Below are 55,803 nucleotides of genomic sequence, written 5' to 3'. Positions count from 1 at the left end.
CGCGCCAAGTAGGTGTCCTGTTGCTGACTTCGTCCCGCTGACAGCGACAGTCTTCTCGGAACCAAAGATACTTTTGATGGCCCTGATTTCGCCGAGGTCTCCGACCGGGGTCGAGGTGGCGTGGGCATTCAGATGACCTATTTCGCGGGCGGAAATGCCTGCCTGCGCAATGGCGATCTCCATGGCTCTTTTGGCACCGTTCCCGTCTTCTGGTCCTGACGTGATGTGATGAGCGTCGGCTGTCGTGCCGTAGCCGACGAGTTCGGCAATTGGTGTAGCGCCGCGAGCAAGCGCATGGCTCAGGGATTCAATGACAAGCATGCCCGCTCCTTCGCCCATGACAAAGCCATCGCGTGATGTGTCGAAGGGGCGCGATGCCTTGTCTGGTGTTTCGTTGAAAGCAGTCGACAGAGATCTGGCGGCTGCAAAACCTCCGAGGCTGACGATGTTCATGCAGGCTTCTGTTCCGCCGCATATCGCAATTTCGGCTTCATTTGACCGAATAAGCCTCGCAGCATCGCCAATTGCCTGAACGCCGGCGGCGCACGCGGTTACCGGTGCACCTAGAGGGCCTTTGAAGCCATGACGGATTGAGACATGCCCGGCTGCGAGATTGACCAGAAACGACGGTATGGTGAAGGGCGAAAGGCGACGGACACCGCGTTGATCGACGGTGCGGACCGCTTCGGTTATCGCAGGAAAGCCGCCGATACCGGACGCGATAATCGTCGCGGTCCTCAGCCGTTCCTCATTCGAGGTCGGCTTCCAGTTTGCTTGTGCAAGCGCTTCTTCCGCGGCTGCCAGTGCAAATATGATAAAACGGTCGACCTTGCGTTGGTCCTTCGGAGCCACAATGGTGTCGGGATCGAAGCCGCCCTCGGGATCTTCCATCAATGAGGGGACAACGCCCCCGATTTTCGATGGCAGGTCCGCCACCACGTCGTCACCCAGCCGTCGAATACCACTTCGACCCGCGAGCAGGCGCGACCAGGAGATACCGACATTCGCTCCAAGGGGACTGACAGCTCCCATTCCTGTGACAACGATACGACGCATGTTTTACACCTGTTCTTCGTTTAAATTGGCATGCCTTCGGCATCCCGACCGACGGTGCGGTCAGGGCCTGTTCTCCGGATATGCAGTTTCTTCAGTGCCTAAATCGCATCCGCCCGAACCCGACGCGGCGACTGCGTTTGGCTTTTGTTTTCCCTAGCTACCGAGCGCGATCCTCAGGCCGCATGATCAGCGCCTGCGATGCGCCTGATTTCCTCCGCCGCTGCGTCGAGGATTCCTTGAGACGTATTCTCGTCTTCCATGATCCGAGACAGGGTAACGGCGCCGACCATGAGAGACAGGATCGCCATCGCCTTGCCGCTGGGATTGGAGCTTCTGGTGTCATCAAGCAGTTCGTTGAGCACCTCGAAGTGAGCGCGTATCCCATCCTCGAATGGACGCCTGACTTCTTCACTCTGCCGAGTAGCGTCCGACCCCAGTGCCACCAGGGGGCAACCTTCTGCCTTTTCTCCACGGTGGTCCTTGGACAGATAGAACGCCATCACTGCTTCGAGAGGATCGGAACTGTCCGCAGCCGCTTCAGACCATCTGCGTGTAGCGCTTTCCATCGCGCGCCTCGAAGCCTGGGCTGCAAGATCGTCCTTCGATGCAAACTGCTTGTAGAACCCGCCTTGAGTGAGTCCTGCACCCTTCATCAAATCTTTCAGGCCAATGCCATCGAATCCGTGCTCGCGAAACAGACGGCTGGCAACGTTGATCACCGTCTCCCGATTTTCCTCGGCTTGTGCCCGGCTCACTCTCATATCGACCTCCGGTTAGATTTCGTTTGACATTTATAACGCATATAGATTTAGATCGCAATCTAAATCATTTGCACCGCTGGTCAAGAAGAGAACTTACAATGAAAAGCAAACATGTCCTGACTGTCGTGGGTCTTGTCGCAGCGGCTGGGGCCGCCGCCTTTTTCCTCGTTTCTGAAACCCCAAAACGGGAAGCCGAGGCCGCAGACCCAAGGACGGCTTCACCACTGGTAAGGATTGCGGAGGCGAAAAGGACCGGCAGGGCCGACCGGTCATTCACCGGGACGGTCGCATCGCGCGTTCAAAGCAATCTCGGATTTCGCGTTCCCGGTAAAATCGTGGAGCGGCTGGTCGATGTCGGTCAGCAGGTCAAACAGGGCCAACCGCTGATGCGCATTGATGAGACCGATCTTCAGCTTGCACTGACAGCAAAGCGGAATTCGGTCATATCAGCGCGTGCTATTCTGCTTCAGGCGCAAGCCGATGAGAAGCGCTATGCGGCACTGGTCAAGAATGGCCTGGCGGCCACGCCCCAGCGTTATGAACAGGCAAAGGCGGCTCTCGATACAGCGACAGCACAGCTCGCGGCGGCCGAGGCCGAAGCGGAGGTTGCCGAGAATGCGGCAACCTACACCACTCTTGTTGCTGACTCGGATGGAACGGTCGTCGAAACTCTCGGTGATCCGGGACAAGTGGTCGCCGCCGGCCAGACGGTTGTTCAACTCGCAAAGGCGGGCCCTCGCGAGGCGGTCGTCTGGCTGCCTGAGACACTGCGACCTAAGGTGGGATCGGAAGCACAGGCCAGTGTTTATGGAAGCGACGGGCTTAGTGGAAACGCCAGACTGCGACAAATCTCCGATTCGGCTGATCCTCAAACGAGAACCTATGAAGCGCGTTACATTCTTGAGGGTGATGCGGCCTCAGCACCGCTTGGCGCCACTGTAACAATCAGAACACCGGATGCCGAACGCCAGTCGGAAGTCACCGTGCCCGTCGGCGCCATTCTGGACGACGGTAATCGCACAGGTGTGTGGATCGTTGACGGCGCAACGTCAAAGGTGAAGTTCACCCCGATTAAAGTTCAGCAGATTGGCGAGGAGACGGCATTTGTCACGGGGATCGGCACCGGGGAGCAGGTCGTTGCCCTCGGCGCGCATCTTCTCGACGATGGCGCAACCGTCAGGATTGCCTCGAGCCAAGAGGTGAAAAACTAATGCGCTTCAACCTGTCAGCCATCGCGGTTCGCGAACGCGCCATCACCCTGTTCTTTATCGTGCTGCTGGCCGCAGCCGGCGTCTACGCTTTCGTCAAGCTGGGGCGCGCCGAGGATCCGTCCTTCACCATCAAGACATTGACGGTCACGTCAGTCTGGCCGGGTGCAACAGCGCGAGAAATGCAGGACCTCGTCGCCGAGCCGCTTGAGAAACGTATTCAGGAACTGACCTGGTACGACCGCGTCGAGACCACAACGAGGCCAGGTTACGCTTTCCTGACCGTCACCCTCAAGGATAACACGCCGGCAAGTGCGGTTGCAGAAGAGTTCTATCAGGCGCGCAAGAAGCTTGGCGACGAAGCCCGCAATCTCCCCCCGGGCGTCATGGGCCCATTCGTCAACGACGAATATTCTGACGTGAGTTTCGGCCTCTATGCCCTGAAGGCAAAGGGAATGCCGATGCGCGATCTCGTTCGGCAAGCGGAAGTCATCCGCCAGGACCTCCTGCACGTGCCTGGCGTCAAGAAAATCAATATCGTCGGCGAGCGCCCCGAGCAGATTTTCGTCGAGTTCTCCTATGCGAAGCTCGCGACACTCGGCATATCCGCGCAGGATATCGCTTCTGCGTTGCAGCGACAGAACACGGTCACGCCTGCGGGTTCAATCGACACACGAGGCCCACAGGTCTTTATCCGCTTCGACGGAGCTTACAACAGTGTGCAGGCGATTGCCGACACGCCGATCGTTGCTGCTGGACGAACCCTGAAGCTCTCCGATCTTGCAGAGGTGCGACGCGGTTATCAGGATCCCGCCACGTATATCATCCGCCACGAGGGTGAACCGACAATCATGCTGGGTGCGGTGATGCAGGCGGGATGGAACGGTCTTGATCTCGGCAAGGCGCTTGAGGCTCGCTCTGCCGCCATTGCGCAAACGTTGCCGCTGGGGATGACGCTTACCAAAGTCAGCGACCAGGCCGTCAACATCGATGAAGCCGTCGGCGAGTTCATGCTCAAGTTCGCGATGGCGCTTGGCGTGGTTCTGTTTGTCAGTCTGGTGGCACTTGGCTGGCGCGTTGGTATTGTTGTCGCTCTTGCTGTGCCACTCACCCTTGCGGTGGTCTTTCTCATCATGCTGGAGACCGGGCGCTTCTTCGACCGCATCACGCTTGGCGCTTTGATCCTCGCGCTTGGCCTTCTAGTTGACGATGCCATCATTGCCATCGAAGTGATGGTGGTGAAGATGGAGGAGGGCATGGACCGCATCAAGGCGGCCGCCTATGCCTGGAGCCATACGGCAGCGCCGATGCTGTCCGGCACGCTGGTCACGATCATCGGGCTGATGCCCGTGGGTTTTGCCAAGTCGACCGCAGGCGAATATGCCGGTAACATCTTCTGGGTCGTGGGCTTTGCGCTCATCGTATCCTGGATCGTCGCCGTCACCTTCACGCCCTATCTCGGTGTGAAGATGTTGCCCAACATCAAGCCGGTCGAGGGCGGTCATCACGCCATCTATGACACGCCGAATTATCGCCGTCTGCGCTCCGTCATCGAGTTCGCTGTCCGCCATAAGTTCATGGTCTGCGCCGTGGTCGGCATTTCCATGGCCGTTTCGGTCGTTGGAATGGGCGGCGTGAAACAACAGTTTTTCCCGACGTCGGATCGGCCTGAGGTGCTGGTCGAGGTGCGCATGCCCGAGGGCACGAGCATCGAGGCGACGACATCTGCGGTGAAGAAAGTCGAGGACTGGCTGCAAACTCAGCCTGAGACCAATATCGTCACGTCCTACGTAGGGCAGGGCGCACCCCGGTTCTTCTTTGCCATGGCACCGGAACTACCTGACCCTGCCTTCGCCAAGGTCGTCGTGCTCACACCCGATGCCCACGCACGTGAAGAACTGAAGCATCGCCTTCGTGCAGCTATTTCGGAGGGTCTTGTTCCTGAAGCGTCCGTCCGCGTCACCCAGCTTGTGTTTGGTCCTTACACGCCGTTCCCGGTCGAGTTCCGGATCATGGGTCCCGATCAGGATGAACTCTATAGGATTTCTGAGCAGGCTCTGGCGATCATGAATACTATACCCGATGTTCGCCAAGCCAACCGTGACTGGGGCAACCGAACACCCGTTCTGCGATTTGTGCCCGACCAGGAGCGGCTCAATCTGATTGGTCTTTCTCCATCGGAGGCAGCCCAGCAGTTGCAGATGCTGCTCTCCGGCATCCCCGTTACGCAGGTGCGCGACAATATCCGCAACGTGCCCGTCGTCGCTCGCAGTGCTGGCGAAAACCGCCTCGATCCGTCACGTCTTGCCGACTTCTCTCTAATGAGCAGGGATGGCCGTCAGGTTCCGCTGGATCAACTCGGGCACTCCGAAATCCGGTTTGAAGAACCTATCCTGAAGCGTCGTGACCGCACGCCTGTCATCACGATCAGGTCTGATATCAACGAGGCGACGCAGCCTCCGGAGGTTTCCCAGCAGGTTATGAAAGCTCTGCAGCCACTCATCGCGTCGCTTCCCGTTGGATATCGTATCGAGATGGGCGGCAACATCGAGGAGTCTCTCAAGGCGAATACGGCACTCGCTCAGGTTTTCCCGGTGATGATTGCTGCCATGCTGATCGTCATCATTCTGCAGGTTCGCAGTCTCTCGACAATGACAATGGTGATGCTGACAGCGCCGCTTGGTCTTGCCGGGGTGGTTCCGACCCTGCTCCTGTTCAATCAGCCTTTCGGCTTCAACGCCATTCTCGGCTTGATCGGACTGGCGGGTATCCTGATGCGCAACACGCTTATCCTGACAGAGCAAATCAAGGAGAACAAGGCGGCAGGGCTCGATGATTATCATGCCGTTATCGAAGCGACAGTGCAGCGGACACGACCCGTGATCCTGACGGCTCTCGCGGCTATCCTGGCGTTCATACCTCTGACCCACTCAGTATTCTGGGGGTCGATGGCCTATACCCTGATCGGTGGAACGGCAGCAGGCACGGTGATGATCCTGCTCTTCCTTCCGGCCCTCTATGCTGTCTGGTTCCGGATCAAGCCACCCAAGGCAGGTGCCGAAAAAGAGACGGTCGAGCACGTAGGGCAGCCACTGGCGCTCGCGGCAGAGTAGGGGCGTCCATGCGTGCCGGCTCAAGCCTGAAGCGTGATGTGACGGCGGCGTTCAAGGGCAGCAGGAGCCGCAACAATGCGGGGCCGCACACCATCTGGCCGAGCACCGTTGAAAGGCTGGGATTTTCCATCTCGTCCACATCCGGACCGATCTTCCGCCTGGACTAGTAACACGGAGACAAGATCCCGGCACCTATGCCGGGATCATCACTGCGCCCGGCTCCAATGCTGCGCGAGATCAAAGCTTTGCTTTGCTACCGATTGCCCACACCGCGCCAACTGGAATGTTGAAAAACGCAGAACCTCCAATCGCATTTGGATGAAGCTTCCGTGGGAGGTTATGCCGGTACGCGTCGTCGTTTTTTGCGGACTAACTGACGCTGTTGTCGATCCATGCGCGCGTCTGTTCCAGAATCTCGTCCGATAGTTCCGGATCGTCGATTGCCCGGGCGAGTATGACCGCCCCAACCATGGCCGCCCAGCTTCCTATCGCTGTGCGCCGGCGATCTGCCGGGTCCAGTTGCGGGAGTGCCTTTTCGATCCGGCTGATCTGCGCACGAAGGCCTTCTGTCATGGCGGAGCGCGCCGGCGGCGTCTGATGGCGAATTGCTGCAGCGAGACCGGCGGTTGGGCAGCCACCGGCAGCGTTGTCGCGATGGCGAGGCGCAAGATAGGATTTGACGAAATCGCTGAAGTTGCCTCCTCCGACGCTATCTGAAGCAAGGGCATGGGCAAGGGTCTCCGCGACCAGATCGTCTTTTGAACTGAAATGTCCATAAAAGCCGCCGTGAGTAAGACCGGCTGCCTTCATCACCTCCGCAACGCTGACGGCATCGAACCCCTTGTCGCGAAACAGCCGGCTGGCGACATCCAGAATCCGGCGACGGTTTTCCGCCATCTGTTCTCGGCTGACCTTCATTTTCACAATTCTCCCAACATGGTCGTTGACATTTACATGATGGCTATCATATTTAAATCCAATCATGACGATTGTCATGAATATAGGTTCCATCACAGAAAAGAGCAATCCTATGAGCACAAATCCTGCAGTCCTCATCACCGGCGCCTCCACCGGTATTGGTGCAACCTATGCCGATCGGTTTGCGCGGCGCGGCCACGATCTCGTGCTGGTCGCCCGTGACGTGGCGCGAATGGAGGCCGTTGCAAGCCGTCTGCGACAGGAAACCGGCGTGGCCATAGACATCGTCCAGGCGGATCTCACGCAACTCGCCGATCTTGCGAAAGTAGAGACGAGACTGCGCGACGATGACAGCATCGGCATCCTCGTCAATAATGCCGGAACGGCCATCGGTGGAACGTTCATCGAGCAGAGCACCGACGACATGGCCCGGCTTGTTGCACTCAACTCGACTGCACTCGTTCGCCTTGCCAGCGCAATTGCTCCTCGACTCGTCAAGAAAGGTGAGGGTGCAATCGTCAACATCGGCTCCGTGGTTGGTCTGGCGCCGGAGTTCGGCATGACGGTCTACGGCGCAACCAAGGCCTTTGTCCTCTTCCTGTCTCAGGGGCTTAGCCTCGAGCTTGGACCGAAGGGCGTCTACGTTCAGGCTGTTCTTCCCGCCACGACTCGAACCGAAATCTGGGACCATGTCGGCGCCGACGTCAATGCACTGAACAACGTCATGGAGGTGGGCGATCTTGTGGATGCGGCTCTGGTCGGCTTCGACCGTCGCGAGCCGGTGACCATCCCGCCGCTTCCCGATGCCGGTCAGTGGGAAGCCTTTGAAGCTGCGCGCAAGACCATGCTGGCCAACTTCGGCAATGCGCTGCCAGCCGAACGGTACCGCACCGTCGCTTGAGCAGACCGCGCAACCCATACCGCTGCGGCGGCAACACATAGGCAAATCATGACTAAAAAGACGCTTTTCGAACCCTATACGCTTGGCTCCTTGACCCTTTCCAACAGGATCGTCATGGCGCCCCTGACGCGCAATCGTGCCGGTTCGGGCTTTGTCGCAGGTGACCTGACGGCTGAATATTACGGCCAGCGTGCTTCGGCCGGGCTCATCATTTCCGAAGCCACGCAAATATCACAGCAGGGGCAGGGATACCAGGACACGCCCGGTATCTATACCCAGGCGCAGATCGAAGGCTGGCGCAAGGTCACCAGTGCGGTGCACGAGAAGGGTGGCCATATATTCCTCCAGCTCTGGCACGTCGGTCGCATCAGCCATGTTGATCTCCAGCCGAACGGCGCAGCGCCGGTTGCCCCTTCAGCCATCCGCGCCGAGACAAAGACGTTCGTCAACAACGCCTTCGTGGACGTTTCGCAACCCCGGGCCCTTGAACTGGAAGAGCTTCCTGGGATCGTCAACGATTTCCGTCAGGCAGCAGCCAACGCCATCGAGGCTGGTTTCGATGGTGTCGAGATCCACGGGGCCAACGGCTATCTGCTTGATCAGTTCGCCAAGGACGGTGCCAATGTTCGCACAGACGCCTATGGCGGCTCTGTCGAAAACCGTGCGCGCCTCATGCTGGAAGTCACGGCCGCGGTTGTCGAGGAAATCGGCGCTGCACGCACCGGCATCCGCATCTCGCCGGTCTCGCCCGCCAATGGCATTTCGAGTACTGATCCGCAGGAGCAGTTCGATTACATCGTCGATCAGCTCGAAGCCCTTGGCATCGTGTACATTCATGTCGTCGAGGGTGCCACAGGTGGACCGCGCGATGTCGCGCCATTCGACTTCGGATCATTGCGCCGTCGCTTCAGCAAGACCTATATCGCCAACAACGGCTATGACCTCGAACTGGCGACTTCGCATCTTACCGAGGGTCGGGCGGATCTGATCGCCTTCGGCCGGCCGTTCATTGCCAATCCCGATTTGGTTGAGCGATTGAAAAGCGATGCGCCGTTGGCAGAGATAAACCCGGCTACGCTCTACGGTGGCGGTGCCGCGGGTTATATCGATTACCCCTCTTTGGCGGCAGCTGCCGGGCGTTGACTACTTTTGGGGTCGCTCGCTGGTGCGGCCCCATCAAATCAGTGTGCTGTGCCTGATCCGTTGCGGATTGGTGCCGGGTCCCGACACTGAAGGGTTACCCTTTCCCTCACCAAATGAAAGTCACACTTGACTTTAATGATGATATATATCATTAAAAATCATCAATGATGATGATAATCATCATAAAATTAGTGTCGTAAAACCATATGCCTTGGCGGCAATCCATGGTGATACCGAAAAGAGAGAAAGACGCTATGGCGACGTTTGCTACCAAGAGACAGAAGACCGCCTTTGTGACCGGGGCTTCCAGTGGGATTGGCAAGGCGGCCGCCACGGCTCTGGCCCGGGCAGGCTACCGGGTGATTGGCACGAGTCGTAAGGCTGCACCTGACGAGACACGTGATGGCATTCGGATGATTGCTTGTGACGTGACTTCCGATTTGTCTGTCTCGGATGCCGTGGCGCTGGCGCATCAGGAACTTGGCCGTATCGACCTTCTGGTCAACAATGCCGGTTACGCCCTGTCCGGGGCGGCCGAAGAAAGCTCGGTGGATCAGGTTCGTTCGCTGTTCGAAACCAATTTTCTGGGTGTCGTTCGGGTGACCAATGCCGTGTTGCCGATGATGCGCCAACAGGGCTATGGCAGGATATTGAACATCGGCTCTGTCCTGGGCTTAATACCCGGTCCTTTTGGAGCCTATTACTCGGCCAGCAAGCACGCCATTGAGGGCTATTCGGAATCGCTGGACCATGAGGTTCGCCAGTTCGGCATCCGTGTCGCCGTGATCGAGCCTTGGGCAACGAAAACCTCGATCGAGGCCAATTCTCCGCAAGGCGACCGTCCGGTTGCAGCCTATGGCCAGACACTGGCCAGATACCGCACGGCGTTTGACTTGGCCATGGCGACCGGCGACACGGCGGATGATGTTGCGGCCACCATCCTGATGGCGGCGCAGGACAAGGCGCCGCGGTTGCGCTACCCCTCCGGCAAGGCGGCCCGGCAGACCTCGTTTGCCCGGCGTTTCCTGCCGCGCGCGCTGTTTGATCGAACCTTGCGCAAGCAATTCAACATCGCGTGAGCGAGAATGATGGCCACGGCAGGGCCTTCCAACAACATGCTCAGTTCGCGCTGAAAGCCTTGGCTTTTTTAGCCATCTGAGCCGATAATATTTTTACACTGGAGAACGTCCGTGAAAGCCTTCGTTGTCGACAAATACAAAAAGAAGGGCGCCTTGCGTCTGGCAGACATGCCCGAGCCCCGGATGGGCGCGAATGATGTTCTGGTTCGCATTCAGGCCACGGCGATCAACCTTCTGGATTCCAAGGTGAGGGACGGCGAGTTCAAGCTGTTCCTGCCCTATCGCCCGCCCTTTATTCTGGGTCACGATCTAGCCGGAACGGTTGTAAGCGTGGGCGCGAATGTGCGGCAATTCAAGGCTGGGGACGAGGTTTACGCCCGCCCGAGGGATCACCGGGCCGGTACCTTTGCAGAGTTCATCGCAATTGACGCCGCCGATGTAGCGCTGAAGCCCGCGAGCCTTTCGATGGAGCAGGCTGCATCCATACCGCTGGTTGGACTGACCGCCTGGCAGGCGCTGGTGGAGGTCGGCAAGGTCAAGCCCGGCCAGAAAGTGTTCATTCAGGCTGGTTCCGGTGGGGTTGGGACCTTTGCCATCCAGCTTGCCAAGCATCTCGGCGCCACGGTGGCCACCACGACCAGTGCCGCGAATATTGACCTGGTCAAAAGCCTCGGCGCCGATGTGGTGATCGACTACAGGACGCAGGATTTCGAACAGGTGCTATCCGGTTATGATCTGGTGCTGAACAGTCAGGATGCCAAGACGCTGGCCAAGTCGCTGAATGTTCTGAAACCGGGTGGTCGGTTGATATCGATCTCGGGGCCGCCGGATGTTCCCTTTGCCAGATCTCTGGGGCTGAACATGTTCCTGCGCTTGGTGGTACGGATGCTGAGCCGGGGCGTGCTGAAGAAGGCGAGAAGCCGGGGCGTCTTGTATTCCTTCCTGTTTATGCGCGCGGAAGGGCAACAACTTGCCCAGATCGCCAAGCTGATCGACGCCGGCGTGATCCGTCCGGTCGTGGACAAGGTATTTCCCTTTGCTCAGACGGCGGAGGCCTTGGCCCATGTCGAGACCGGGCGCGCCAGGGGCAAGGTCGTTGTGAAGGTCGCAGACTGAGTTCGTATTTTGCAGGAGATGGGGTCGCATGGCTGCGGCCCTATTGCTCCCGCCCGCCATTTTCGACAGAGGCCCGGCAATCGGCGCGGCAAATATCAAGAATTTCATCCGCCAGGGCCGATGCGTCCGGGCAGGCCCGCGATAGCACGATGGCCCCGACAGCTTGCGCCATAATACTGATGGCTTGCGTGCGGGCATTTGAGCCGGCGGGCTGGTTCGCCGCAAGATTGCTCTCCAGCGCGTCAACAAGGCGCTCGATGCCTTCGCCGAAAACAGCTCTGGTTTCGTTTGGCAGCCGCGCTGCTTCCCCGCTCAGTGCGGCGGCCGTGCAGCCTTGGCCACGCGCATCACGATGCGTGCGCGAGATGTAGGCGTCGATCATCTCGCCCAAATCATACCCGGCATAGCGTGCCAACGTTTCGGAAAACCCTTTGGCGGAGGCTGCTGCTATGAGCGCCTCCTTCGAGACGAAGTGGTTGTAAAATCCACCATGGGTCAGGCCCGCACCCTCCATCAGGTCAGCCACGCCAACGCCATCGAACCCTCGTTCGCGAAACATCCCGGATGCAATCGCAACAATCCGGTCATGATTTTCCTGCTTCTTTTCCTTGGTGATCCGCATGTCCGAACCCTTTCGACGGCGCCGTCTCCATGATGTTGGATATCATCATGGATTGAGAGTATTGCTGACGATTATCATTAATAATGCGCTCAACACAAGGAACACGTCGTATCGGCTACTAATTTTCCGTCCTTCGCCGCCGACATCTTGTCGCTGGCTGCAACGAAGCTTCTGTTTCTGGGAAGCTGGCCCGGATTGTTAGTAAAATCAAGCTCGGTTACGTGGATCGGCGTATCCTCACTGGAACGCCCTTATATGCTGGGGTCCCGGATTTCCTGTCGTAGTCTGCGAGCGCAATGACCTGGTTCATTTCGGGGTAATAACCTGCTACCGAGCCGGGCGGAATATTGTAGGCAACGGCGGTAAATCCGGTAGCGGTTTTGGCGCCACTCCCGCAAATTGCTTCGACATCGATGAGGTCTCCGTCTCTTAGTCCCCGCGTTTCAAGGTCCCGCTGGTTCATGAAGATGACGTCGCGGCGGCCGTAGACACCACGGTAGCGGTCGTCGAGGCTGTATATGGTGGTGTTGTACTGGTCATGACTGCGCAAGGTGGTCAGCACAAGGGCTTCGGGGTCGTGCAAGCGTGTGTCCTCATCAAGTCCCGGTGCGACGAGAAATTCGGCCTTACCGGACGGCGTATTCCACACACGATCAGAAGCCGCGACCGTGAGCCGGAAGCCTCCGGGCGTTTTCACGCGCGTATTGAAATCATGAAAATCGGGAAATACGATTTCGATCTTGTCGCGGATCTGCTCATAGTCGCCGGCCATCCCGTCCCAGTCGATGTCGTGCCGGTTACCTAGCGTCGCCTTGGCCATGCCGGCAATGATCCAGGGTTCCGAGCGCAACTCATCGCTTGGCGGTTTGAGGAAACCGCGCGACGCGTGCACCATCGACATGGAATCCTCTACCGTGACGGATTGGCGCCCTGTCGCCTGAATATCCAGATCCGTCCGGCCCAGAACCGGCAGGAGGATCGATGTCTTTGCCAGCAGCAGATGCGAGCGATTGAGCTTTGTCGCAAGATGAACGGCCAGATCGAGTTTCCGCATGCCCGCGAACGTCGCTTCAGGATCGGACATGGCGACAGCAAGATTGCCACCAAGGCACACCAACGCTTTCGACCTGCCCTCAATGATGGCCTCGATTGCCTCTACGGCGTTATGGCCCTTTTCACCAGACGGGCGGAAACCGAAGGCTTTTTCCATGCCAGCAAGAAGAGCCTCATTGGGAATTTCAGTGATGCCGACGGTCCGGTCGCCCTGAACGTTGGAATGGCCGCGCAGGGGACAGATACCGGCGCCTGGCCGGCCTATATTGCCGCGCAGCATCAGGAAATTGGCGAGTTGCTGCACATTGGCCGTGCCATGGGCATGCTGTGTGATGCCCATGCCATAACAGAGAATGACGTTTTTCGCCTTGAGGTAGACATCCACGGCGCTATCGAGCGCTTCCAGTGACAGGCCGGATTTCTCGATAATCTCCGGCCATTGCGTCTGGTCGATATCGGCTTGCAGGGCTTCAAGGCCAATCGTATGCGCCGCGATGAAATCGCGGTCGATGACGCCGGGTCCGCCAGCTTCGATATCGGCCGCGTCCCGCTCGAAGATGCGCTTCATCATACCCTTGAGTGCGGCAAGATCGCCGCCGGTACGAACCTGATGATAGGCAGACGCGATCGGCGTGGATGACATCGTCGCCATTTCGATCGGATCCTGCGGGGCTGCAAACCGCTCCAGCGCCCGCTCCTTTAGTGGATTGAAGACGACAATCGGCACACCCCTGCGGGAGGCCTCATGTAATGTCGTCATCATGCGCGGATGGTTGGTGCCGGGATTGTGCCCGAACGAAAAGATCGCGTCGGCATGATCGAAATCCTCCAGCGTTACAGTGCCCTTGCCGACACCGATCGACAGGGGCAGACCGACGCTGGTGGCTTCGTGGCACATGTTGGAACAGTCGGGGAAATTGTTGGTGCCATAGGCGCGAACGAAGAGCTGAAAGAGAAACGCTGCTTCGTTGGAGGCACGACCGGACGTGTAGAACTCGGCCATATGAGGGCTGGGAAGGGCGTTCAATTCCGAGGCAATACGCGCGAATGCGGCATCCCATTCGATCGGCACGTAGCGGTCACTGGCATGATCATAGATCAGCGGATGCGTCAGGCGCCCCTGATCTTCAAGCTTGTGGTCGGTCCATTGCCAGAGATCAGTCACCGAATGAGCGGCAAAGAAATCGGGGCCAACGCGCTTGGCCGTCGATTCCCAGGTGATCGCCTTTGCTCCGTTCTCGCAGAACTCAAACGAACTTGTGTGCTTCGGATCGGGCCAGGCGCAGCCGGGACAATCGAAGCCTTCGGGCTGGTTTGCCTTTAACAATGTCGCCGCGCCCTCGGCGATGATCTGCTGGTGAGCAAGGGTTTTGGCGACGGCTTTTAGTGCGCCCCAGCCACCTGCTGGCGCTTTGTAATGCTCTATCCCATCCGGCCGCTTCTCGCTCATCACAGTCTCCCTTCAGCGTGTTTGAATAAATCTAGCATCGAACGCATCAGTACGAACCTAGACCGATGTATAGGTCCAGGTAGACGTCTATCGAATGTGCGGCCAACGAGATTGAGCATATTTTGCCCAGATCAAGATTGGCGGTGGAACAGTATCATGGAAAAGACAGGACAGATGCAAGCCGGGGCGGCAAGCGCCACCCACAATGATGCGATCGGACAAGTTGCGCTTCTGGCCATGGCCGTCGCGGGCGGTATTGCCGTCGCAAACATCTACTACAATCAGCCGATGCTCGGCCTTATCGAGGCGGATTTCAGTCGGCAGCCAGTTACCGGCATGGTGCCCACCGCAACGCAACTCGGTTACGCACTGGGGTTGTTCCTTTTACTGCCGCTCGGCGACCTCGTTAATCGCCGCCGGATGATCATTGGGCAATTCGTGGTGCTTGCCGCCGCGCTCGCGCTGGCTGCACTGGCGCCGACGGCCTGGATGCTGGTTGCAGCATCGGTCATGGTTGGAGCATGCTCGACAGTCGCCCAGCAGATCGTGCCCTTTGCGGCATCGCTGGCCGCGCCCGAAAAGCGCGGCGCCACAATCGGCACCGTCATGGCAGGCGTATTGTCGGGCATATTGTTCAGCCGCACCCTGTCGGGCTTTGTGGGCGAACACGCCGGCTGGCGGGAAATGTTCTGGATCGGCGTACCGCTCGCCCTGCTCGCCGCGGGCCTCATGTTTGCGGTCCTGCCGCATCATCGGCCAACCTCGACTTTGCGATATCATCAGGCGCTCCGGTCGCTTGGCCAGCTATGGAAACGCCACCCGGCCTTGAGGGCAGCGACTATCATCCAGGCGTTTCTGTTCGCGTCGTTCACGGCCTTCTGGACCATCCTCGCTCTCTATCTGGCGGGGCCAGAATTTCAGCTCGGTGCCGATGTCGCGGGTCTGTTTGGGATCGTCGGTGCGGTCGGCATATTTGCAGCGCCTCTGGCAGGAGTTGTTGCCGACAGACGGGGACCGCATTTCGTGGTCTGGATGGGCGCCGGATTGACGATCGCCGCCTGGCTGATCTTCGGGGTCTGGGCATCGATCGTTTCCTTGGTTGTGGGCGTCATCGTGCTTGATTTCGGCATACAGAGCGCGCTGATTTCTAACCAGCACATCATCTATGCCCTGGATGCCGATGCGCGTAGCCGTCTCAACACGGTCTTCATGACTGGCATGTTTCTGGGGGGTGCCACAGGTTCGGCGATGGCGACACTGGCCTGGGGGCAGGGCGGCTGGCTCGTCGTCAGCCTTCTCGGCGCGGCGTTCGGCCTCGCAGCCTTCGCGGTGAAAATATTTCATCATCGCCGGCATTCGCTGACGGTTGTCGGAAACTGAGGGCGGAACGATGGAAAAGCTACGTATAGGAATCGTCGGCGGTTCGCTTGCCGGCCTCTTCGCTGGCATCATGTTACAACAGGCTGGCCACGATGTCCGCATCTACGAGCGATCGAAGAGCGGTCTTGCAGGTCGGGGAGCGGGCCTCGTCGGTCAGAGGGACCTGCTGCACATTCTCCGGCTGATTGGCTGCGAGCATGTCGCCCGTATCGGCGTGGTGGCTAAGGAACGCATCTATCTCGATCAGGACGGACGTATCGCCCAGACCGTTAAGGCGCCCCAGACCCAGATCTCCTGGGACTACCTGTTCGAAACTGTCGCTTCCCGCATCGCTTCAGGAAGCTATGTGTTGGGTCGGGATGTCGTCAAAGTGCTGGATGGCGAGAGTGGCGCGGAGCTGATTTTTGGTGACGGTACGCGGGTGAATGCCGATCTGGTTATCGGTGCCGATGGCCTTGGTTCGGTGGTGCGCGCAGCGGTCAATCCCGGAGACACTCAAAACCGCTATTCCGGCTATGTCGCATGGCGTGGATTGATCCCGGAAACGAGGCTTCCAACGGCAGCTAATCTGCTTCTCGACCGGTTTGCCTTTCATGTCAGGCCGGGCGTACATGCGCTCGGTTATCTTGTCCCGGGCTCGAAGGGCGAAATGGACATCGGCAATCGCCGATATAACTGGGTCTGGTATCGCAAAGTGCCAGCAAGCGAACTTGCCCACACGTTCACCGATCTGGATGGGCGAACGCATGCATTTTCGCTGCCGCGTGGTGGCTTGTCGAGCGACCGTCTGGAGGCGTTGCGCGTCGATGCGCTGCAGATGCTTCCGCCGCAATTCGCCCAGGCGGTCGAGGCGGAGCCAAGCCCCTCTATCCAGGGCATTTTCGACTACGAGTCGCCCCGCATGACGGGCCGTTCGGTCGTCCTCATCGGCGACGCCGCCTTTGTCGCGCGTCCGCACACCGCGATGGGCGTGTCGAAAGCAGCGGGCGATGTCATGGCGTTGAGCAACAGCCTGGAGTCCGAGGTTGACCTTCCCAGTGCCCTGCAGCGGTTCGAGGATGATCGCATCGCGGTTGGCCGGGAAATCGTTGCTTATGGCCGGCAACTCGGTGCGTCGGCTATCTGAGTATCGACCGGCTGCCTGTCACGGTACTCAAGAACGATATTTTTAACCCGCTGGCTTCTGCCAGCGGGTTTTTGATTTTGAGAAAGGTCGGATGCTTCAGTTGGGGGGCTTTATCAGGCTTAGTGCGGCGTGGATTTGCGAGACGACGGCGGCACCTTCCCCAACTGCTGCCGCGACCCGCTTGGTCGATCCGGCACGGACATCCCCGATGGCAAAGACATTCGGCAGGCTGGTTTCGAGAGGCAATGGCTTGCGGGAAAAACGACAATGCTCATCGAAGGATTGCCCAGTGACGATGAAGCCCTTGTCATCGGTTTGCACCCGGCTGCTGATCCAGCCAGCGTTCGGATCCGCGCCGATAAAAAGGAAGAGATGATGAAGCGGCAAGGTGTTCACGCTTCCATCCAGGCGGTTGCGCAGTCTTGCGGAGGAGATGCCAGTGGCGTTATCGCCATTGATCGCGTCCACTTCGCAATGCATGTGCAGTTGGACGTTCGGCAGGGCCTTGATACGGTCGATCAGATATTGCGACATCGTATCTTCGAGTGCGCGCCGCACGACCAGATGAAGTGTCTTGACCTGAGGCGCCAGAAAAACGATGGCCTGGCCTGCCGAATTGCCGCCGCCAACCAGGACGATCTCTTCGCCGGCGCAAAGTTTTGCCTCGATCGGCGAGGCCCAATAGGAAACGCCGTTGCCCTCGAAACCGTCAATGTTGGTGATATCCGGCCGCCTGTAGCGAGCGCCGGATGCGATGACGACACTGCGGGCCGTCACCGATTTTCCACCGTCGAGTTCGAGCGCCAGCACACCTGCGTCATCTTTCGGAGGGATTAGATTTTTGACAGCGACGGGAAGAACCATTTCCGCCCCGAACTTGAGTGCCTGATTGTAGGCACGTCCCGCCAGCGCCTGTCCGGATATGCCCGTCGGGAAGCCGAGATAGTTTTCGATCCGAGACGAAGCGCCGGCCTGCCCCCCAATCGAGTGTTCATCGATGACAAGGACGTCGAGCCCTTCCGAAGCGGCATAGACGGCGGTGGCAAGGCCCGCCGGTCCAGCGCCGACTACAGCGACGTCATAGAGCTTTCCGGGCTTGAGGTCCGGCGTCATGCCGAGACATGCTGCGGCCTCCGCATCGGTCGGTTTCTTGAGCACGGTGCCGTTGGGGCAGACCATTAGCGGAAGGTCGGAGGCGAGAATACCCAGACGTTCGATCAGCGCCTTACCTTCACCCTCCATGGCAGCATCAAGCACGATGTGGGGAAAGGCATTGCGGGCTAGGAATCCTTGCAGGCGCGAGAGCGCGGCATTGCCAGCGGTTCCAATCAGAACAGAACCTGCGCCTGCATCGATCAGACCGACGCGGCGCAGGATGAAGGCGCGCATGATGATTTCGCCGACATCGGCCGATCCGATCACCAAGGCCCGCAAATGGGCGGCATCAAAGGGAATGGCCGTGCAGCCCTCGGACCCGGCGCGGGCCCCGGCAAGTGTCGGTCGACCCGACAGCTGGTTGACTTCGCCAGACAACTGGCCTGCTCCATGCGTCGTGATCGGTGCCTCGCCGGAAAGACCTTCGTGGCGAAACACGTCCATCGATCCCTTCAGCACCAGCCAGGCGGGCGCTGCGTGGTCTCCTACCTTGTAGACGAAGTCACCACGTGCGAAATCTTTTGGCTCGCCGCTGGCAAAACGCTTCGCCGTCTCGACCTGATGGGGGTTGAGCACCGGAAACATCTGGTCCAGGCGCGCGCTGAGATCTGCCATCTGTTACCTCCAGCTGGAAATGTCGTCCGCAGGTCACCGCCGATTTTTCGGCGAAGTTCAGTAATATCGCGGTATCGGCCCGCGTTGCGGTGTCTGATCAGGCAGGTTCACCATGGTTTCGTCCACATAACACCAGCCCCAGCCTTCCGGCGGGTCATAGCCCTCGATGATGGGGTGGCGGGTGGTGTGGAAATGCGCGGTCGCGTGGCGGCCGGGGGACTGATCGCAGCAGCCGACATGACCACATTCGCGGCAGAGCCTCAAATGAAGCCATATCTGGCCAGTTTCGAGACATTCCTCGCAGCCAAGCGTCATGGGCTTGACCGATCGGATCGTCGGCAGGTGCGAGCATTGATCAGACATGGTTCCACTCCTGAACGTGTTGGAAATTTCAGTGCTTCAGTGCTTCTTCAAGACACAGTATAAGCTGGTTGAAATCGACTGGCTTCCCAAGGAATGCGAATGCACCGCCATCCATTGCCGCTGCTCTCGTTCGCTCGTCGCAATAGGATGTCATGAAAATCATCGGCGGCTTTTGATCACCGCGCGAGTTTAACACGTCCTGCATCTGGATGCCGCTCAAGCCTGGCATTTTAACGTCGACCAGCATGCAGTCGATCGCGACGCGATCACCGCGGGCCAGAAAGTCTTCCGCAGACGAAAACAGCCGGCTCTCGTAACCGCAGGACAAAACGAGATCGTCAAGGGCTTCGCGGATCGACCGATCGTCGTCAACGATGGCTATGACAGGTGTTCTGGACAATTTGATTGGGCCTTGCCTCTTAAAATCAACTGGCTTCTATATGCGCCATCGAGACACAACATTGCACCATACAAGGGTCTAGGTTTTGGCCTCAAAGGCCCAGCAGTTCCGCCTTGCGCACCAGTTCGGCTACGGAGCGCGCCTCCATTTTGCGCATGACATTGCCGCGATGCAGCTTGACCGTGATCTCGCTGATCCCGAGGTTGAACGCAATCTGCTTGTTCATCAGGCCTTGCACGACAGCCGTCATGACCTCATGCTCGCGGCGGGTCAATGTCTTGGCCAGTTCCACGACGGCGCCATTTGCAGCAGATTGCTGGCGCATTTCCCGATCTTTCTGAAAAGCAACCGAGACGGCGTCGAGGATGTCCTGGTCCCGAAAAGGTTTGGTCAGGAAGTCGATGGCGCCTGCTTTCATGGCACGGACTGTCATTGGTATATCACCGTGACCCGTCATGAAGATGATAGGCATTCGGTTGCCGAGCTTTTCCAGGTGGAGCTGAAAATCAAGGCCGTTCGCACCGGGCAGGCGAACGTCGAGAAGAATGCAGCCAGGTCGGTCCAGATCGGCATTTTCGAGCAGGTCCTGGGCGCTTTCAAAGGATTTTGCTTCTGTTCGAATTGACAGGAACAGATCGACCAAAGCCTCGCGTATCGCAGTATCGTCATCGACGACGTAGACAACCGGCGTATCGCCGTTCGGCGGTTTGGCGGACTTTCTCGCATCATTCATGGGTTGCCTCCATCGGGACGATCATTTCGAACAATGCGCCACCATCGATGTGATTGCTGGCAGACAGCATGCCGCCGCGGGCTTCGAGCATGCTGCGGCAGATGGCAAGGCCCATGCCAAGCCCGGTCGGTTTGGTCGTGCAGAATGGTTTGAACAGGTTTTTGAGAACGTCCGGACTGAGCCCGGGACCTGTGTCGAGAACCTTGATGATCACGCTTTGATCATCCCCAGGCTCGATCGTTACCGATATCCGCCGCATCGCTTCCGGGGTTTCGGCCATGGCGTGAAGGGAATTGGTGATCAGGTTGATCAAGACTTGCTGCAGCTCTATCCGCACAGCGTTGACGGTGGGCACATCGCTTGCTTCAGCTATTTCAACAATGACCCCGTTTCTGACAAGCTCGCTCTCCATCAGCGCGCGTGTCTCCGTGACGAGATCGGCCAGCGAAACCGGCTCGATATCGGGCGGGCGGTTACCAAGCATTGATCGTGCGCTCTGAATGATGTCGCTGGCACGCTGGCTGTCACGAGCGATGCGCTCAGCTGAGCGGGAAACGGCTGCCAGATCCGGCGGGTCGCGATCCAGCCAGCGCTGCAGGGTCTGGGCGTTGACCACCAAGGCGCCGAGCGGCTGATTGAGTTCGTGCGCGAGCGAGGCAGATAACGCGCCGACGGTTGCCGCGCGCGACGCCAATGCCAATTCCGCCTGGGCCTCGAACAGTGCTTTCTGGGCCAGTTCCCGCTCCGTAATGTCGAACATACCGACAATGACACGGTTGAAATTGGCAGGATCTTCAGGAAAGCCAACGGTCAGCAGCACAAATTTGCTGGTGCCATCGCTGGTGATGATGCTGCCCTTGCCTTCGAAATGCGTCTCGTTGTTGAAAATTGCCGCGATGAGATCGAGAAAGGTGGCGTCGTCCTGGGCAATATAGCGGCGCATGGAGCCGGGATTGTTGTTACCCACATGGCCCAGCAATTCAAGTGCCGCCGCGTTGGCGGCAACGGTAGGGACGCTGACGATGCATCGCTCCAGAAAATCCGGGTTCTCCCGAGCGTGAGCACCAAGGTCTTTGACACCATCTGCTTTCAACGCCATCAGCATTGCGCGGACCTGCGAATAGTCGCGCTCCCAAAGTGCAACGCGGCTTTGCTCGAAAATCGTCCGGTAGCGCTCTTCGCTGCTCTGCAGGGCGGCATTGAATTTCACAAGATTGAGGCGCGCGCGCTGATTGCGGATGATCAAGGCGCAGGTGATCAACATTGCAGCAACCGCGACCGCCAGGCGTAGGGTTGCGGCGAGGTCGGTTTGCAGCCCATGAGCTGCAAGATACGAGACTGCCGCCAGACCGATACAGATACCGGTCACCAGTATCGTTCCTTTTTCTGTCAGGGTTTCTGCCGACAGAAGCAAGGTGATGACATAGAGCGTGGCAAGCGCGCTGTGAATGTCGGTATAGGTATCGAGATAGAAGATCAGCGCTGCGAGCAAAAATGCGCAGACGAGCACGCCAAGTTCAAAGCGCGCCGGCAGCCGTCTTTCCGGGTTTACCAGGACCAGCGAATGCAAGGAGATTTCCCACGTTGAGATCGACCGCATTATCAAGCCATCCCTGCTGCCGAAACGCAATTGGCAATTCCAATATTCCTATGCAAACTCAATCTCATAACCGCGCAAAAAAGAATGGCCATTCCAGGACTGGGATGGCCTCAGATGGATCGCGACATCCATGTGAAAGGGCGCGCTTGAAAATTCAGGGCGCATTGGCATCCAGCATCTCTTCAGTGGAGGGCCTGGATTTGTAGCCTCGGTTCGGCAGGCGAGCCACTATACTTAGGTGTCAGTCCGACTAACCAAGCATTGGATACCGCGCAACCAGATCCTCGCCTACAACCATCTCGTCAAACAAACGATGTGGGCAGGAGTTGAAAATGCAGATTTCAAAACATGTTCTTTCTCTCAAGGACCGGCCTGCAGCCTTCGAAAGCCCGGCGGGATCGATCATGCGCCTTGGTCGCGATCAACTGCCAATCCTCAAAGGCCTTTCAATACGCAGGCTGGTGCTCACGGCACACGCGATCAGGGAGCCTCACTGGCATGCGAATGCCAATGAACTGGGCTACTGTGTCCGCGGACAGGCACTGGTGACTGTCGTCGGCAATCATGGCAGCCGCGACGTCTTTCTTATCGGCATTGGCGAAATGTTCTTCGTTTCGTCAGGCACGGTTCACGCGATTGAAAATACCGGTGAAACGGAGGCGGAGTTCATCCTTGCCTTTTCGAACGAGGATCCGGAAGATTTCAGCCTGTCTGGCGCCTTCGACGTGATGTCCGACGCCGTGCTGCTGAGCACCTTCGAGTGGCAACCGCAAAAGCCGCCGAGTTTTGGCAGGCTGAACGCAAACACAGAGATATTCGACCTGCAGGCCCAGCCAGCCGTTGAAAAGCAGGCGCTTCATCCAAACAGGCTCAAATTCCGTGTCGAGGAGTCAGCGCCGCACGTATCGTCGCCGGCGGGCTCTGCAAGGACCGCGCAGGCTCCGGCTTGGTCTGTTCTCGATGGTCTTTCGATGTTTTCTGTCCGCATCAGCGAGATTGGCCTGCGCGAACCGCACTGGCACCCCGAGACCGCCGAAATGGGCTATGTGCTCGAAGGGACCGGTCAGATGACAGTCCTTGATCCCGATGGAAGCGCTGACACCTATTCGATCCATCCGGGCGACGCCTATTTCGTGCCGCCGGCTTACCCGCATCACATCGAAAACACCGGCAGTGGCACACTGCATATCCTGATTTTCTTCAGTCGCAGCGCGCCACAAGATATCGATTACCGAGCAGCGGCGGCCGGTTATTCACGCAGTGTGATCGCTAGCCAGTTGGGCCTTTCCGAGCAAGCCCTCCTGCCTCTTCCTGTCGATATCGACGATCCGCTGATCGTTGCACGGCTCTGAATCCCTGAATCCCTGAAACCCAAACCCAAGCCCAAACCCAATGGAGATTACCATGAACCGCACCCTCGCTGAAAAACATCGCAAGTCGCCTCTTGCAACACCGACTGCCCTTGGCACGAACGCAACCGCCGATATTTCCGGCGCGTTGACGGCGCTGCTGGCCGATGTCTTCGCGCTTTATCTCAAGACGAAGAATTTTCACTGGCATATGAGCGGTCCGCATTTCCGTGATTACCACCTGATGCTGGACGAGCAGGGCGAGCAGATCTTCGCCATGACGGATGACATTGCCGAGCGAGCCCGCAAGATCGGCGGCACCACACTTCGTTCGATCAGCCATATTTCCAGGTTGCAGCGGCTTCTCGACAACGACGCCGATTTCGTGACCCCGGCGGATATGCTGGCCGAGCTTCGCGACGATAATCTCACACTCGTCTCGCTGATGAAGGCGACACACAATCTTTGTGAAGACCATGGCGACATCGCAACCGCCAGCCTGATCGAAAACTGGGTGGATGAGGCAGAGCGCCGTGCCTGGTTCCTGTTCGAAAGCACCCGCGGCGCCGAATGAGCGCGCGAAATTTCGGAGAGGCCCATGATCAACGAACTTTCACTGTCCCGTCGGCAGGTCCTGTTGGCCGGCACCACGGTTTCTCTGGCCTTGGCCATGCCGGCGATGGCTTCCGAAAAGAAAATTTCCCGTAACCCAGAAGGAATTGCATCGATGACCACGAATTTCGTCACCACCAAAGACGGCGTAGAGATATTCTTCAAGGACTGGGGTCCGAAGGATGCACAGCCGATCGTCTTCCACCATGGCTGGCCGCTGTCGTCAGACGACTGGGATGCCCAGATGCTTTTCTTCCTCAGCAAGGGCTATCGCGTTGTGGCCCACGACCGCCGCGGCCATGGACGCTCCAGCCAGGTGAGCAATGGTCACGACATGGATCATTACGCTGCCGATGCCTCCGCCGTCGCCGAATATCTTGACCTGCGCAATGCCGTTCATATCGGCCACTCCACAGGCGGCGGCGAAGTCGCTCGGTACGTCGCACGGCATGGTCAGCCACAGGGACGCGTGGCAAAGGCTATCCTCGTCAGCGCCGTTCCGCCGTTGATGCTGAAAACCGCAGCCAATCCTGATGGCACGCCGATGGAAGTCTTCGATGGGTTCCGTAGCGCCCTGGCAGCCAATCGCGCGCAGTTCTTCCTCGATGTTGCGTCGGGCCCATTTTATGGTTTCAACCGGCCGGATGCGAAAGTTTCGCAGGGTGTGATCGACAATTGGTGGCGCCAGGGGATGATGGGTAGCGCCGTGGCGCACTATGAAGGTATCAAGGCGTTTTCGGAGACAGATCAGACCGAAGACTTGAAGGCGATTACGGTTCCCACGCTGGTGACCCAGGGTGATGACGACCAGGTCGTTCCCTACAAGGCCGCCGTAGAGCTTCAGGCCAAGCTGATCAAGAACAGCACGATGAAGATCTACAAGGGCTTCCCGCACGGGATGCTGACCACGCATGCCGACGTGATCAATCCAGACCTGTTGGCCTTCATCAAGGCTTGATTGTTTCCCTATCCCAAGACGTGTGTGGCGGCTCCCCAAAGGGCCGCCACTACAAATGCGGGGTCAGCGGGTTAGTCAGCAGCTCGTCGCGAAAGCTCGCGGGCCAGATCAAGAAACGCTTTCACTCCAGCCGACAGATTTCGGCGCCCGGGATAATACAGGCAGAGCCCCGGATACGGTGGTGTCCAGTCCTCCAGCACCCGGACAAGGCGCCCCGCTTTGATGTCGGGGAGCACTTCCTCTTCCATGGTATAGCCCAGGCCGGTACCTTCCAGCACCGAAGTCCTCACAAGGCCCGCTTCATCAAGTGTGATCGGGCCTCGCACATCGATTTGCACCGGTTCGTCGTCTTTTTCAAACCGCCATCGAAACAGTGAGCCGTCAGGCAAGCGAACGCGAATGCATCTGTGATTGAGAAGATCCGGAGGAACCACGGGTTTGGGATGTTGTGCGAAATAGTCCGGAGAACCAACAACAGCGTGTCGCTGGGGCCGGCCGAGCGAAACGGCAATCATGTCGCTGGGAACGAGACCTGCCACCCTGACGCCCAGATCAAAACCGTCATTGACGATATCAACCATTTTTCCTTCCGTGACCAGATCGACATTCATCTCGGGATAGCGACGCAGGAACTCAAGCACGAGCGGTGAGATGATGGCGCGTGCTGCAAACGGTGCCGCATTGATGCGTATCGTTCCAGACGGTGTCTCGCGTTGAGAGCGCACCGTTTCCAGAGCGGCATGAAGGTCCTGAAGCGAAGGCGCAACCTGCTGTACAAAGAGCCTGCCGGCATCTGTCAGCGAGACGCTGCGCGTGGTGCGATTGAACAATCGTACGCCGAGCCCCGCCTCAAGCCTGCCGATGGTGTGGCTGAGCGCAGTTGTGGACATACCGAGATCGATAGCCGCTGCGCGAAACGTCCCGCGCCTGGCGATCGCGATGACTGCTTCGAGTTCCCTAAGGTTTAACTGTTCCATTATCCCGATCTGTTCAACATCACGTGCATGTTTATCCCACTTATCAATGCAATGGTAGAGCACTAACTTAGGGGCACCTCACAAGGAGAAATAAGATGGATATGCCCCAAGTTGTGAATATGTATTTTGACGCTGACACCCGCAACGATGCCGACGGGCTGTTGCAAACGCTTGATGTCGATGCGGTGGTCGAGGACGAGAATGCCCGCTATCAGGGCACTGCCGCCATCCGTCAATGGTGGGTGGCCGCCAAGAGGTCGGCTCAATACGTTGCCGAACCTGTGGAAACCACGATTGACGGTGACAAGACACTCGTGCGGGCGAGGGTGAGTGGCAAGTTTCCCGGTAGTCCGGTGATGCTAATCCATGCCTTCACGATCAAGGACGACAGGATCGTCAGGCTGGAGATCCGGTCATGACTGACTTTCTCAATCTGAACGGCAAACGCGCACTCATTACGGCTGGAACCAAAGGTGCTGGCGCTGCGACCGTCAGCCTGTTTCGCGAACTCGGCGCAAAGGTGCTGACGACAGCGCGTGCCCGTCCGGAAAACATGCCGGAAGAATTGTTCGTCGATGCGGACCTGAGCACCGAAGAGGGATGTGAAATCGTCGCAGAGGCCACGCGGCGGCGCCTTGGCGGCGTCGATGTCATCGTCCATATGCTGGGTGGCTCCTCAGCATCGGGGGGCGGCTTTTCTGCCCTGTCGGAGGATGACTGGCACAAGGAAATATCGCTTAACCTTTATCCGGCTGTCCGGCTGGATCGGCAACTGGTCCCGGATATGGTCGCCCGGGGAAGCGGCGTTGTCGTGCATGTGACATCCATCCAGAGAGTCCTGCCGCTTCCGGAATCGACAACAGCCTATGCCGCAGCGAAAGCGGCACTTTCGACCTATAGCAAGGCGATGTCGAAGGAAGTGTCGCCCAAAGGCGTGCGCGTCGTTCGGGTTTCGCCGGGCTGGATCGAAACGGAAGCCTCCGTCCACCTTGCAGAGCGCCTGGCGAAGCAGGCCGGAACTGACCTTGAGGGTGGCAAGAAGATCATCATGGATGGACTGGGCGGCATTCCGCTCGGCCGCCCGGCAAAACCGGAAGAGGTCGCAAACCTGATCGCCTTCCTCGCTTCCGACCGCGCGGCTTCGATTACTGGTACTGAATACACAATTGATGGGGGGACGGTGCCGACAGCGTAGGTTCCGAGATGCGCCTGCAGATCAGGCGGGCGCGTCCCACCCGCCGATCTGTGAATAGATCGCGTCGCGGAGATGGCGGACGTCGTGGTTCAGATCGGCCAGCTCCTTTGGAGTTTGCATTGAAGCTGCAAGCAAGGTGTCGCTGAGGCAGCCCGCCCTGTGCTGCAATGCGCGGCCTTCCTCGGTCAACGCGATCACCACCTGCCGCTCATTGCTGAGGTTTCTGGTCCTGCGCAACAAGCCGGCTGTCTCAAGGCGCTTCAAGAGCGGCGTCAGTGTGCTCGATTCCAATGCGAGGGCGTTTGCAATGGCGCCAACGGTTTGCTCATCTCCGCTCCAAAGCACGTTTAGCACGAGATATTGCGGGTACGTCAGCCCCAGCTCATCCAGAAAGGGCTTGTAAGCGCGCTGGATGGCAATGCCGGCAGTATAAATTGCGTAGCACAGCTGGTCGTGCAAGGGCGGTGGATTGTTGTGACGTATGGTCATTCTAGGCTCCTTCACACATACATATAGTCAATCATACGGCAAAAATAAATATCGCGATAAGAATTATCTTGACGGAAGGGTCAGCATCTGTCAGCTTATGTGTATCGCGATAACAGTTATCGCAAAACAAAAAGGAAGAAGCCATGACACGCAAGTCCGCAACCGCCCTTTCTGCAATTGCCACCGCCGCATTGTCTGCCGCACTGCCGGCAAACGCTGCCGACACCATTTCCCAGAACCAGTCCGTAAAAAACGTCGTGCTTGTCCATGGCGCTTTTGCTGACGGCTCTGGCTGGAAGGGTGTCTACGACAATCTCACAAAGCGTGGTTACCGCGTGACCATCGTCCAGAATCCCCTGACCTCTCTGGCGGACGACGTTGCCGCCACAAAGCGTGCTCTCGAGCGGCAGGACGGTCCGGTCATTCTGGTCGGACATTCCTGGGGCGGCACGGTCATTACAGAAGCGGGCGTTGATGAAAAGGTTGCTGGCCTCGTCTATGTCTCTGCGCTCTCACCAGATGCCGGCGAAACGACAGCCCAGCAATATCAGGGGTTTGCTCCCGCATCGGAATTCGTCATCGAAACCACGAAGGATGGTTTTGGATATGTCAGCCCGGCAAAGTTCAAGGCTGGTTTTGCTCATGACGTTAGCGATGCCGATGTTGCGTTCATGAGGGACGCTCAGGTCCCGATCAACATGTCGGCGTTCGGCACGAAGCTCGAACATGCTGCCTGGCGTACCAAGCCCAGCTGGGCTGTGATCGCTACTGAGGACAAGGCATTCGACCAGGCAATGCTGATCCATATGGCCGAACGCATCAAAGCCAAGATCACCAAGGTCTCAGCAAGCCACGCCCTGTTCATGACGCAGCCGACGGTCGTCGCTGATACCATCGATGCTGCCGCCAAGGCCGTCTCGGCAAAGCAGAAATGATAGATTCCGCGTTATCGGGACAATCCGCACTGTCCCGATAACGACCGGAACGTATTATTTCGAATTTCACAACAAACTATGAATTATTAGTTCAATTGTTGTGCCCGCGACTTGGTAGCAATATCCACACATCAGACGAGCAACGGCGTCGCCTGAAACACGAAACCATACATTTGCAGGACGTGAGATGACCCAGAACGACTTTTCCATAACGCGCCGTGGCGCACTGCTTTCAGTTGGTGCAGCCGCAGCGGCGATGGCCATTTCACCCGTATTCACCTTCGCAGCAAACGCTGCCCCCACCAACACATCAATCGAAGGAAACAAGACCATGGGTACTATCACCACCAAGGACGGCGTCGAAATATTCTACAAGGATTGGGGCTCCAAGGATGCTCAGCCCGTCGTCTTCCATCACGGCTGGCCGTTATCGTCTGACGACTGGGATGCCCAGATGCTGTTCTTCCTTGCCAACGGTTACCGGGTCGTTGCCCATGATCGCCGTGGCCACGGACGCTCTGCCCAGGTTTCCGAAGGGCATGATATGGACCACTATGCCGCCGACGCTTTCGCTGTCGTCGAAGCGCTGGATCTGAAAAATGCCGTGCATATCGGCCATTCCACTGGCGGTGGCGAAGTGGCGCGCTATGTGGCGAAGTTTGGTCAGCCGGCCGGTCGTGTCGCCAAGGCCGTTCTGGTATCGGCAGTCCCGCCGCTGATGCTGAAGACCGCAGCCAATCCCGAAGGCCTGCCGATCGAAGTGTTCGACGGCTTCCGTTCGGCGCTGGCGGCCAATCGGGCGCAATTCTTCCGCGATGTCCCGGCCGGCCCGTTCTACGGTTTTAACCGCGATGGCGCCAAGGTTCAGGAAGGCGTAATACAGAATTGGTGGCGCCAGGGCATGATGGGCGGTGCAAAGGCGCACTATGATGGCATCAAGGCCTTCTCCGAAACCGACCAGACGGAAGATCTGAAGGCAATCACGGTGCCGACGCTCGTTCTCCACGGCGAAGACGATCAGATCGTTCCAATCGCGGATTCTGCACTGAAGTCCGCCAAGCTGCTGAAGAATGGTTCGCTGAAGACATATCCCGGCTTCTCGCATGGCATGCTGACCGTGAATGCCGATGTGCTGAACGCCGATCTTCTGGCATTCATTCGATCCTGACGATAAGAGGTGGCCGTGGCGGAACCTGCCACGGCCACTGATGCAATCCTTGCCGTACTACCGATCGAGACGACGATGCAGTTGACGCCCGAGCTTGTAGCCCTGACCATCAGAGACGTCCGTGACGACGGCCCGGAGCCGGGCTGGACGCCGTTATCTGAAACAGAACTTGACGCTCTGGTTGCCGCTATCGAACGTGAAGCCGATAGCGATCCGATCTGGGTGTTTGCATACGGTTCCCTCATCTGGAATCCTGAGTTCAAGCCAGCCGGCAGGCGACGTGCCACCGCCCATGGCTGGCATCGTTCGTTTTCCCTGAAAATCGAGCGCTGGCGGGCAACGAGCGCGCAGCCAGGTCTGATGATGGCGCTTGAGCGTGGTGGACAGTGCGACGGTGTCATCATGCAACTCTCGTCCGAGCGGCGGCGTGACGACCTTCGAGCTCTCGTCGCCCGCGAAATCAGGTATCGGGAAGTCATCGACATGGTGCGCTGGGTAAAGGTCAAAACGCCTGACGGCATCCAGAAGGCTCTGACATTCTGGGCGAGCACAAAGCGCGCGGGTCTGACGGCGCCGCTACCGGTGGAAACGACGGCAAAACTGATCGCCAGCGCCTGCGGGGAGGGCGGTTCCTGCGCCCAGTATCTGCACAACACGATCGTCGATCTTCAGGCAGAGGGCATTCGCGATCGAAACCTCTGGCAGTTACAGGCGCGGGTCGCGGCCGAGATCTCCGCACAGCAAGGACGCTGTGGCGGGACAGTCCGGGATATCAATCAAGCATGACCATCTGCGCCGCAACCTGCTCCTCGAAGAATTTGGAGAAGGATGCAATGCGGGGAGGCAGAGCCTGATAGGGCGGGTAGTAGAGGGTCAACCACAGATCGGGTGGGGCCCAGCCCTTGAAGACGTGCACGAGGCGCCCACTCTTGAGGTGTTCCGAGACATGAAAGTTCGGCAGCATGGCAACGCCTGCTCCATCTGCGGCCATGTCGGCCAGAACCTCACCATTATTGGCGCTGAAGGCGCGCCCTGCCGATATCGTCATGCTCGAGCCGCCGTCCGAGAGAACCCAGTTCTCTCGCCGGCTTTCGCCGCTATAGGCGAGGCAATCGTCTGGCGTCAGCTCGTTCGGATGCTGCATCTCGACAAACCGGCTTCCCGGTGCCGCAACCAGAATGCGCGGCACGACGCGGATTTTCCTCCATATCGTGAACTTGTCCGATGGCTGAGACGAGATGCGGATCGCCAGATCGTAGTCATCATCAACGATATTCACCAGTCCGTCGGACAGTGATATCTCGAAGCCCATCTTCGGGTATCGCTCTTTGAAGCCGGAGAGGATCGGTGGGAGCACCGCCTTGCCAAACCACGTCGGCGCACTGATCCTGAGACGCCCTTCGTCGGCTTTGTGAGCGTTCATCACGTCGCGGCGCGCTTCTTCAAGCGTCTTCACCGCCGGCTGAATCTGGGCGGCGAAGATCGCACCGTCTGTTGTCAGCGACACTTGCCGGGTCGTACGGACAAACAGCTGAACGCCGAGTTCGGCTTCAAGTGCCGCAATAGCCCTTGTGACTGCAGCCGGCGTCATGTCGAGTTCGCGGGCAACCTGGGCGAAATTTCGCTTTTCGGCCGCAAGGAGGAAGGTTCGCAGAGCTTTGTAATCGTTCATTGGGATTGTTTCAAAAAGAGCAACGCAGTCGAAATTAATATTGCAATTCTCTGGTGTGATCAATCGGTCTAGATATTCGTCAACAGCCAAACACTAACGGCGACATTGAAAGGCAAGGACATGATCAAGGATATCAAGGGACTGCATCACGTAACCTCAATGGCTTCGGATGCGCGTCAGAACAATCGCTTCTTCACCGACACACTGGGCCTGCGTCGCGTCAAGCAGACCGTTAACTTCGACGACCCGAACGTCTACCACCTTTATTATGGTGACGAGAACGGCTCCGCCGGCACCGTCATGACCTACTTCCCTTTCCCGAACATGATGCTGGGTCGTCCCGGTGTTGGTGAGGTCGGGGAAACCCAGTTCTCCGTGCCAAAGGGCGCATTGAAATTCTGGCAGGATCGGTTTACCGCGCACGGTGTCGATGGCTTGAAAACTGACACCGTCTTTGGCGCCAACAGACTTCAATTCATGGGTCCGGACGGTGACAGTCTGGCGCTGATTGAATCTGCCGATGACAACCGCGCGCCGTGGCTGGCGGACGGCATTCCGGCCGATGCAGCTATCCGCGGTTTTGCCGGCGCCCGGTTCAGCCTGCACGATACTGCCGCGACAGAAGAGCTTCTTGGTTTCATGGGGTATCAACGCGCCGAGAAGGAAGGTGACGTGACCCGCTTTATCATTCCCAATGGAAACGGCGCCGATACGATTGATGTCGCAGCACTGCCGAAAACGTCGTTTGCCCGTCAGGGCGCCGGTTCGGTTCACCATATCGCCTTTGCCGTCGAAAACCGCGAAAAGCAACTCGAAGTTCGCAAGGCACTGATGGACACCGGTTATCAGGTTACGCCCGTCATTGACCGCGATTATTTCTGGGCAATCTACTTCCGCACACCAGGCGGCGTGTTGTTCGAGATTGCCACGAACGAGCCGGGGTTTGACCGGGACGAGGACACGGCACATCTGGGCGAGGCGCTTAAGTTGCCGAGCCGGTATGAAGCGTTCCGTGACCAGATCCAGGCAAACCTCGAGCCGCTGACTGCCTAACAACCCCCGCTCACTGGTGTCTGTGGCAACTGATCGGGCTTCTATGGAGAAATGCCAATGGATCAATTGGGAGCAATCAGAGCCTTTGTTCGCGTCGTCGAGGCCGGATCCTTTGCAAAGGCTGCCAGCACGATGGGTGCGCCACGGTCCACCGTGAGCAAGCTTGTTCAGGATCTTGAGGCCAGCTTGAGCCTCAAATTGCTGGAACGAACGACACGTTCACTCACGGTGACACCCGAGGGCGTTGCTTATTACGAGCGCGCCCTCCGGCTGATCGCCGATTTCGATGAAATGAACAACGAGGCGACCCGCGGGCGCCTTGCCACCAGGGGAAAACTTCGTGTTGACGTAGGAGGGACCTTCGCCAATACGATTCTGATCCCTCGGTTGCCAGAGTTTTACGCGCTCTATCCAGAGATCGAGTTGCACCTTGGTGTGACAGAACGTCAGGCCGACATCGTTGAAGAGGGAATAGATTGCGTCATTCGTGCCGGAGATCTGCCAAGCGCATCTCTTGTTGCGAAGAAACTATGCAGCGTCGAGATAGTAACCTGCGCCACCCCGGCGTACCTCGAAAAATACGGCGTGCCAGCTTCGCCATCGGATCTGCAGCGTGATCATGTTTTCGTTCAGTACTTTTTCGCGCGCAGCCTGAAGGCCGCACCAGTGCGATTGATGAATGGTGACGAGAAAATAGAAATCTACAGCCCGATCAAGCTCTCCACCAGTGATGCGACTGCGCATTTGCATGGAATATTGGCGGGGCTGGGTATTGGACAGACATTTGAATTCTTGGCACGCGCCCATATCGCTCGCGGCGCACTGGTCCCCATCCTGCAAGATTGGGCGCCACCACGTTATCCTGTTCACATAGTTAGGCCAGCGGGCCGGTTTCCGAGCGTGAAGTATCGGGTATTTGCAGACTGGGTTGCGGGCGTGTTTTCTGCCTACGACGAGGGTACCGCCACGTCCTGATAGCTTTATCCATATCCATGGATAGTTACTCCACAACGGCGGGCTTCTCCACGTTCTCCTTTGACGATATCCCACGGCTGATGTGAGCCCGTGGCTCTATCCCGAATGGGAGTAGGCTGTGACAGGCTTGGCTCCTTGGTCGCACGAACCCACCTGCAATTTGGAATAACGGTTGTTCAGATCAAGTATAAGGCGACGTGATCGCGATATGGGGCGTGAATGCCAACGGTGACCCGCAATCTTGTCGCGTCAATACTCAACGGCAGACTGCCAAGGATTACGCGGCTCACACACCGCGCAACCGTTGTTCACTGGCAGTGCCGCGCAGGGCAAATTCAGCCAAATTGCTTCCCACCGAACAGCGAAATCAAGGACGCTGCAGAAGTCTTCAAGGCCGACTCTGCGCATCAAATTTCCTTTAGAAGTTTTCGGAACGCGTGGCCGCGTATCGCAGCCCCGTGCGAAGTCCGCAGCTCAGCCGGATCGAGAGATTATTGTTGCGATAAAAGCAATTCATTCGCAATTAATATTGCAATTCTACGGGGTCGCAACTCGCGCTACCTTTTCTTTCAGCAGCCGAGGCAGCAAGCGAAAGAAAGCATCGGTTTCAACTTCCCGACGGTCTTGGAAGCTGTGTCCCAGGGCACGGCATCCGACCGAAAGGTCCTGCTCATTTCATAACCGGCCGCATTCGCGGTCCAAAACAACCGAAGAGGAATTGACATGTCCAAGCTTGAAGTTCTTACCCCCGCCAACAGCCAGCTCATTTTCATCGATCAGCAGCCGCAGATGGCATTCGGCGTTCAGTCGATCGACCGCCAGACCCTGAAGAACAACGTCGTTGGCTTGGCCAAGGCTGCCAAGATTTTCAACGTGCCAACCACGATTACCACGGTTGAGACCGAGAGCTTCTCCGGCAACACCTTCCCCGAACTTTTGGCCGTCTATCCGCAGAATGACATCCTTGAACGCACCTCGATGAACTCCTGGGATGATCAGAACGTACGCGATGCGCTGGCAAAGAATGCTGCCAACGGCCGCAAGAAGATTGTCGTCTCTGGTCTGTGGACCGAAGTCTGCAACACGACCTTTGCACTCTCTGCTTTGCATGACGTTCCGGAGTACGAAATCTACATGGTCGCCGATGCTTCCGGCGGCACCTCTTCCGATGCGCACAAATATGCAATGGACCGCATGGTGCAGGCTGGCGTCATACCCGTCACCTGGCAGCAGGTCTTGCTCGAATGGCAGCGCGACTGGGCTCGCAAGGAAACCTACGATGCGGTCACCACACTGGTGAAGGAGCATTCCGGCGCTTATGGCATGGGCATCGATTACGCGGTCACTCACGTCCACGGCGGTGCCGAACGCGTCAGCCATGGCAAGCGCATCGGCCCGAACCCCGCGAAGTAAGCCAGATCAACCGCTCCGGTGACGCATCGGAGCGGTTGTCCGTTTTAACGAGGATGACTCTCATGAAAATCTATCTTCTGTCTCTTGGCGCGGGTCTGCTGGTCGGCATCGTCTACAGCCTGCTCAACGTGCGCTCGCCTGCTCCGCCGGTTATCGCGCTTGTCGGCCTGCTCGGCATTCTCGTCGGTGAGCAGATCATCCCGCTCGCCAAATCGCTCTGGAGCAAGGAGCCGGCAGCGGTTTCCTGGCTCCAGCAGGTGAAGCCGCACATGTTCGGTCACATGCCGAAGGGCGGAAATTCTCCGGAAATTGCCCATCGTTCGCAAACCAATTTGGAGGAGCGGAGCTGATGACGACGCGCCGAACCTTCCTTGGAGCGGCCTCGAGCCTGGCGTTTTCGAACCTCTTCTCAAAGGCCAATGCCGCCGATCCCAACCAGACCGGAATAGATACCATGCACCCAGACTTGATCCTCCATAACGGTCGTTTCACGACCCTTGACCGCACCAATCCAAACGCGACCGCGGTCGCCATCAAGGATGGACTGTTTCTTGAAGTCGGTTCGGACAGCGAGGTCATGTCCCTTGCTGGTTCCAACACCAGGATCGTCGATCTCAAGGGCAAGCGCGTTCTGCCCGGCCTCATCGATAACCATACCCACGTTGTGCGTGGCGGGCTAAACTACAATATGGAATTGCGCTGGGACGGCGTGCGCTCGCTGGCAGATGCAATGGACATGCTCAAGCGCCAGGTGGCGATAACGCCAGCCCCGCAATGGGTGCGTGTTGTCGGCGGGTTCACCGAACACCAGTTTGCGGAGAAGCGTCTGCCGACGATCGAGGAGATCAACGCGGTCGCGCCAGATACCCCAGTATTTCTGCTGCACCTCTATGACCGCGCGCTCTTGAACGGTGCTGCACTGCGCGCTGTCGGTTACACCCGCGATACGCCCAATCCACCCGGTGGCGAAATCACCCGTGATGCCAACGGCAATCCGACTGGTCTGTTGCTGGCCAAGCCTAATGCCGGCATTCTCTACTCCACCCTTGCCAAGGGACCCAAACTGCCTCTCGACTATCAGGTCAACTCCACCCGCCATTTCATGCGTGAGCTCAATCGTCTTGGCGTAACGGGTGTGATTGATGCAGGCGGTGGCTTCCAGAACTACCCTGATGACTACGAGGTCATTCAAAAACTCTCTGACGAGAACCAGATGACGGTGCGTCTGGCCTATAATCTCTTCACCCAGAAGCCCAAGGAAGAAAAGCAAGACTTTCTCAACTGGACGTCTTCGGTCAAATACAAGCAGGGCAACGACTATTTCCGTCACAACGGTGCCGGCGAAATGCTGGTCTTCTCCGCGGCGGACTTCGAGGACTTTCGCCAGCCACGTCCGGAAATGGCGCCGGAAATGGAAGGCGAACTCGAAGAAGTGGTGCGCGTTCTGGCCGAGAACCGTTGGCCATGGCGCATGCACGCCACGTATGACGAGACAATCTCCCGTTCGCTTGATGTCTTCGAGAAGGTCAACAAGGACATTCCGCTTGAAGGTTTGAACTGGTTCTTCGACCATGCCGAAACCATCTCGGACCGGTCCATCGACCGCATTGCGGCCCTTGGTGGCGGCATCGCAACCCAGCATCGCATGGCCTATCAGGGCGAATATTTCGTCGAGCGATATGGCCAAGGCGTTGCCGAAGCGACCCCACCGATCCGAAAGATGCTCGACAAGGGCGTCAACGTTTCCGCCGGCACGGATGCGACCCGCGTCGCCTCCTACAACCCCTGGGTCTCGTTGTCCTGGATGGTGACCGGCAAGACGGTTGGTGGCATGCAACTCTATCCGCGTGCCAACTGCCTCGATCGCGAGACGGCTCTGCGGATGTGGACTGAAAAAGTCACATGGTTTTCGAATGAAGAAGGCAAGAAAGGCCGTATCGAGAAAGGCCAGTTCGCCGACCTTGTCGTTCCCGACAAGGACTTCTTCTCCTGCGCCGAAGACGAGATCTCGTTCCTGGTATCGGAGCTGACCATGGTTGGCGGCAAAATCGTCTATGGAGCGGGTGACTTCAAAACGCTCGACGAGAACGACGTGCCGCCTGCAATGCCCGACTGGTCTCCAGTCCGCAAGTTCGGCGGATATGCTGCATGGGGCGAGCCGGAAGGTGCTGGCGCGCGGTCTCTAAGGCGCACGGCTATCTCGACCTGTGGCTGCGCCAGCGATTGCGGCGTGCATGGTCACGACCATGCGGGAGCCTGGACCTCGAAACTGCCGATCGCCGACCTCAAGGGTTTCTTCGGCGCTCTTGGCTGCTCTTGCTGGGCAGTCTGATCGTGTCCTCGCTTGGGCGACTTCTGTTCGCCCAAGCGATCCGACCCTATAATTGCAATATTGGCAATTAAATCGAAACTATTGCTGCAATTGTTGGCAGAGCGATCACCGGCCAATATCGCTCCATCAAACGCGGCCGCTCGATCACGTCAGCGACCAAAAAGGAGCAGGATATGACCTACCAATCCCCTATATCGAATTCGGCCTTGAGCGGACTTGCACGCGTCGTCGGCTCTCCCATTACGAGAACTGTATCGCTGCTTGCTCTCTGCGCTGCCTACATCCAGGGTCCACTCACCAAGATTTTCGATTTCAATGGCGCGCTTGCTGAGATGAATCATTTCGGTCTGCAGCCTGCCGCTCTCTTTGCCGTCGTCGTCATCGTGTTCGAGCTTACGGCCTCCGCGATGGTGGTCTCGGGCTTCCTGCGCTGGGCAGGCGCACTCGCACTTGCAGGCTTTACGCTTCTCGCAACGTTCATTGCTCTTCGCTTCTGGGAAATGGCGCCCGGCATGGACCGCATGATGGCAACGAACGCCTTCTTCGAACACATCGGTCTGGCCGGTGCATTCATCTTCGTTGCAGCGGCCGACCTTGCAAAGGGAGCGGGTAAATGAGCGCCGCGAAAACATCCGGGGGCACTTTTGCTCCTCTCGCACAGCCCGTCTTCGCGGTCCTTTGGATTGCAACGGTTCTCGGCAATACCGGAAGCTTCATGCGCGATGTCGCAAGCTCATGGCTGATGACGGACCTCTCGGCATCGCCTGCTGCAGTCGCCATGGTTCAGGCGGCCGGAACATTGCCGATCTTCCTGCTTGCCATTCCGGCAGGCGTTCTCACCGACATTCTGGATCGCCGCAAGTTCCTGATTGCGGTCCAGCTCCTGCTGGCCTTCGTAAGTATCTCGCTGATGGTCCTCTCGCAGACAGGCATGCTTTCCGTGAGCGCACTGATCGGCCTGACGTTCCTCGGCGGCATTGGTGCCGCATTGATGGGCCCGACCTGGCAGGCGATTGTTCCTGAACTGGTGAAACGCGAGGACGTGAAGAGCGCTGTCGCTCTCAACTCCCTCGGCATCAATATCGCTCGTTCCATCGGCCCAGCTGCTGGCGGTTTGCTTTTGGCAGCGTTCGGGGCGGGGATCACCTATGGCGCAGACGTTGCAAGCTACATCTTCGTTATCGCGGCTCTGGTGTGGTGGCCACGTGCCAAAAACGCCAACGACGCTCTACAAGAGAACTTCTTCGGCGCGTTCAGGGCTGGCCTACGTTACACTCGCTCAAGCCGCCCCCTGCATGTCGTCCTTCTTCGTGCCGCCATCTTCTTCGCATTCGCCAGTGCCGTCTGGGCACTTCTTCCGCTGGTTGCCCGTCAACTGCTGGGTGGTGATGCCAGCTTCTACGGTATTCTGCTTGGTGCGGTCGGCGCCGGTGCGATCGGTGGAGCATTGGTCATGCCGAGGCTACGCGAACGCCTGAGCTCGGATGGTTTGCTTCTTGGCGCAGCGGTGATCACCGCAGTCGTCATGGGTGTTCTTTCGCTCGCCCCGCCGAAGATCGTCGCCATTATCGCTCTTCTGTTCCTTGGTGGTGCTTGGATCACCGCCCTGACGACCCTGAACGGCGCAGCCCAGGCTGTTCTGCCCAACTGGGTGCGTGGGCGTGGCCTCGCTGTCTATCTGACCGTATTCAACGGAGCCATGACGGCGGGCAGCCTCGGCTGGGGTGCTGTGGGCGAAGCCGTTGGAATTCAGACGACATTGCTTATCGGTGCAGCTGGCTTGCTCGTTGCAGGGTTCATCATGCACCGCGTAAAGCTCCCGGCTGGTGACGCCGACATGGTGCCGTCCAACCACTGGCCGGAACCGCTGGTCGCCGAGCCTGTTGCTCATGACCGTGGTCCTGTCCTGATCCTCATCGAGTACAAGGTCGAGAAACAGCATCGTTCAGCCTTCCTGCGTGCTCTCGACCACCTCTCTCAAGAACGCCGCCGCGATGGTGCCTATGGGTGGGGTGTGACGGAAGATTCCGCCGATCCGGAAAAGATCGTCGAGTGGTTCATGGTGGAATCCTGGGCTGAGCACCTCCGCCAGCACAAGCGGGTTTCCAACGCCGATGCAGACGTGCAGGGAAAGGTTCTGACCTACCATGTTGGTCCGGACAAACCCGTCGTTCGTCACTTCCTGACGATCAACCGGCCAGGGGCGGCGTAAACATTCCATAAAACGGGCGGCTCTGGCCGCCCTTTTTTATGCCATTTGACGCAGGAAACCTGGAGCCGACTAAACTTTTCTCATTCATCCGTTGTCGTGAAAAGGTACCAGATGGATGTCGGCCATCATGCAAGCGACATCTCAAAACACGAGCGCTATCGCGCCAATCGTTTTGGTTTTCTCGCCCATCCTCCCCGCCAGAAAAGCCTGACCAAACGGCGCATATACGGATCGATTAACCGGCTCCTGCTGCATTCGAAGCGAAAAAGCCGCAATCCAGCTTTACAACTGTCTGAAAGACGTGGAGGAGCGTGGCACCGTGAAACATCCTATCCCAGCGCTGTTTGTATGTATGGCGTCGCTCGTCGCCTCAACCGCCCCCGTTTTCGCAAATTGCGTTTCTCTGGTTGGGCGGCCTGAATGGCCGCTCATTGCAGGGGCAGTTTCCTCAGCACAGGTTTGTGAGCAGCTCCCAGCCGGACCCAACCAAACTCGCAGTTTCCGCGTGCAATCCGCAGAATTTTGCCGTGGCGTGGATCAAAACTCCACTCTTAGAGCTACGGCCATAGTTACTTGCGAAAGCCCTCCCGACGCGCTTTTCGAGATGCCACCGATGCAGTCGGAGATTGCGGTGATCGTTTCAGTCAACGAAAGAGCATGCAAAATCACCGATGCTCAAATTCAGATCGGCGGTGAGCTGGGAAGCCTCCTGCCCGGCACGGTGGATGCCAGCGAACTCGCGAGGCGCTGGACGGGGTCGCAATTGTCGCAACTCTGCCAGATGCGTTAGTTTTATGAGCGCGTGGTCTACTCCATCTCTAGAAAGACAGCCTGGGTGACAGTGGGCGGCTGACGGTGGCTGCCCCATGGATCGCGTATGCCGATTTATGAGCCTCGCTAATAAGTGTTAGCGAAAAGGCGCATCTAATCATCTTCTTTTGCTTCCCTATGTTGGGATATGGCGTTTCTCCGAGTGCGCCAGACCATCAACAACGAATGGAGCTGGAGATGAGAGATCACTCACATTTGGAACTTTCGCGGCGGGACTTACTTGTTTCCTCGGCGGCGGCAATTGCTGTCACGGGAGTTGCGGCAAAAGGAGCCGCAGCACAGTCCTCGGGGGAAGAAATGAATTTCAAGACAAGTGTTTCCTTCAAAGTGAACGGCGAGATGCATGATCTCGAACTCGACAATCGCACGAGCTTGCTCGACGCCTTGCGCGAGCACCTTCATCTAACCGGCACAAAGAAAGGCTGCGATCACGGACAGTGCGGCGCTTGTACCGTGATGGTGGATGGACGCCGGATCAATTCGTGCCTGACGTTGGCTGTGATGCACGACGGTGACGAGGTCACCACCATCGAGGGCCTCGGACAACCTGGAAACCTGCATCCCATGCAAGCCGCATTCATCAAACACGACGGTTTTCAGTGTGGTTACTGTACTCCCGGACAAATCTGTTCCTCCGTGGCGGTCTTGGAGGAAATCAAGTCGAACATCCCAAGCCACGCCACTGCAGACATTTCCGCAAAGGTGGAAGTCACCGCGGCAGAAGTTCGGGAACGAATGAGCGGAAACATCTGTCGATGCGGCGCCTACTCGAACATTCTCGATGCAATTGCCGAAGTCGGGGGGATCGAAGCATGAGAGCCTTCACATACGAGCGAGCCACAACGGCTCAGGCGGCAGCGAAAGCGGCAGCAGCCAATCCGGAAGCCAAATTCATCGCCGGCGGGACAAATATCCTGGACTTGATGAAGCTGGAGATCGAGCACCCGGCGCATCTCATCGACATCAACGGAGTTGGTCTCGACAAGATCGAAACCACCTCTGATGGCGGTCTGCGCATAGGGGCTTTGGTCCGCAATACCGATCTGGCAAGCGACGAGACTGTCCGTCGCGACTATGGTTTGCTTACCCGCGCCCTGGTCGCCGGGGCGTCTGGTCAACTGCGAAACAAGGCCACCACCGCGGGCAATCTCCTCCAGCGCACGCGCTGTCCGTATTTCTATGACACCAACCAACCGTGCAACAAGCGGCAGCCGGGAAGCGGATGTTCGGCCCTTGGCGGTTTTTCGCGACAGCATGCAGTCGTCGGAAGCAGCGAGTCCTGTATCGCCACCCATCCCAGCGACATGGCTGTTGCGATGAGGGCGCTCGACGCAACCGTCGAAACGGTCAATGGCGACGGCCGTGGCCGCGCAATCCCGATCGCAGACTTTCACAGGCTTCCCGGCGATACCCCACACATCGAGACGGTCCTGGAGCCGGGCGAGTTCATAACTGCGGTCACGCTGCCGAAGCCAATTGGGGGCAAGCATATCTATCGCAAGGTGCGCGATCGGGCCTCCTACGCGTTTGCGCTCGTATCCGTCGCTGCGGTGATCCAGCCGGATGGCACCGGCCGCGTGGCTGTAGGTGGCGTCGCTCACAAGCCCTGGCGAACAGGCTCAGGTGACCAGGAGCTGAAGAGCGGTGCAAAAGCCGCAAGTGCGGCACTTCTCGGCGACGCTCGCCCGACGGAGCAAAATCGCTTCAAGATAACCCTCGTGGAACGAACGATCGGTGCGGTGATCGCAGAGGCAAGGGGATAACGACCATGAAATTCGACACACCTGCAATCAACAATCCCATCGACCGGATGAAAGTCGTCGGTCAGCCTATCCCCCGCATTGACGGCCAAGAGAAAACGACGGGCCGAGCAATGTATGCCTACGAATGGCACGATCCGAATATTCCTTACGCCTACGGGTATCCGGTCGGTGCCGCGATTGCGAAGGGCCGTATCCGGTCGATATCGACCGACGCCGCAAAGCGGTCCCCCGGCGTTTTGACGGTTGTCACCACCTTGGACGTGGGCAAGCGCGAGAAGGGTAAATTCAACACAGCCAATCTTTTTGGTGGCGATGAAGTCCAGCACTATCACCAGGCGGTGGCAGTGGTTGTCGCAGAAACCTTCGAGCAGGCGCGCGCCGCAGCTTCGCTTGTGACAGTAGAATATGAAACTGCGCCCGGGAGCTTCGATCTCAAGAAGGCCAAGGACAGTGCGGTCAAGCCCGACGAGAAGCAGCAGCCCGACACGGCAGTCGGTGACTTCGAGGGAGCCTTCAAGAGCGCACCGGTCACTCTCGACGAAAGTTATACCACTCCAGATCAGTCACATTCCATGATGGAGCCCCATGCGTCCATCGCTGCGTGGCATGGCGATAAACTGACCGTTTGGACGTCCAGCCAGATGATTGATTGGTGGCGATCCGATCTGGCGACTACACTTGGTATCGACAAGGACAATATCCATTTGATGTCGCCATTCATAGGCGGAGGTTTCGGGGGTAAGCTTTTCTTGCGGGCCGACGCGGTGCTCGCTGCCTTTGCAGCAAAGGCTACTGGACGTCCGGTCAAGGTCGCGCTTCCCCGTCCGTTCATAGCGAACAACACGACGCATCGGCCGGCGACGATCCAGCGTATTCGCATTGGAGCGACACAGGACGGCAAAATCACCGCGATTGCTCACGAAAGCTGGTCGGGTGACCAGCCTGGGGGCCAGCTGGAAACGGCTGTCAATCAGACGCGACTGCTCTACGCGGGTGAGAACCGGATGACTGCCATGAGACTGGCCACGCTTCACTTGCCAGAAGGCAATGCGATGCGGGCGCCCGGCGAAGCGCCGGGGTTGATGGCCCTCGAGATCGCCATAGACGAGATAGCCGAAAAGGTGGGCGTCGATCCGGTCGAGTTTCGGATACTCAACGACACTCAGGTCGACCCTGAGAAGCCCGAGCGCGCTTTTACCCAAAGGAACCTGGTCGGCTGTCTCAAGCTCGGGGCGGAACGGTTTGGCTGGAACCAGCGCGGCAAGCCGGGGTCCCGACGAGAAGGAAACTGGCTGATCGGATCGGGTGTTGCAGCCGCTTTGCGAAACAATCTTCTCCTCCCATCCGCAGCAAGGGTTCGGCTCGGCGCTGACGGCATTGCAACGGTTGAAACCGATATGACCGATATCGGGACCGGCAGCTATACCATCATCGCACAAACAGCAGCTGAGATGCTGGGCCTGCCGGTCGATCGAGTAGCAGTCCAGCTGGGCGATTCCCGCTTTCCGGTTTCGGCGGGGTCGGGCGGGCAGTTCGGCGCGAACTGTTCTACCTCCGGCGTCTACGCAGCCTGCGTGAAGCTTCGTGAGGCGGTGGCGCAGAAACTCGGCTTTAACACTGATGACGTCGTGTTCGAGAACGGACAGGTTCGATCAGGAAACCGTTCGGTAGCGCTTACGGAGGCGGCTGCGCCAAACGGCCTTGTTGGCGAGGATGGAATGGAATGGGGCGATCTTTCCGAAGCCCATCAACAGTCAACGTTCGGTGCCCACTTCGTGGAAGTCGGCGTTGACGTGGCCACGGGTGAAACGCGCATTCGACGCATGCTGGCCGTCTGTGCGGCCGGACGGATCCTGAACCCGATAACAGCGCGCAGCCAGGTTATTGGTGCCATGACAATGGGTGTGGGTGGAGCCCTGTCCGAGGAGTTGGCGGTCGATACGAAGCAAGGCTTCTTCGTCAACCACGATCTGGCTGGCTACGAAGTTCCGGTGCATGCCGACATTCCTCATCAGGAAGTGATTTTCATGGACGAAGCAGACCCCATGTCGTCGCCGATGAAGGCCAAGGGCGTTGGCGAGCTTGGTCTCTGCGGGGTTTCTGCAGCCGTCGCCAACGCAATCTATAATGCCACCGGGGTGAGGGTGCGTCACTATCCTGTGACGCTCGACAAGATCATAGGCGGGCTGCCGGATGTTGCATGACGACATCGCCGCCCTCACAGATATCTGTCCTCAGGAGGATATCCAAGCTGCGACAAAGCCGACGCCGGTCAGGTCGTTGCTCACCGATGATACGGAAGAAATATTTGGCTTTGCGATAAGGGAGCTTGCAAAGGGCAGGGTGGCACTTGCCACCCTTGTCGAAATTCGCGGGGGAGCGGCTCGCGCGCTTGGCTCCCATGTCGCCATTGCGGCAGATGGTCGTTTTTGTGGCTATGTGTCGGGGGGCTGCATCGAGACAGCGGTCGCTTCCGAGGCGCTCGACGCAATGGGCGAGAACAGAGATAGGGAGGTGAAGTTCGGATTAGGCTCCCCCTTTTTCGATATTGCCCTGCCGTGCGGCGGTGGGATTACCGTGTCGATCCACGTGCTGCAAAATACCGAGATGTTGAGCGGCGTTCTTGAACAGCTTCATCAGCGCCGGACCACGGGCCTGCGCTACACGAGGCAGACCCAACAGCTCCAGATCGTCGAGCCGCCATCGCGGGCCGGTTACGCCGACGACCACTTTTTCACGGTCTATCGGCCGCGCACGCGTGTCGTGATTTCCGGTCAAAGTATAGAGGCCGAGAGGGCCGCTGATATAGCCCAATCCTCCGGCTTCGAGGTGGTGGCCTGCACAGCGAGCGAAAAAGTTGTGCCCGATATCGATCAGTACACCGCTGTTGTTCTTCTCCATCACGACCTTGATGCGGAGCAGTCCGTTCTGCAAGCCGCGTTACGGTCACCCGCATTCTACATCGGCGCCTTGGGGAGCACCCGTACACACCGCAGACGGGTCGATTTCCTTGTCAGCTCCGGTTTCTCCCGGGCAGATACTGATCGGATAAGGGCGCCGATCGGGCTTTTCGGGCCAACCCGCGATGCGAACTCTCTTGCCCTGTCCATCCTTGCCGACATCGCGGCGAGCCGCTTGTCCCTTTATGCGTGAGGTTCGGTGTGGAAGCGGCAGGAGATAGACGAGTGTCAGTTGCCGTGGTTGTCCTGGCCGCTGGACGATCGAGCAGGATGGCGGGTGCCGGGCACAAGCTTCTTGCGCGTTTTCGGGAAACCAGCCTCGTTCGTCGGGCCGCATTGGCAGCGCTTGGGGCCGGCAATCGTTCTGTGGTTGTTGTGACCGGATACCGAAGCTCGGACGTCGAGGCCGAAATTGCAGGGCTCGACCTGATCATCGCGAGAAACTCCAACTTCAGTGACGGAATGGCAAGCTCGATCGTGCTCGGCGTCCAGCGTGCCGCCTCGCAAGATCCCGACGGGATTATGATCATGCTTGCGGATATGCCGCTGCTTGAACCTGCGGATATTGACGCACTCACCGGCGCTTTTGCGGAGAGAAACGGAGAGGCGATTATCCGCGCGGTGTGCGAAGGAAATCCGGGAAACCCGGTTGTCTTTCCTCGCGCCGCATTCCCGCAGCTCATGGAGCTTATAGGCGACAGCGGCGCGCGCAAGATAATCACGCAATGTGGTCTCGACGTCATCGACATAGAGATCGGCGAAAGCGCCAAGGTGGACATAGACAACACAGAGCAGCTCGTTGCTTTAGGTGGCCATCCAGAAATCGACTGATCATCGAAACCTCATGTGTGCAGAGGCGTGGATCGCATCTTTACATCGACACCCCTTTTTATTGTCCATCACCGAACATTTGTCGTGCTTAACGCGTTCCTTCAGTTGCGGCACAATGATGTGCCCATGGAGGTGGTCATGACCAAATTCGCGCTTTACGTTCCGCTCGAGGCAATGCCCGGCAAAGAACAGGAGGTCGCCGAGTTTCTGCGATCAGCCTTACCGCTGGTCAATGCAGAGCCCGGCACGATTTCCTGGTATGCGATACAGGGAGGCCCAAGTTCGTTTGCAATCTTCGATACATTCGACGATGAGGACGGTAGGGATGCGCACTTAAATGGCCAAGTCGCTGCAGCCTTGATGGCGAAGGCAGAGGCAGGGGACCTGTTCGCCAAGCCGCCGCAGATACACATGCTGTCTATCCTCGCCGAAAAGCGTTCATAGCCCAGACTATTCGGCCCTCACAATGTCGAACAGATGGGCTCAGATCGGCAACAAAATGAGATAATATCTCGTTCACCAATGGCGGGCGGCTGGGGTTGCGGTAGCAATCATAAAAACATCCGTTAGTGGTCGGCAGTTCGAACAAAGTCAGCGCGTGCAGAGTTCTTCCGCCGCTTCGAGCTAATACCTTTGACTTTGACGGACCTTCAGCATTGTGCAACCGTCGCCACATAGACCGGCGTCGGCGCTTAGATCCTCGTCGAGAGCTTTGAGTCCTTTGTGCAGGGAAAGATACTCTCATGCGGATCGTGATCTTCGTTCCAAAGGACGTGCATTCTCTGGAGCTTGCAGGGCTAATGGACGTGTTTGCCGAAGCAAATGCCCGTGTTGAAAAGTTATTCTACGAAGTTGCTGTCTTGGCAGGGCACGAGGGCACGATCCGCTGTGCATCGGGGCTAAAAATCCTGACCGACTGCGCTTTCGATGCGTACCTTGGTAGCCCCGATACATTGCTTGTGGCCGGGAGCGTCGGAGTTCCGCAAAGTCCGGGCGGGCGTGTTGTCGACTGGATTGTTAAAATCGCGGCTCAGGCGCGGCGCTACGGCTCCGTCTGCACGGGGGCATTCGTGCTTGGCGAGGCAGGTCTACTAAAAGACCGGCGTGTTACGACGCACTGGCAGTTCGCGTCACTGTTGGCCGAGCGCTTCCCCGAGACGCGGGTGGAAAGCGACCGGGTTTTTGTCCGTGATGGCGCGATGATCACGTCGGCCGGTTCCAGCGCGGCTATAGATCTCGGCCTTTCCCTCGTCGAGGAGGACTTGGGCCGGGAGATTGCGCTCTACGTTGCTCGCCGGCTCGTCGTGTTTCTGAAGCGACCAGGCGATCAGTCACAGTTCAGCGTGCATCTGGCGGCACAGGCTATCGACCGCAGCCGTCTACACAACGTCCAGCAATATGTTCTGAACCATCCGGCGGCGGACCTTTCTGTCAGCGCCTTGGCGAAGATCGCGGCCATGAGTGTGCGGAACTTTACGCGTGTTTTTTCGCAGGAGGTCGGTATATCGCCATCAGACTATGTCGACCGGACCCGTATCGACGTTGCGCGCTTCCTTTTGGAAGGGAGCCGCCTGCCAATCGCATTGGTGGCAGCGAGAAGTGGTTTTGGATCGACACGCGCGATGCGCCGTGCCTTTGTTTCGCACGCTGGAGTGACGCCGTCCGACTACCGTGATCGCTTTCGGACGTCTGGCGATGGCGCGAGAATCAGTTTGTCCGAAAACGGCTGACGCTTGTCCTGGAACCGCCTCGGCTGCGGGTTGCCCCGTCCGTGTTCGCCGTCCATGGTTCTTGTCATGGAAGAATTCGAAAAACGCATGCAGTCGCACCTCATGCAGCCCGCGCCGGTCATGTCGGACAATGCGCTTCTCAGCTCCGACGCTATCAGGCCAATTCTTGCGACGCTGGTCGAAGAACTAACCGATGGGATCGCGATCGCACAGCGTTTGGGCGCCAGTTCGCCCTTGCTCTATGTCAATAAGGCCTTCGAGCATCTGACTGGCTACGCTCGGAACGAGGTCGTCGGGAAAGATTGCCGCTATTTGCAGGGCAACGAGCGCGACCAACAAGAGGTCGTCCACATTCGCGCTGCGATCGAGGCGGCGGAGCCTCTGGACTCAACGCTGCGTAACTATCGAAAGGACGGGGCGGCGTTCTGGAACAGTCTCAGTCTCCGGCCTGCCTGGGTGGGCGAAGAACTATTCTACGTCGGCATACTGCGCGACGTCTCGGCGATTCGCCAGGCGCACACCGCGCTGGATCGTGTCGCGAACCTCGACGCGACCACGGGTTGCCTGAACCGTCAAGCATTTATCCTGGCTACCGAGGAGCGTTTCGCAACCAATGCCAAAGCGACGCCCTTGGTCGTGAAGCTGGATGTGATCGGTTTTCACGATTTCAACACGGGATACGGTTTCGAAGTCGGGGATGCCCTGCTTTATGAAACCGGGCGGCGGCTGCGGGACGTGGGCGCTGCCCAGGTGGGACGCATGGGCGCCAATGAGTTCGCTTTGGCTTTTGAGCTCACGGATGGATCAAGTGCGGACACTATCGTGGCAGCGGTATCCGCTTCGCTTGCCGCTGACTTCGTCGTGCGAGGTGCAAGTGTCTCACTGCGTTTCGCCGTCGGCTATGCGGTGGGCCAGCCTCGGGCGAGACCCATTTCGCTGATCCGCAATGCCGGCATCGCCCTGTGGGCCGCCAAGTCCGCCCCTCTGGGTGGTCCGCGACGGTTTCGAGAATCGGATCACGAACAGGCAAGCCGACGCGTGCGAATGACTCGCGAATTGAAGGTCGCGGTCGCAAATGATGAATTTGTGTATCACTTCCAACCCCAGGTAGACCTTGCAACCGGCGAGTGGGTGGGTGCGGAAGCTTTGATACGCTGGAATCATCCTCTGTTTGGCAGCCAGCTCCCCGGAAGTTTCGTCGAGACTGCCGAGCGATCAGGTCTGCTGCTTGATCTGACCGAACGAAGTCTGACGACCGTCGCGGCTTATGCACGGCGCATTAACGCGCATCGCGACAAGGCTTTGCGCTTTGCGGTGAATGTATCCGCCGGGGAGTTCCTGCAGCATGACATGGCCGAAATGCTGGATCGGGTCCTGTGCCTGACCAAGGCCGACCCGGCATGGTTGACGCTTGAGATCACCGAAAGCATGTTCCTCAGCGATACACCCGGCGTGATGGACGCATTTCAGCGGCTGCGACAGAGCGGCGTCGGCCTTTCCGTCGATGACTTCGGCACAGGCTATTCGAACCTGCGCTCGCTCGAAACCTTTCCGGTTACCGAGATCAAGATAGACCGCGCCTTTATAAGCGAACTCGCAACGAGGCCGTCCAGAAGGGTGATTGTCCAGGCCGTTATCGATCTTGGACGCGCCCTTGGGTTAACTGTGGTTGCAGAAGGCGTGGAGACCGAGGCCCAGCGCAAAATGCTTCGCGAAATGGGCTGTCCGGTCGGCCAAGGCTACCTTTTCGGCCGTCCCATCGACGCCGAAGTTTTTGCAGCCGGCTTGGCACGGATTGGGAGCGACGGGATGGAAACAGCCTAACGTCAGCGGGAGTAAGGACCGATTTGGCCCCGCGAGTAATCGCGGAGCCAAGAGACGCTGATCAGATGAGGCTGACGTTCTCGGCCTTGGACTTTCCAGTCTTGCGGTCCTGTCCAACATCGTAGCTGACCTTCTGGCCATCCTGAAGAGAACCACCAAACCCTACGGCGGAGATGTGGACGAAGACGTCCGGGCCGCCGTTGTCCGGTGTGATGAAGCCGAAGCCCTTGTCCTGTGCGAAAAATTTGACGGTACCTGTTGCCATGTTATCCTCGTTAATTGAATACGACGCGGTAATACTATTGTTCGATGGCGGTGGCCACAAGGCTTTATGGCCTTCTCGAGACAAGTCGCCGTGGATGAGTGGTTTTCAAAAACGCCTGTTTTGCGGTCTCAGTCACGATCAGCGCGCGATCTTTTGAATTTCAGCACGAATTAATTCGTATTTCCATTCTGCTCCCGCGCACAAAAATCGAAGCAACGAGTTGCTTATGAACAAATTTGTCGCGTTGAGCGGGCCTGATCTTGATCGGAAAAGCAGCGCAGTTTGAAGGCGTAGAGAGTTGCGGCCGCCGAGACCGCTTGCTCTATGTGCATACAGCGTCTCTATAGCGGTCAAAATGCTTAAAGTTTAGTCATTTCCAGGGTTGCGGATATTTTCATCGATCTATCTTGCGGATACGCTATTTGCGTGCTTGTATAGACAACCTAGGCAGTCATCACAGTTGCCGAGCCTGAAGGCGCAGACAGAGCGCAGGAGAGATTTGCATGATCGTCTTCGACAACGTCACCAAGCAATATGCGGGCGCGGCTACTGCCGTAAACGGTTTGTCCCTGACGGCGCCAAACGGCAAACTGACCGTGTTCGTCGGCCCTTCGGGTTGCGGCAAAACCACATCCTTGCGGATGATCAACAGGTTGATCGTACAATCGTCCGGTTCGATCCTTCTTGACGGCGAACCGACAGATGGCATGGACGTGGCACTGCTGCGTCGTCGTATCGGTTATGTCATCCAGCATGCCGGGCTTTTCCCCCATCGCACCGTTGTTCAGAACATAGCGACCACTGCGCGGCTAAACGGAGCGCCGAAGGAAAAAGCACTGCGCACGGCGCATGAGTTGCTTGAGCGTGTAGGGCTGACCGCCGCCTTTGCCGATCGCTATCCATGGCAGCTTTCGGGTGGCCAGCAGCAACGCGTCGGCGTTGCACGTGCACTCGCTTCCGATCCCAAATTCATGCTGATGGACGAACCCTTCAGTGCTGTCGATCCCGTCGTTCGCACACAGTTGCAGGACGAATTTCTTCGCTTGCAGCGTGAGATTGGCAAGACCATCATCATGGTAACCCATGATATTGACGAAGCGTTGAAGCTTGGCGATCAGGTTGCTGTTTTGCGTGCCGGCGGAACGCTTGCGCAGATCGCCACTCCAGAGGAATTGCTGGCGCGCCCGGCAGATGCCTTCGTGGCGGACTTTATCGGCCGGGACAGAGGGTATCGCTTCCTGAGTTTTGCAGAATTTGACGGAGCAGTCCCTCTCGGTGCGGAGCCGACAGCCTTGCTCGGCGCAACACCGGACAGCCTTCGTGGCGTTGCAACGGATCGCTGGGTTCTGGTGACTGACGCCGAACATCGTCCGATCGGATGGGCCGATGCGCAGGGTCTCAGGCAACCACTGCGTCAGGGAGATCTCAATCTCAGTGGTACGCTGGCGCCGGAAGGCAGCAGTTTGCGCCATGTGCTCGATGCAGCGTTGAGTTCGCCCTCCGGCCGCGGGGTCATCGTAGGGTCAACGGGCCAGCTTGTCGGCACCGTCACACTCTCTGATGTCGCCAAAGCCATCGAAGCCGCGCGGGTCGGTCGCTTCGGAGGTCAGCCATGAGGTTTGATTGGCTCTACCGGGAATCCGGGCGGATTTTCGAGCTTTTTATCTGGCATCTCGGCCTTTCGGTCATCCCGGTGGTGATCGGCCTGCTTCTTGCCCTGCCGCTCGGTTGGATTGCGCAGCGGGCCGGTTTATTCCGGTCGACCCTGCTGGGGGTTGCCGGACTTCTTTACACAATTCCGTCGCTTGCGCTGTTCGTACTGCTGCCGCTGGTGCTCGGCACCCGTATACTCGATCCGCTAAACGTCGTCGTCGCGCTGACGATCTACGCGTTGGCGCTTCTGGTGCGAACAGTGAACGATGGTTTGGAATCGGTTTCGCCAGACGTCCTCCAGGCGGCCAATGCCATGGGCTACAGACAGGTTGCGCGTCTGGTGATGGTGGAGCTACCGCTCGCCGTTCCTGTGATTGCCGCCGGATTGCGTGTGGCCGTGGTTTCAAATGTCAGCATCGTTTCCGTAGCGGCACTGGTTGGAACGCCGCAACTTGGTCTGCTCTTCACGCAGGGGCTTCAACTGCGGTTCCTGACGCCGATCATAGCAGGCATCGTACTCTGCGTGCTTCTTGCAGCCTTGCTGGACGGGCTTGTTCTGTTCATTTCACGCCGCCTGACGCCGTGGCAGCCTGGGAGTGCGGCGCGATGATCGAATGGTTTAGCGATCCAGCTCACTGGACAGGGAGTGATGGTGTCATCGTTCTCGTCGGTCAGCATCTGGCTTATAGCTTTGCGGCCCTTTTTCTCGCCTGTCTGATTGGCTTGCCGGTTGGGCTTTATGTGGGGCACACGGGACGCGGTGTCGTCTTCATCGCGGGTCTTGCAAATGCGCTACGCTCCCTTCCAAGCCTCGGCCTAATCGCACTTCTTGTGATTGTTTTTGGCCCCGTTTTCGCATCCGATATGGCTTTTATCGTACCCAGCCTTATCGTGCTCGTGCTTCTGGCCGTGCCGCCGATCATGACTGGCAGTTACGCCGGTATCGCGGCGGTGGATCCCGCTGCGGTGGACGCTGCAAGAGGCATGGGGAAACGTCCGCTCGATATTCTGTTCGATGTGGAACTGCCCTGCGCTCTGCCATTGATCTTTTCCGGTCTGCGCAGCGCCACGCTTCAGATCATCTCGACCGCAACCATCGCCGCTTATGTTTCTCTTGGTGGTCTCGGTCGCCTGATCATCGATGGGCGGGCGCAGAACGATTATTATCAGATGGCCGCAGGTGCCGTTCTCGTCGGTGCGTTGGCCCTGACCGTGGATCTGATCATCGGCGTCATATCGAGGGTCACCGTATCGCCAGGCCTGACGCGTCGAGCGAAGCGGTAGAGGTTCTAAAATAACGCGGTTTTCTATTCCACGACTGTTTCAACATAAAGGAGAAGCTCGCATGGCATTCAGGATCATCACTGCCGCCAGCGCATTTGCGCTCATGGCACTTTCCGCTGCTTCGGCATTGGCGCAAAGCAATCCGCTGGCCGCGCCAGCCACTCCGAGAACCGATACGACGACAATCATCGTCGGTTCCGCCGACTTCCCCGAAAGCCAGCTTCTGGCGACGATCTACGCCAAGGCCCTTGCCGCCAAGGGTGTTGCCGTCGAAACGAAGTTGAGCATCGGTAGCCGCGAAGTCTATATCCCTGCGTTGCTCGACGGATCAATAGATCTGTTGCCGGAGTATGCTGGTGCGACGCTGAGCTATCTCGACAAGAACGCCACGGCCCATTCGCCAAGCGATGTGGCCGCAGCGCTCAAGGCGGCTCTGCCGAAAGGCGTCTCGATGCTGACACCCTCCGCAGCACAGGATTCCGATAGCGTGGCTGTGACGCGCGCGACCGCTGACAAATACAAGCTGAAGACGATTGCCGATCTCGCACCCGTAGCCTCGCAGCTCGTACTTGGCGGTCCACCGGAATGGAAAACGCGCAAGGAAGGCATTATCGGTCTGAAGGAACTTTATGGCCTCGAGTTCCAGTCGTTCAAATCGCTTGACGTCGGTGGCCCGCTGACCCTTTCGGCACTCATCAACGGTCAGGTCCATGCTGCAAACCTGTTCTCGACCGATCCGGCCATCGCTGCAAACGATCTCATCGTGCTTGAAGACGTCAAGAACCTCTTTCCCGCCCAGAACATCGTACCAGTGATTGCCACACCGAAAGTTAGCGACGTTGTGACAAGCACTCTCGATGCTGTTTCTGCCGCCCTGACGACGAAAGATCTCGTCGTTATGAACGGTCGTCTGGCCAATCACGACAGTTTCGATGTCGTGGCGGGCGACTGGCTGGCCGAACACAAATTGAACTGAATCCATCGGCAAAGGGCGTGGCATTGCCCCGCCCTTTGCCGACAACCCTGCGTATTGGTGACGTCATAGCTATGGATCACGACAGAAAGATTTTCCGGGAAGTGATGCCGCCGATATCTGAGGACGCTCGTGACGCGCAGGGCACCGAAGACCAGAGTTCACCGCTCTATGTAAAGCTGAAAGACTATGTCCGCAGTCGCGTCGAGGCGGGTGAGTGGAAGATCGGTCAACGTGTTCCATCGGAAAACGAACTGGTCGATATTCTCGGTGTCAGCCGTATGACGGCCAACCGCGCTTTGCGTGAGCTGGCCGACGAAGGGCTTGTGGTGCGTGTACGCGGCAAAGGTTCGTTCGTTGCGTCCAAGAAGCGCACATCGCAGTTCCAGAGCGTACCCAACATTGCCGAAGAAATAACACGCAACGGCGGTGTTCACAGCGCGCGGGTCATACTTCTTCAAATCGAAACCTGCGATCCAGATCTTGCCGAAGCGCTCGCTGTTCCGGCGGGCAGCCTTGCTGCGCACTCGATCATTGTGCATGCGGAAGACGGCGTGCCGATGCAAATCGAGGATCGTTTCGTCAATTCGGACTGCGCGCCCGATTACATCAAACAGGATTTCAACCTCGTAACACCCAACGGTTATCTCACGCGAGTGGCACCGATCGTGAAAGCCGAGCAGCATATCGAGGCGGTCAGCGCACAGCCCTGGGAGTGCAAGCTGCTGGCGATTTCCAAGACGGAACCATGCCTGCTCGTGCGTCGTCGCACATGGTCGACAAAGGGGATCGTGTCTTCCGTCCGCCTCCTTTATCCCGGCAGCCGCTATCGTCTTTACAGCAGTAATTGAGACACGGGCCAACGCCGGCAGTATTCAAGATGGAAAATTCCCGCTCCTCGCAGCCGTTTCTGCATCATAGGAAAACGTCATGACTGTTCTACTGGATGATGGATTGAGTTGGCGCGATGTGGCCCATATCGGCAAGGGCGAGGCACTGCGTGTGTCAGACGCGGCCTATCTGCGGATTGACCGGGCGAGCCAGATCGTTGACAGCATCGTCGAAAGCGGTGTGCGTGCCTATGGCATCAATACCGGGGTCGGTGCACTGTCGGACACTGTGGTGGATCGCACCGCGCAGGGTCGGCTTTCGCGCTCCATTATTCTCAGCCATGCCTGCGGTGTCGGCCCGTTGTTGGATCCTCGCGAAGTTCGGGCAATCATGGCGGCGCAGATCGCCAATTTCGCCCATGGGCACTCCGGTGTCCGACGCGAGATCGTCTCGCATCTGTCGACGTTTCTGGAACAGGATTGTATTCCCGACGTGCCGTCCCGCGGATCGGCGGGCTATCTGGTGCACAACGCGCATGTTGCGCTTGTTCTGATCGGAGAGGGCCAGGCCCGGCTCGGCGGGCGCGTTATGAGTGGACGGGATGCCCTGGCGGCAATGGGCCTTCAACCCATCGTGCTGGGTGCCAAGGAAGGGCTGAGCCTCGTCAATGGTACAGCCTGTGCGACCGGTCTTTCCTGCATGGCACTCGCGCGGGCCAATCACCTGCTAGATTGGGCCGATGCCATAGCGGCGCTGACGCTTGAAGCAGCAGGCTGCCAGATCGACGCTTTTGACGAGACGGTTCTCGCGCTGCGTCCCTCGAAGGGAATCGCGGCCGTCGGGGCTGCTCTGCGATCCCGGCTTGAAGGCAGTGGGCTGGTTGCCGCCGCTCATGGCAGGCGGACACAGGACGCGCTAAGCCTACGTGCCGTGCCGCATGCGCATGGTGCTGCACGCGACATCTTCGATGCCTGCGCCTCCATCGTTGACCGAGAGCTCGCCTCCGTCACCGACAATCCCGCGATCCTTGGCACGCCCGAGCAGCCCATCGTCTCGTCGGAGGCCCATGCCGTTGCCCCGGCATTGGGGCAGGCGGCAGACAGTCTCGCCATCGCCATTGCACAGATTGCCTCCATGAGCGAGCGCCGTATCGACAGGCTGGTCAATCCTCTGGTGAGTGGTCTGCCGCCATTTCTGGCGACCGATGCCGGAAGCCATTCAGGTTTCATGATCGCGCAATATACGGCCGCAGCCCTTGTCGGCGATAGCAGACGTCTTTCCGCGCCTGCCTCCACAGATGGAGGGCTGACATCGGGATTGCAGGAGGATTTTCTCTCTCATCCCACGGCAGCCGCCAACAAGCTGCTCGCGGTTCTCGACAATGCCGAATATATTCTGGCCATCGAATGGATGGCCGGGGTGCAGGCCCATGATTTCCTGGAAAATGTTGCCGGGCGGGCAGCCGGAACAAATGCGGTCTACAATCTGCTTCGCGAGCACCTCCAGCCCTATTCGGATGACCGGCCTCTGTCTTCGGACATGGAAAAGGCAAGGCTGCTCCTGCGTGATTTCTCGCCACCGGATATGTGATTGAAGGCCGTGAGGCTCGTGCCTTACATGGTGAAAGGCAGATCGATACCCTTGGCGCGGATGAAGGGCAGGCCTTTGCGCCGTGCAGTCCAGCCGATAACGTGGAGGCTCCGGGCGGCCGGTTCATGCCGTTGCG

General features: G+C 58.2%; 55 protein-coding genes (2 of these 55 running past the window's edge). 40 read left to right on the top strand and 15 right to left on the bottom strand.

The window, feature by feature from the left end; translation table 11 throughout:
- Positions 1-1,056, bottom strand: partial view of a beta-ketoacyl-ACP synthase II gene (gene fabF, locus ACQZ5Y_RS25775; RefSeq protein WP_174060236.1) — the 5' portion only. The gene continues 228 nt to the left of window position 1, outside the view; only the first 1,056 of its 1,284 coding nucleotides appear in the window; its start codon is at positions 1,054-1,056; the stop codon falls past the left edge of the window.
- Between the two features lie 173 nt (positions 1,057-1,229).
- Positions 1,230-1,817, bottom strand: coding sequence for a TetR/AcrR family transcriptional regulator (locus ACQZ5Y_RS25770; RefSeq protein WP_003519277.1), 588 nt, complete (start codon positions 1,815-1,817; stop codon positions 1,230-1,232).
- A 98-nt stretch (positions 1,818-1,915) separates the two neighbouring features.
- Here ACQZ5Y_RS25770 and ACQZ5Y_RS25765 point away from each other — a divergent pair, with 98 nt between their 5' ends.
- The 3 genes from ACQZ5Y_RS25765 to ACQZ5Y_RS25755 are packed head-to-tail and all read left to right on the top strand — an operon-like array spanning position 1,916 to position 6,305.
- Entirely contained in the window at positions 1,916-3,028 is a 1,113-nt protein-coding gene (locus tag ACQZ5Y_RS25765; RefSeq protein ID WP_038494733.1) for an efflux RND transporter periplasmic adaptor subunit, read from the top strand.
- Entirely contained in the window at positions 3,028-6,138 is a 3,111-nt protein-coding gene (locus tag ACQZ5Y_RS25760; protein WP_174060237.1) for an efflux RND transporter permease subunit, read from the top strand. The genes ACQZ5Y_RS25765 and ACQZ5Y_RS25760 overlap by 1 nt, the downstream gene beginning before the upstream one ends.
- A gap of 8 nt (positions 6,139-6,146) precedes the next feature.
- The gene (locus ACQZ5Y_RS25755; RefSeq protein WP_174060238.1) at positions 6,147-6,305 is read left to right on the top strand and encodes a hypothetical protein; all 159 of its coding nucleotides are present in this window, start codon (positions 6,147-6,149) and stop codon (positions 6,303-6,305) included.
- 202 nt (positions 6,306-6,507) lie between these two features.
- On the opposite strand, the gene ACQZ5Y_RS25750 is transcribed toward ACQZ5Y_RS25755, so the two are convergent.
- A complete protein-coding gene (locus tag ACQZ5Y_RS25750; protein WP_174060239.1) occupies positions 6,508-7,056 on the bottom strand; it encodes a TetR/AcrR family transcriptional regulator in 549 nt (182 codons plus the stop codon).
- A 112-nt stretch (positions 7,057-7,168) separates the two neighbouring features.
- Between ACQZ5Y_RS25750 and ACQZ5Y_RS25745 the strand changes: the two genes are divergently transcribed.
- The 4 genes from ACQZ5Y_RS25745 to ACQZ5Y_RS25730 all read left to right on the top strand — a co-directional run bounded on the left by ACQZ5Y_RS25745 (position 7,169) and on the right by ACQZ5Y_RS25730 (position 11,295).
- Entirely contained in the window at positions 7,169-7,957 is a 789-nt protein-coding gene (locus ACQZ5Y_RS25745; RefSeq protein ID WP_003519273.1) for an SDR family NAD(P)-dependent oxidoreductase, read from the top strand.
- A gap of 48 nt (positions 7,958-8,005) precedes the next feature.
- On the top strand, positions 8,006-9,100 hold the full coding sequence (locus ACQZ5Y_RS25740; RefSeq protein WP_174060240.1) for an alkene reductase: 1,095 nt from the start codon (positions 8,006-8,008) through the stop codon (positions 9,098-9,100).
- 254 nt (positions 9,101-9,354) lie between these two features.
- Entirely contained in the window at positions 9,355-10,179 is an 825-nt protein-coding gene (locus ACQZ5Y_RS25735; RefSeq protein WP_111800170.1) for an oxidoreductase, read from the top strand.
- Between the two features lie 111 nt (positions 10,180-10,290).
- Positions 10,291-11,295 (top strand): zinc-binding dehydrogenase, encoded by a 1,005-nt coding sequence (locus ACQZ5Y_RS25730; RefSeq protein WP_111800169.1) that lies wholly within the window; start codon positions 10,291-10,293, stop codon positions 11,293-11,295.
- 40 nt (positions 11,296-11,335) lie between these two features.
- Here ACQZ5Y_RS25730 and ACQZ5Y_RS25725 read toward each other — a convergent pair whose 3' ends face one another.
- On the bottom strand, positions 11,336-11,917 hold the full coding sequence (locus ACQZ5Y_RS25725) for a TetR/AcrR family transcriptional regulator (RefSeq protein ID WP_174060241.1): 582 nt from the start codon (positions 11,915-11,917) through the stop codon (positions 11,336-11,338).
- A 217-nt stretch (positions 11,918-12,134) separates the two neighbouring features.
- Positions 12,135-14,420 carry an FdhF/YdeP family oxidoreductase gene (locus ACQZ5Y_RS25720; RefSeq protein ID WP_111800167.1) on the bottom strand — a complete coding sequence of 762 codons (2,286 nt, stop codon included), beginning with the start codon at positions 14,418-14,420 and terminating at the stop codon, positions 12,135-12,137.
- 156 nt (positions 14,421-14,576) lie between these two features.
- Between ACQZ5Y_RS25720 and ACQZ5Y_RS25715 the strand changes: the two genes are divergently transcribed.
- Both ACQZ5Y_RS25715 and ACQZ5Y_RS25710 read left to right on the top strand, forming a co-directional pair.
- Positions 14,577-15,800 (top strand): MFS transporter, encoded by a 1,224-nt coding sequence (locus ACQZ5Y_RS25715; RefSeq protein ID WP_111800166.1) that lies wholly within the window; start codon positions 14,577-14,579, stop codon positions 15,798-15,800.
- 10 nt (positions 15,801-15,810) lie between these two features.
- The gene (locus ACQZ5Y_RS25710; protein ID WP_111800165.1) at positions 15,811-16,926 is read left to right on the top strand and encodes an FAD binding domain-containing protein; all 1,116 of its coding nucleotides are present in this window, start codon (positions 15,811-15,813) and stop codon (positions 16,924-16,926) included.
- Between the two features lie 96 nt (positions 16,927-17,022).
- Here the strand turns inward: ACQZ5Y_RS25710 and ACQZ5Y_RS25705 are convergent, their stop codons facing one another.
- The 5 genes from ACQZ5Y_RS25705 to ACQZ5Y_RS25685 all read right to left on the bottom strand — a co-directional run bounded on the left by ACQZ5Y_RS25705 (position 17,023) and on the right by ACQZ5Y_RS25685 (position 21,762).
- Complete coding sequence (locus ACQZ5Y_RS25705; protein WP_065658409.1) at positions 17,023-18,696, bottom strand: FAD-dependent oxidoreductase; 1,674 nt, start codon at positions 18,694-18,696, stop codon at positions 17,023-17,025.
- A gap of 57 nt (positions 18,697-18,753) precedes the next feature.
- A complete protein-coding gene (locus ACQZ5Y_RS25700) occupies positions 18,754-19,059 on the bottom strand; it encodes a UBP-type zinc finger domain-containing protein (RefSeq protein ID WP_060642819.1) in 306 nt (101 codons plus the stop codon).
- A 28-nt stretch (positions 19,060-19,087) separates the two neighbouring features.
- Positions 19,088-19,459: a response regulator transcription factor gene (locus ACQZ5Y_RS25695; protein ID WP_025595171.1), complete on the bottom strand. Its 372-nt coding sequence runs from the start codon at positions 19,457-19,459 to the stop codon at positions 19,088-19,090.
- Between the two features lie 91 nt (positions 19,460-19,550).
- Positions 19,551-20,192 carry a response regulator transcription factor gene (locus ACQZ5Y_RS25690; RefSeq protein WP_013762159.1) on the bottom strand — a complete coding sequence of 214 codons (642 nt, stop codon included), beginning with the start codon at positions 20,190-20,192 and terminating at the stop codon, positions 19,551-19,553.
- Positions 20,185-21,762: a sensor histidine kinase gene (locus ACQZ5Y_RS25685; protein ID WP_111800164.1), complete on the bottom strand. Its 1,578-nt coding sequence runs from the start codon at positions 21,760-21,762 to the stop codon at positions 20,185-20,187. Before ACQZ5Y_RS25685 ends, ACQZ5Y_RS25690 begins: the two co-directional genes overlap by 8 nt.
- A 362-nt stretch (positions 21,763-22,124) precedes the next feature.
- Between ACQZ5Y_RS25685 and ACQZ5Y_RS25680 the strand changes: the two genes are divergently transcribed.
- Genes ACQZ5Y_RS25680 through ACQZ5Y_RS25670 form a run of 3 tightly spaced genes read left to right on the top strand, consistent with a single transcriptional unit; the run spans position 22,125 to position 24,711 of the window.
- Entirely contained in the window at positions 22,125-23,144 is a 1,020-nt protein-coding gene (locus ACQZ5Y_RS25680; RefSeq protein ID WP_174050930.1) for a cupin domain-containing protein, read from the top strand.
- A 52-nt stretch (positions 23,145-23,196) separates the two neighbouring features.
- Positions 23,197-23,715, top strand: coding sequence for a Dps family protein (locus ACQZ5Y_RS25675; RefSeq protein WP_003519251.1), 519 nt, complete (start codon positions 23,197-23,199; stop codon positions 23,713-23,715).
- Between the two features lie 24 nt (positions 23,716-23,739).
- The gene (locus tag ACQZ5Y_RS25670) at positions 23,740-24,711 is read left to right on the top strand and encodes an alpha/beta fold hydrolase (protein ID WP_025595168.1); all 972 of its coding nucleotides are present in this window, start codon (positions 23,740-23,742) and stop codon (positions 24,709-24,711) included.
- A gap of 71 nt (positions 24,712-24,782) precedes the next feature.
- Here the strand turns inward: ACQZ5Y_RS25670 and ACQZ5Y_RS25665 are convergent, their stop codons facing one another.
- Complete coding sequence (locus tag ACQZ5Y_RS25665; RefSeq protein ID WP_003519247.1) at positions 24,783-25,688, bottom strand: LysR family transcriptional regulator; 906 nt, start codon at positions 25,686-25,688, stop codon at positions 24,783-24,785.
- A 95-nt stretch (positions 25,689-25,783) separates the two neighbouring features.
- Here ACQZ5Y_RS25665 and ACQZ5Y_RS25660 point away from each other — a divergent pair, with 95 nt between their 5' ends.
- Positions 25,784-26,107, top strand: coding sequence for a nuclear transport factor 2 family protein (locus ACQZ5Y_RS25660; protein ID WP_013762164.1), 324 nt, complete (start codon positions 25,784-25,786; stop codon positions 26,105-26,107).
- Entirely contained in the window at positions 26,104-26,883 is a 780-nt protein-coding gene (locus ACQZ5Y_RS25655; RefSeq protein ID WP_111800162.1) for an SDR family oxidoreductase, read from the top strand. Before ACQZ5Y_RS25660 ends, ACQZ5Y_RS25655 begins: the two co-directional genes overlap by 4 nt.
- A 21-nt stretch (positions 26,884-26,904) precedes the next feature.
- Here the strand turns inward: ACQZ5Y_RS25655 and ACQZ5Y_RS25650 are convergent, their stop codons facing one another.
- Positions 26,905-27,372: a MarR family winged helix-turn-helix transcriptional regulator gene (locus tag ACQZ5Y_RS25650; protein ID WP_111800161.1), complete on the bottom strand. Its 468-nt coding sequence runs from the start codon at positions 27,370-27,372 to the stop codon at positions 26,905-26,907.
- Positions 27,373-27,515: 143 nt separating this feature from the next.
- Here ACQZ5Y_RS25650 and ACQZ5Y_RS25645 point away from each other — a divergent pair, with 143 nt between their 5' ends.
- From ACQZ5Y_RS25645 to ACQZ5Y_RS25635, 3 genes are all read left to right on the top strand, one after another.
- A complete protein-coding gene (locus ACQZ5Y_RS25645; RefSeq protein WP_003519240.1) occupies positions 27,516-28,307 on the top strand; it encodes an alpha/beta fold hydrolase in 792 nt (263 codons plus the stop codon).
- 187 nt (positions 28,308-28,494) lie between these two features.
- Positions 28,495-29,475 (top strand): alpha/beta fold hydrolase, encoded by a 981-nt coding sequence (locus ACQZ5Y_RS25640; protein WP_065687459.1) that lies wholly within the window; start codon positions 28,495-28,497, stop codon positions 29,473-29,475.
- Between the two features lie 75 nt (positions 29,476-29,550).
- Complete coding sequence (locus ACQZ5Y_RS25635) at positions 29,551-30,261, top strand: gamma-glutamylcyclotransferase (protein WP_174051011.1); 711 nt, start codon at positions 29,551-29,553, stop codon at positions 30,259-30,261.
- On the opposite strand, the gene ACQZ5Y_RS25630 is transcribed toward ACQZ5Y_RS25635, so the two are convergent.
- Entirely contained in the window at positions 30,248-31,147 is a 900-nt protein-coding gene (locus tag ACQZ5Y_RS25630; protein ID WP_003519235.1) for a LysR family transcriptional regulator, read from the bottom strand. The genes ACQZ5Y_RS25635 and ACQZ5Y_RS25630 overlap by 14 nt on opposite strands.
- Positions 31,148-31,267: 120 nt before the next feature.
- Here ACQZ5Y_RS25630 and ACQZ5Y_RS25625 point away from each other — a divergent pair, with 120 nt between their 5' ends.
- The 17 genes from ACQZ5Y_RS25625 (at position 31,268) to ACQZ5Y_RS25545 (ending at position 49,071) form a co-directional block, all read left to right on the top strand.
- Entirely contained in the window at positions 31,268-32,200 is a 933-nt protein-coding gene (locus ACQZ5Y_RS25625; RefSeq protein WP_111800159.1) for a VOC family protein, read from the top strand.
- A 57-nt stretch (positions 32,201-32,257) separates the two neighbouring features.
- Positions 32,258-33,175 carry a LysR family transcriptional regulator gene (locus tag ACQZ5Y_RS25620; protein WP_013762169.1) on the top strand — a complete coding sequence of 306 codons (918 nt, stop codon included), beginning with the start codon at positions 32,258-32,260 and terminating at the stop codon, positions 33,173-33,175.
- Positions 33,176-33,898: 723 nt separating this feature from the next.
- Positions 33,899-34,588, top strand: a complete 690-nt coding sequence (locus ACQZ5Y_RS25615; RefSeq protein ID WP_013762171.1) for a hydrolase — start codon at positions 33,899-33,901, stop codon at positions 34,586-34,588.
- 62 nt (positions 34,589-34,650) lie between these two features.
- Positions 34,651-34,938, top strand: coding sequence for a XapX domain-containing protein (locus ACQZ5Y_RS25610; protein WP_003519470.1), 288 nt, complete (start codon positions 34,651-34,653; stop codon positions 34,936-34,938).
- Positions 34,938-36,920: an amidohydrolase gene (locus ACQZ5Y_RS25605; RefSeq protein ID WP_013762172.1), complete on the top strand. Its 1,983-nt coding sequence runs from the start codon at positions 34,938-34,940 to the stop codon at positions 36,918-36,920. Before ACQZ5Y_RS25610 ends, ACQZ5Y_RS25605 begins: the two co-directional genes overlap by 1 nt.
- A gap of 173 nt (positions 36,921-37,093) precedes the next feature.
- Positions 37,094-37,537, top strand: a complete 444-nt coding sequence (locus ACQZ5Y_RS25600; protein WP_065658421.1) for a DoxX family protein — start codon at positions 37,094-37,096, stop codon at positions 37,535-37,537.
- Positions 37,534-39,132, top strand: coding sequence for an MFS transporter (locus tag ACQZ5Y_RS25595; protein ID WP_035200026.1), 1,599 nt, complete (start codon positions 37,534-37,536; stop codon positions 39,130-39,132). Before ACQZ5Y_RS25600 ends, ACQZ5Y_RS25595 begins: the two co-directional genes overlap by 4 nt.
- Before the next feature lie 111 nt (positions 39,133-39,243).
- Positions 39,244-39,552 (top strand): hypothetical protein, encoded by a 309-nt coding sequence (locus ACQZ5Y_RS25590; RefSeq protein WP_141682257.1) that lies wholly within the window; start codon positions 39,244-39,246, stop codon positions 39,550-39,552.
- A gap of 193 nt (positions 39,553-39,745) precedes the next feature.
- Positions 39,746-39,922: a hypothetical protein gene (locus tag ACQZ5Y_RS25585; protein WP_003518350.1), complete on the top strand. Its 177-nt coding sequence runs from the start codon at positions 39,746-39,748 to the stop codon at positions 39,920-39,922.
- A gap of 218 nt (positions 39,923-40,140) precedes the next feature.
- Entirely contained in the window at positions 40,141-40,779 is a 639-nt protein-coding gene (paoA, locus tag ACQZ5Y_RS25580) for an aldehyde dehydrogenase iron-sulfur subunit PaoA (protein WP_003518348.1), read from the top strand.
- Entirely contained in the window at positions 40,776-41,726 is a 951-nt protein-coding gene (locus ACQZ5Y_RS25575; protein WP_111800158.1) for an FAD binding domain-containing protein, read from the top strand. Before paoA ends, ACQZ5Y_RS25575 begins: the two co-directional genes overlap by 4 nt.
- A gap of 5 nt (positions 41,727-41,731) precedes the next feature.
- On the top strand, positions 41,732-43,930 hold the full coding sequence (paoC, locus tag ACQZ5Y_RS25570; RefSeq protein ID WP_038494776.1) for an aldehyde oxidoreductase molybdenum-binding subunit PaoC: 2,199 nt from the start codon (positions 41,732-41,734) through the stop codon (positions 43,928-43,930).
- Positions 43,920-44,879 (top strand): XdhC family protein, encoded by a 960-nt coding sequence (locus ACQZ5Y_RS25565; RefSeq protein ID WP_236763053.1) that lies wholly within the window; start codon positions 43,920-43,922, stop codon positions 44,877-44,879. The genes paoC and ACQZ5Y_RS25565 overlap by 11 nt, the downstream gene beginning before the upstream one ends.
- 32 nt (positions 44,880-44,911) lie before the next feature.
- A complete protein-coding gene (locus tag ACQZ5Y_RS25560; RefSeq protein WP_336510035.1) occupies positions 44,912-45,517 on the top strand; it encodes a nucleotidyltransferase family protein in 606 nt (201 codons plus the stop codon).
- A 138-nt stretch (positions 45,518-45,655) separates the two neighbouring features.
- The gene (locus tag ACQZ5Y_RS25555) at positions 45,656-45,961 is read left to right on the top strand and encodes a putative quinol monooxygenase (protein WP_026331023.1); all 306 of its coding nucleotides are present in this window, start codon (positions 45,656-45,658) and stop codon (positions 45,959-45,961) included.
- Between the two features lie 299 nt (positions 45,962-46,260).
- A complete protein-coding gene (locus tag ACQZ5Y_RS25550; protein WP_003518336.1) occupies positions 46,261-47,247 on the top strand; it encodes a GlxA family transcriptional regulator in 987 nt (328 codons plus the stop codon).
- Positions 47,248-47,313: 66 nt separating this feature from the next.
- A complete protein-coding gene (locus ACQZ5Y_RS25545) occupies positions 47,314-49,071 on the top strand; it encodes a putative bifunctional diguanylate cyclase/phosphodiesterase (protein ID WP_236763054.1) in 1,758 nt (585 codons plus the stop codon).
- A gap of 61 nt (positions 49,072-49,132) precedes the next feature.
- Here ACQZ5Y_RS25545 and ACQZ5Y_RS25540 read toward each other — a convergent pair whose 3' ends face one another.
- Complete coding sequence (locus ACQZ5Y_RS25540; protein WP_003518333.1) at positions 49,133-49,336, bottom strand: cold-shock protein; 204 nt, start codon at positions 49,334-49,336, stop codon at positions 49,133-49,135.
- Between the two features lie 503 nt (positions 49,337-49,839).
- On the opposite strand from ACQZ5Y_RS25540, the gene ACQZ5Y_RS25535 reads away from it, so the two are divergent.
- The 6 genes from ACQZ5Y_RS25535 to ACQZ5Y_RS25510 all read left to right on the top strand — a co-directional run bounded on the left by ACQZ5Y_RS25535 (position 49,840) and on the right by ACQZ5Y_RS25510 (position 55,667).
- Positions 49,840-50,952 carry an ABC transporter ATP-binding protein gene (locus ACQZ5Y_RS25535; RefSeq protein ID WP_112155611.1) on the top strand — a complete coding sequence of 371 codons (1,113 nt, stop codon included), beginning with the start codon at positions 49,840-49,842 and terminating at the stop codon, positions 50,950-50,952.
- Positions 50,949-51,599, top strand: coding sequence for an ABC transporter permease (locus tag ACQZ5Y_RS25530; RefSeq protein ID WP_019566836.1), 651 nt, complete (start codon positions 50,949-50,951; stop codon positions 51,597-51,599). The genes ACQZ5Y_RS25535 and ACQZ5Y_RS25530 overlap by 4 nt, the downstream gene beginning before the upstream one ends.
- Positions 51,596-52,273: an ABC transporter permease gene (locus ACQZ5Y_RS25525; RefSeq protein WP_003518330.1), complete on the top strand. Its 678-nt coding sequence runs from the start codon at positions 51,596-51,598 to the stop codon at positions 52,271-52,273. Before ACQZ5Y_RS25530 ends, ACQZ5Y_RS25525 begins: the two co-directional genes overlap by 4 nt.
- A gap of 61 nt (positions 52,274-52,334) precedes the next feature.
- Positions 52,335-53,249: an ABC transporter substrate-binding protein gene (locus ACQZ5Y_RS25520; RefSeq protein WP_003518329.1), complete on the top strand. Its 915-nt coding sequence runs from the start codon at positions 52,335-52,337 to the stop codon at positions 53,247-53,249.
- Positions 53,250-53,353: 104 nt separating this feature from the next.
- Positions 53,354-54,097, top strand: a complete 744-nt coding sequence (hutC, locus tag ACQZ5Y_RS25515; protein WP_076845313.1) for a histidine utilization repressor — start codon at positions 53,354-53,356, stop codon at positions 54,095-54,097.
- Between the two features lie 79 nt (positions 54,098-54,176).
- Positions 54,177-55,667, top strand: a complete 1,491-nt coding sequence (locus ACQZ5Y_RS25510) for an HAL/PAL/TAL family ammonia-lyase (RefSeq protein ID WP_111800152.1) — start codon at positions 54,177-54,179, stop codon at positions 55,665-55,667.
- 23 nt (positions 55,668-55,690) lie between these two features.
- On the opposite strand, the gene ACQZ5Y_RS25505 is transcribed toward ACQZ5Y_RS25510, so the two are convergent.
- Positions 55,691-55,803, bottom strand: partial view of a phosphate/phosphite/phosphonate ABC transporter substrate-binding protein gene (locus tag ACQZ5Y_RS25505; protein ID WP_035252707.1) — the end only. The gene runs 634 nt beyond the window's last position; the window shows 113 of its 747 coding nt (coding positions 635-747); its start codon lies off the right edge, out of view — the gene reads right to left on this strand; it ends in the stop codon at positions 55,691-55,693.

It is taken from the genome of Agrobacterium sp. A3-95 (genome assembly GCF_053521785.1).
This window is presented reverse-complemented; position numbering and strand designations above follow the sequence as displayed.

Coding starts and splice junctions, on each gene's coding strand:
- ACQZ5Y_RS25645 (WP_003519240.1), top strand. CDS start 27,516: ATGACACGCAAGTCCGCAACCGCCCTTTCTGCAATTGCCACCGCCGCA.
- ACQZ5Y_RS25755 (WP_174060238.1), top strand. CDS start 6,147: ATGCGTGCCGGCTCAAGCCTGAAGCGTGATGTGACGGCGGCGTTCAAG.
- ACQZ5Y_RS25690 (WP_013762159.1), bottom strand. CDS start 20,192: ATGAATGATGCGAGAAAGTCCGCCAAACCGCCGAACGGCGATACGCCG.
- ACQZ5Y_RS25600 (WP_065658421.1), top strand. CDS start 37,094: ATGACCTACCAATCCCCTATATCGAATTCGGCCTTGAGCGGACTTGCA.
- ACQZ5Y_RS25525 (WP_003518330.1), top strand. CDS start 51,596: ATGATCGAATGGTTTAGCGATCCAGCTCACTGGACAGGGAGTGATGGT.
- ACQZ5Y_RS25630 (WP_003519235.1), bottom strand. CDS start 31,147: ATGAACGATTACAAAGCTCTGCGAACCTTCCTCCTTGCGGCCGAAAAG.
- ACQZ5Y_RS25640 (WP_065687459.1), top strand. CDS start 28,495: ATGACCCAGAACGACTTTTCCATAACGCGCCGTGGCGCACTGCTTTCA.
- ACQZ5Y_RS25595 (WP_035200026.1), top strand. CDS start 37,534: ATGAGCGCCGCGAAAACATCCGGGGGCACTTTTGCTCCTCTCGCACAG.
- ACQZ5Y_RS25540 (WP_003518333.1), bottom strand. CDS start 49,336: ATGGCAACAGGTACCGTCAAATTTTTCGCACAGGACAAGGGCTTCGGC.
- hutC (WP_076845313.1), top strand. CDS start 53,354: ATGCCGCCGATATCTGAGGACGCTCGTGACGCGCAGGGCACCGAAGAC.
- ACQZ5Y_RS25660 (WP_013762164.1), top strand. CDS start 25,784: ATGGATATGCCCCAAGTTGTGAATATGTATTTTGACGCTGACACCCGC.
- ACQZ5Y_RS25680 (WP_174050930.1), top strand. CDS start 22,125: ATGCAGATTTCAAAACATGTTCTTTCTCTCAAGGACCGGCCTGCAGCC.
- ACQZ5Y_RS25655 (WP_111800162.1), top strand. CDS start 26,104: ATGACTGACTTTCTCAATCTGAACGGCAAACGCGCACTCATTACGGCT.
- ACQZ5Y_RS25735 (WP_111800170.1), top strand. CDS start 9,355: ATGGCGACGTTTGCTACCAAGAGACAGAAGACCGCCTTTGTGACCGGG.
- ACQZ5Y_RS25510 (WP_111800152.1), top strand. CDS start 54,177: ATGACTGTTCTACTGGATGATGGATTGAGTTGGCGCGATGTGGCCCAT.
- ACQZ5Y_RS25615 (WP_013762171.1), top strand. CDS start 33,899: ATGTCCAAGCTTGAAGTTCTTACCCCCGCCAACAGCCAGCTCATTTTC.
- ACQZ5Y_RS25625 (WP_111800159.1), top strand. CDS start 31,268: ATGATCAAGGATATCAAGGGACTGCATCACGTAACCTCAATGGCTTCG.
- ACQZ5Y_RS25590 (WP_141682257.1), top strand. CDS start 39,244: ATGGATGTCGGCCATCATGCAAGCGACATCTCAAAACACGAGCGCTAT.
- ACQZ5Y_RS25670 (WP_025595168.1), top strand. CDS start 23,740: ATGATCAACGAACTTTCACTGTCCCGTCGGCAGGTCCTGTTGGCCGGC.
- ACQZ5Y_RS25760 (WP_174060237.1), top strand. CDS start 3,028: ATGCGCTTCAACCTGTCAGCCATCGCGGTTCGCGAACGCGCCATCACC.
- ACQZ5Y_RS25520 (WP_003518329.1), top strand. CDS start 52,335: ATGGCATTCAGGATCATCACTGCCGCCAGCGCATTTGCGCTCATGGCA.
- ACQZ5Y_RS25545 (WP_236763054.1), top strand. CDS start 47,314: ATGGAAGAATTCGAAAAACGCATGCAGTCGCACCTCATGCAGCCCGCG.
- ACQZ5Y_RS25725 (WP_174060241.1), bottom strand. CDS start 11,917: ATGCGGATCACCAAGGAAAAGAAGCAGGAAAATCATGACCGGATTGTT.
- ACQZ5Y_RS25575 (WP_111800158.1), top strand. CDS start 40,776: ATGAGAGCCTTCACATACGAGCGAGCCACAACGGCTCAGGCGGCAGCG.
- ACQZ5Y_RS25710 (WP_111800165.1), top strand. CDS start 15,811: ATGGAAAAGCTACGTATAGGAATCGTCGGCGGTTCGCTTGCCGGCCTC.
- ACQZ5Y_RS25665 (WP_003519247.1), bottom strand. CDS start 25,688: ATGGAACAGTTAAACCTTAGGGAACTCGAAGCAGTCATCGCGATCGCC.
- ACQZ5Y_RS25555 (WP_026331023.1), top strand. CDS start 45,656: ATGACCAAATTCGCGCTTTACGTTCCGCTCGAGGCAATGCCCGGCAAA.
- ACQZ5Y_RS25565 (WP_236763053.1), top strand. CDS start 43,920: ATGTTGCATGACGACATCGCCGCCCTCACAGATATCTGTCCTCAGGAG.
- ACQZ5Y_RS25675 (WP_003519251.1), top strand. CDS start 23,197: ATGAACCGCACCCTCGCTGAAAAACATCGCAAGTCGCCTCTTGCAACA.
- ACQZ5Y_RS25715 (WP_111800166.1), top strand. CDS start 14,577: ATGGAAAAGACAGGACAGATGCAAGCCGGGGCGGCAAGCGCCACCCAC.
- ACQZ5Y_RS25610 (WP_003519470.1), top strand. CDS start 34,651: ATGAAAATCTATCTTCTGTCTCTTGGCGCGGGTCTGCTGGTCGGCATC.
- ACQZ5Y_RS25650 (WP_111800161.1), bottom strand. CDS start 27,372: ATGACCATACGTCACAACAATCCACCGCCCTTGCACGACCAGCTGTGC.
- paoC (WP_038494776.1), top strand. CDS start 41,732: ATGAAATTCGACACACCTGCAATCAACAATCCCATCGACCGGATGAAA.
- ACQZ5Y_RS25720 (WP_111800167.1), bottom strand. CDS start 14,420: ATGAGCGAGAAGCGGCCGGATGGGATAGAGCATTACAAAGCGCCAGCA.
- ACQZ5Y_RS25745 (WP_003519273.1), top strand. CDS start 7,169: ATGAGCACAAATCCTGCAGTCCTCATCACCGGCGCCTCCACCGGTATT.
- ACQZ5Y_RS25620 (WP_013762169.1), top strand. CDS start 32,258: ATGGATCAATTGGGAGCAATCAGAGCCTTTGTTCGCGTCGTCGAGGCC.
- ACQZ5Y_RS25530 (WP_019566836.1), top strand. CDS start 50,949: ATGAGGTTTGATTGGCTCTACCGGGAATCCGGGCGGATTTTCGAGCTT.
- ACQZ5Y_RS25750 (WP_174060239.1), bottom strand. CDS start 7,056: ATGAAGGTCAGCCGAGAACAGATGGCGGAAAACCGTCGCCGGATTCTG.
- ACQZ5Y_RS25700 (WP_060642819.1), bottom strand. CDS start 19,059: ATGTCTGATCAATGCTCGCACCTGCCGACGATCCGATCGGTCAAGCCC.
- ACQZ5Y_RS25635 (WP_174051011.1), top strand. CDS start 29,551: ATGCAGTTGACGCCCGAGCTTGTAGCCCTGACCATCAGAGACGTCCGT.
- ACQZ5Y_RS25585 (WP_003518350.1), top strand. CDS start 39,746: ATGCAGTCGGAGATTGCGGTGATCGTTTCAGTCAACGAAAGAGCATGC.
- ACQZ5Y_RS25705 (WP_065658409.1), bottom strand. CDS start 18,696: ATGGCAGATCTCAGCGCGCGCCTGGACCAGATGTTTCCGGTGCTCAAC.
- ACQZ5Y_RS25765 (WP_038494733.1), top strand. CDS start 1,916: ATGAAAAGCAAACATGTCCTGACTGTCGTGGGTCTTGTCGCAGCGGCT.
- ACQZ5Y_RS25550 (WP_003518336.1), top strand. CDS start 46,261: ATGCGGATCGTGATCTTCGTTCCAAAGGACGTGCATTCTCTGGAGCTT.
- ACQZ5Y_RS25535 (WP_112155611.1), top strand. CDS start 49,840: ATGATCGTCTTCGACAACGTCACCAAGCAATATGCGGGCGCGGCTACT.
- ACQZ5Y_RS25605 (WP_013762172.1), top strand. CDS start 34,938: ATGACGACGCGCCGAACCTTCCTTGGAGCGGCCTCGAGCCTGGCGTTT.
- ACQZ5Y_RS25740 (WP_174060240.1), top strand. CDS start 8,006: ATGACTAAAAAGACGCTTTTCGAACCCTATACGCTTGGCTCCTTGACC.
- ACQZ5Y_RS25770 (WP_003519277.1), bottom strand. CDS start 1,817: ATGAGAGTGAGCCGGGCACAAGCCGAGGAAAATCGGGAGACGGTGATC.
- paoA (WP_003518348.1), top strand. CDS start 40,141: ATGAGAGATCACTCACATTTGGAACTTTCGCGGCGGGACTTACTTGTT.